Origin of the sequence: Vibrio sp. 10N.222.54.E6 (genome assembly GCF_041473955.1) — a bacterium.
Classification (GTDB): Bacteria; Pseudomonadota; Gammaproteobacteria; order Enterobacterales; family Vibrionaceae; genus Vibrio; species Vibrio tasmaniensis_A.
This window is the reverse complement of the sequence record NZ_JBFRTD010000013.1, coordinates 213,388-271,058: the sequence shown is the minus strand read 5'-3', so window position 1 is coordinate 271,058 and position 57,671 is coordinate 213,388. Positions and strand designations below refer to the sequence as shown.

The following is a 57,671-nucleotide window of genomic DNA, read 5'->3' as shown; positions in this document are numbered from 1 at the left end:
TTCATTGCCATTTTCGAGGTTAACGTCAAATCTCGGAACAATCTCAGCTTTACCTTTGGTCATATCTGAAAGTTCACTCAATGCGTCATCAGCATTTTGTAACAGCTCAAAAGGAACACTATTTGGAGAGTACTGAAAATGCTTGCTAATCTCTTTACGTACCGAATTAAGCACTAGAGTTTGAACTTTGGCATTATCTTCCATCACCTTTTGTATTTTAGCCAGAACTACTGAAAGTTTAGTCCGATCTTGCTTCACCGATTGGTCCGCTAACGCAAGCACTCGAGTTTCCCTGTTGTACTCAAGTTGCAAGTCCGACAGCCCTTCCTCTCTTACCTGTAAACGTTCCAACAAAGGCACCAAATTATTGAGTATAATTTGACGGGTCACTTGAATATCCGTTTGTTCTGAGTGCCCAAAACTCTTGAGAAAATCATTTTCAAAACGCAAGACAGCGCCAAATACTTCTTGGAATAGATCTTCCACGCCTTTCGCCAACAGACGAATCAAACGCTCCTTATCAATGTTGTTTGTATCCACCTTTCTAAGCTCAACCCGTTTGAGCTTGGCGTTAGATTTTTGGTGTATAAGCAGCGAGTTTGGTGTTCCTATCAGCTCAACCTCAACTCGATGACCAAAAATGGAATTCATAAATGTCGCGTTTTCAGCACATATCGACAATTCAAAGTCGATACTTTTGTATAAGGTATTAAAGGGCTGACCAGAATACGGCCCTCTCCCTCGGCTAATCGGGTCCCACTTGTTCTGATATATTTTACGAATCGCTTCAAAGTTGCTATTCACTAGATAACCCTTTGCCAAACTTTCAACACTTTCTTGCTTGGTAAACAGCGTCATAAAAGTGGCAATAGCGTCCATTGGTACACGCCTTTCCCAATCCTCAAAATAACTTCTCAGTATTTCTGCATTGCTACCATCTTCAACAATGTTTGTGGCCTGATTCGAAGAGCTCTGCTCAAATGACTTACTGCAATAGGGTTCAACGACTTTATATTCAACGGGATCGATAAGAAACTTTGGTGCCACTTGAGGGACGTCAGACACTAAGTTTGACCCGTTAACATATAATCCAAGTTGATTTCGAAAGCGTACTTGAGGCAATAACTCGACACCGGCTTGCGCTTTACACAGTGCACCAAGCAGTTGTGTTCTTAATTCAGCTGCGAAATCATCCTGACCACGGTCAGCAATTTTTTCTAGCGAAGTAAACAAAATACTAGCATCGACTTCATTGCATAGCATTTGTTGTTTATTTTCTGAAGGTACAAGATAGTTGGACTCAAACAGCTCGGAAAGAAGCAGCCAACCGACAAGATTTTCCGACAAATATGGAATACAGCACGCTTGTACAACAACCGTTTCTGTCACGGTTTCCAACTTGCCCAAAGCGTAGTTTTGTTTTTTCGCAGCCTCAGAGACCAATCGTGTACCAACTGCAGCCTTGTTATTTATAATCCAGCGTTCCAATTCGCTTTTAGTCTGACTGTCTTGAACAAGTCCATTAGACAATTGTGAAATATGATAAATCATGCTGTCTGAAGCACTGCATAATTTTGTTGAAGCAGGTAGCTCACTCAGTCCAAACTTCAATATTTGATTAGGTGCAACACAATGATTTGGTTCCTCTAGTGTTAACCACGGTGTTTCCTCAATTTTTCCGTGAAGTTCATCGGAAACGTCCGTTTTCTCATCTCGAATAATGCACAGCTGTTCAAGAATGAATGAGGCGAAGTTTGCTGGCTGTTCTTGCATCAATGCAATATCAATTAGTTCAATAGGTTGGCCATTGTTTACCCACTTTTTCTGACATGCTGCAACTTCACTTAGTTCAGAGCGCTGAATGATAGTGACATTTAATTCAGACGGTACGTCCGAGCTCCCTTCCATCAAACAATCAGTAGTTATCGTTACATGCTCCCCGGTATTAGTGAGGTGTATCGGCATTGAACGCCATAAATCCTTTTGCTCTTCAGCCCCTATATCAGACAGGAGTGTTTTTAATTCCCAGTCATCAAACGCTGAAAAGTCACACATAGGTAACGCTAACCGATAGACATCAATAATGCCTTGGTAAGACTGTTCCTTAATACCGATAAACTCTTCATGCGGACCTCTCAATACCTGTTCAAATTCTGGGTCCAATTGACACCAACCAGGGAGCTCGCCTGTTTGACACATCTTCCATACTTTCATCCACACGGCTTTTGTGGTTTTGTTTCTTTTCCAAAGAGGATATTTGAGGTCATCCTCTTTATTGCCGTGAATCAGATACCGCAAACCTCGCTTTTCATCCAGCGATTTAAACTCATCAGACAACTCTTTGAGCAATGTCAAACGACCTGACTTGGAACCGAGGGCTGGATACGTAGCAAGCAGAGATAAACAATTGGATTCTGTGCAGCCACCAATTTCTTTGAACTCTTCTAACATACTTACCAGCTTTTGATTCAAGAAACACAGCTCGATATCAGGCGCTGCTGACGCCAACTCTTTAGCGAACCCCATCCCAAATGCTCGCTCGCCCCTTTTAACAAATAGCTGTCGCTTGCTTTTCAAGTCCAATAATTCATTCAAAGAGCGATATTTGGTTTTTTGAATCGAGCCAATGGCATCGACTTTGAACAGTTTCAGGTGTCTACATAGCTGAAAAAACGTCGAAATCTTGATCTCAATATTAGAGTCAGCATTAGAAATAACAAAGTCGATTATCCTATCGCAAGCTGAGGACTGTTGTTGGCTAAAGTTAGACTGGTGCTGATTGATATAGGTGTCTATACAAGCGAGCAGAGATAACAGCTCATCCTGTGCCAGAACTGCATATTCACCATCACTATCTGTGGCAATAAATCTCGGAACCAATAATTTGTCTGTCTTTAGTCCCGAGAGCACATCCCAAATATCTTGATCATCTTTATCAATCGGGATAGCCACTGATTGATCTTTACTAAGGTGTGTAAGCAAAACAGCCACCAGTCCTTTATTAGTCGAAAGCTCTACTAAAGGTTGCTCAGCTAAGGTTTTTTTGAATAAAGGTAACAACAAGGTATTGAGTTCAACCTCAGTAATCTCTCTGCTCACTAAATCAACAAACTGACTTAAATACTCAATATAAATGGACTTTTCAAACACATGATTTATATCTTCACCTAACACTTCTGCCACAAGTGTAGGCGTCCAGTTTGTATCGGTATTTCGTGTGGTCAAAAATTCATACCCACACTTCTGATATAAGGTTTTACTTTTCAAAAGTTGTCTTAATATTGGCAACGTAGACCAAATACGTGATTGATCATTATTTTGAGGTTTAGGTATTGGTATACAATGCGCTAGTGAATCAAGTAACTTCCATGACGTTTGAGCTTCATCGACATCAAGTAACCAGTTATTTGGTTTTACGACTTCACGCTTGTAAGTATTTTTCGTTACAAATAGCTGATGCAGTGCTTCAGTTAGAGTTGAAGTAGTTTTATGAGAAAGATTAAATTGACGACAAAATGCATCTAATGCACTTAAGACCAGATTAAACGTCCCTTCACTGGCCAAAATTACATTCCATACCTCTCTTAGACGCTTCTCGTCGTTTTTGACTTCGTCAAGCTTAACCGATTGACCTAATTGTTCATGTCCGTGTAAGCCTTTTCGACCAGCATCGACAAAGAAATAACCATGGAGGTAAAGGTTATAATCATAGTCACCATCAATGGGAACCGAGACTAATTCATCAGTAGTTGCAAGAGGTAGAAAAACAGCCCAGTTGGCTCGTAAATACGCTTGCCCAGTGGTTTTATAACGCGAAAAGGTAACCGCTGCATGCTGCTCAGCCTTATCCAGTGCCTCTACAGGCTCTTGTGCGTGCTTATCAAACTGGTAGCTTTTAGGCCAGCCCATTTCTGCCGTTTTCAGTGTTTTCAATCGTGAATCAGCGATGATCTGCTCACATCCCGCATACTCTAAAACATGGCTATTATCTTGTACTTGGGCACGTATTTGGCCGCTGAACATCGCATTAATACTTCCGTTAGAAAGTATCTCTTCCCCATTAAAAGCGCTTCGACTCGACTCTGGCTCCAAAGTAATGTGCGTAATAGTTTCAAACTCACCACGTAACGTTTCCTTATAAAAAACGATGTCGTTGAGATGTTTGAGTTGAGGCAAAATTTCAGATGTTTTTTCAGCTAGATGTTGTTCAGAGAAGAAATCAGGTAAGGAATGGCCATCACTGATATTGTTGATAATCATATTGTTGTTTTTGGCATCAACAAGGGCTTGAGTTCTCAGTGGAACCCACACGATAAACCATGGTTTGTCTTTCTCGCCAAGCAAAGGTGCTAATTGCTTTTCGATACGTAACTTATCTGAACGATCGAATTCGTTCCATTTAGGGCGATACTTATCCCAGGGATTAAACACATCAGCAGCCCAAGTTTGTTGTAGCCACTGTTCCGACATAAAGAAGAAAGCTTCACCTAAGTGAAACAAGCTTTTCATACCTAACCCAAACTTGCCAACAGATGTTTTTGAAGCGGCTTTTGAGCTTTGTGCAATAGACAAGATCGCATCGCGATGCTCCTCTTCTAGAGGCGCATCATTGACAAAGAAAATCGCTGGAGCATTAAGCAGTTCATTATCGGCGTCTTTAAAACCTTGGCTCCAACCTATTGTTAAGGTATTTGCACCAGCATCATCGGCATTTTGAATGATCTCCTTAAGCACTGGAAAACCATTATCATAGCGATCGGTCAAATTATCTTTGATTTGGTTGATCACACCAATCGCATCTATTGAAGCACCTGCCATAGTTAGAACTCGCCTATTTGTATAATTAGAAAGAACAGAGAAAAGCCAAAGAGAACAAGCTAGGGTAACCTTTGGATGGCTTCCTAACTTATCATTTACGTCACATTACAATTAGATAGTGATTCTATCGCAACCACCAAAGTCAGGCTGGAATATCCAATATTCCAAACTAGGTGCGATGCTTTTGATAATAATACGATAGGCCTTACAAGACCTTGTTTGAAAGCACGTATCGGAATCGATTGGAGTAGGTAACAATGAATAGTGGCTACCTAGCTGAAGAGCGTCGGCACTAAAATAGATAAATGGCACACTACTAACACCTCATTTATCCAACAACTTCAATCCTATAAAAATACCAATAACAATACTCAATGTAGCCACAAGACCAGCAGCGGATAGCGCAGGTAATGCGACTAGTAACTGTGAATCATTTCCGCCGCCGGCCATAACTGCTCCCAATCCCATTAATGTTCCTGAAAAGAAATACTTAGTTAGCTGAATCAATGACACAAATTCAAACCTAAATGATTTCGTTACAAAAGCCGCTATGGCCATGCCAAGCACAAGAAAAAAGAATAAGTAGAACCTTTCAGATCTTGGCCAAGCAGCTCCATTTCCATTCCATACCGATAGCCCGACAGATTTTAACAACCCACTGGGAGTCCAATGAGGTTCATAAATAAATACTAGCCCTGCCATGACACCGATCCCCAGCATAGACAACCAAAGCTTACGAGTTTTAGTATCACTTTTTGAAGCAACAACAAGTAGTATTACTGATAAACCAATTAGTATCATTATGTGCAAAACGGGGGAGATTAAATATGCCTTCCCTGCTCTATCAGTAAAGAGATCAACGAATAAAAGCCATGACACCAGCCAACCTAGAATTGTTGCTACCATCATTACCTGACCTCGGGCAAAACGACTAATGGTCGATACTCCGCACCCGCCATTGAATGCCGCACCTAAACCAAAAATAAACCCTCCAAGAGCCGTCAATATCGTGGGAAAGTTACTATTCAAGCGAATAGGCTGCTCCAGAAAATATGCGATAGCTATTGCTAACCAAACAGACGACCCACTTAAAAGAATTGAGATTAAAAATACTGGTTTTCCGCTTGTCGCTTCTTTCACTCCTCGCACCATACAAAGCCCGGTAGTTTGGGCTAGAAAACCAATGACCGTGATGAAGAAAAGTGATAGAAGCAACATAGTTGTGCCTTAGGGGGTATTGAAAAGACATTACTAAACACTATAGTTAAGAATCTTCAATTCTTGGAAGAATTCGCCATGAACTCACAACTCATCAACTGACATGTCTCAAATGCACACAGCATCTATTCGGTACTTTAAACTAATAAACATTAAAAAGAGCAACTAACATGGATGTGAATCAATTCTCTAAATTAGTGGCTGAGGTTAACATGGGCAAACAACTGCCCAATGCGATTTACCTTCATAAAGATGCATTCAGTGCGCTACCTAATGCACTGATACAGTTCATTCCTGCCGTAGCAAAAGCCGTTAACTTAGATGAAGATGATTGGAACCTCGTTAAGCTGTTTAAAAAAGAGTTCCGTTTATCTCTTCTCCACTACCCTAATTTTTATACTGATTCCTATCCCGCATTAGAACAGAGCCTCAATGTCGACCTCTCTAAACTAAGCCACAAAATTACAGGTTATCGCGAATCTGAAAACCCACCGATCTTACATAGAAAAGAGACCATGGTTTTACCAACAAGTGAATATTACGAACATTTCGTTTCACTCACACAAGAAGGCGAGAATGCAGGCCTGTACGAAAACAGCCGTTTGATTGGTTTTAAACGTTCTTGGGAAAACCTAATAGCACGCAATGGTTACGAGCTTGTCGATGGTCGACTATTCCGATGCTCCTCTGTAACAACGCAAGAAGAAACTGGGATTGATAGGTACAGAACCGCCATCGTGCGTCATGAACTCTCCGCACCAATGAAGACTCTCGTTAAACATGGCTACTTAAAAGGCGAACACTCAATTTTCGATTATGGCTGTGGCCGCGGAGACGATTTAAGAGAGCTCGAAGCACATGGCCTCGATGCTCTGGGTTGGGATCCGAACTTTCAACCCGACAACGACAAATCCAGTTCTGATATCGTAAACATAGGGTTTGTTCTTAACGTAATAGAAGATCAAGATGACAGACTCGAAGCCCTACTAGACGCATGGGAGCTAGCAGACAAGTTTCTAGTGGTTTCTGTCATGCTGGCTAACGAAAACTACATTGCTCAGTTCAAACCTTATAAAGATGGGGTCATCACCTCTCGTAACACCTTCCAAAAATACTACGCGCAATCAGAGATCAAAGCGTACATAGAGAGAAGCTTACAAGAAGAAGCCATTACCGTCGCACCTGGTATTTTCTATATCTTCAAAGACAAATTGGAAGAGCAACAGTACCTGCAAAGTAAATACAAACGCCGCCACAAATGGCAGCAACTGACGTCACCAGAGCCTATTGAAGCCAAAGACAAAGCCAAACTGCTTATTACTCAACATCAAGACTTGTTTAATGACTTTTGGAACACCTGCTTAGAACTAGGGCGTATTCCTGCCAATGATGAATTTGAACAATCTGACAAAATTCTTGAGTTAATAGGCTCACACAGAAAAACCTTTAACTTACTGCAAGAGATGTTTGATACCAAAGAATTTAAACAAGCAGAAAAGAGCCGAAAAGAAGATCTTCTCCTCTACTTTGCTATGGGACTGTTTGAAAAAAGAAAACCCTATACGCTGCAACCAGAACCCCTAAAGCGCGACATCAAAGCCTTGTTTGATGATTACAAAACCGCAATCAACCTAGCTGCGGAATTACTGTTTGCGATTGCCGACACCGACTTAATTCATCAGCAATGCGAGAAAGCACACGGCCAACTACCAGCAAGCCTGCTAAACGAAGGGCACTCACTGATCCTACATCGAGACCTTATCGATGACTTACCACTACTGCTACGAGTATACGTAGGTTCAGGGTTGCAAATGTATGGCGAACTAGGTGACGAAATTGATCTCATAAAGATTCACATCACATCAGGAAAACTCACCCTAGCCGCTTATGATGCCTTTGAAAAGTCGGTGCCCTTTTTAACTGAGCGTATAAAAATCAAGATGGCTGAGCAAGACATCGACTTCTTCGATTACGTAAATGAACAGCGTAGGCCGCCACTACTCAACAAACACTTATACATACAAACTAACGATAAGAAGTATAAAAAACAGAAAAATTTTGACCAGCGTTTAGCGTTGCTAATGGATTATGATTCCAACGAAGAAGCGCAAATGAACAGAGCAGAGTTTGAAGCGCTACTGGGTAAACACAATAAGCACATTAAAGGCTTCAATCTGGTAACGAAGAAACCTTCATAAAAATTAGGTAAAACATGGAAATCTCAATTACATCGCTGTAAAATACGACGCTAATTTTGGCATACTCATGTTATTTATCGCACAAAACCAGCCCTAACATAACAAACTCAAACTTTAGTTTGTCAAAAAATAACGTACCGACTAATATATATGTCATATTAAAATGACATATATAGAGGCTAATATGCTAAATCAGGATTCAGGCTACTGTTACTCTTTCCCTGCCGTTAGAGGTATTCAAGCAGGACGCCCCTTCTATATTGCGACTTGCCCTCTTAGGATTATCCCTAAAATTTTCAGCTACAACGAAGATGACGTTCCACCCGAGCTGAGAGCTCAAAGAACCCTAAATAAAACTCGTATTCCTGAGATGGTCAAATACTTGTTAGACAATCCCAAAGAATACGTCTTCTCCGCTTTGACCGCATCGGTAGGTGTTGATATATCGTTCGATGATCATGATGGAGCACCAAATCTAGGAACACTTAAGATCCCTATGGATGCTCAAATTTTGATTAATGATGGGCAACACCGACGCAAAGCGATTGAAGAAGCACTTCGAGAAAACCCTGATTTAGGCCAAGACAATATCCCTGTTTTGTTTTTCATTGATGAAGGTTTGGGCCGCAGCCAACAAATGTTCGCGGACTTAAATAAATATGCGGTTAAACCAAGCCCATCGTTGGGCACGTTGTACGATCATCGTGATGAAAGTTCAGAACTAGCAAGGGAATTGGCAAAAAATATAAAGCCATTTGTTGGTCTAACCGAAATGGAAAAATCCAACATCAGTCCTAAATCGAATAAGCTCTTTACCTTAAGTAGCATAAAGCAATCTACTAGAGCACTTTTAAGCAAAGGACCAAAAGACGGCTTTACCGAAGAAGAAAAAAAATTAGCTGCGGAATTTTGGGAAGAAGTGACACGGTACATCAAAGATTGGCAACTAGTTATCGATAAAGAAATTTCACCAGCACAACTTCGTCAAGAGTACTTGCATGCACACGGTGTTGGTTTACATGCAATTGGCGTATTAGGAAAACACCTTCTGTGCCAAGAGCCTAAAGATTGGAAAAAGAAATTACAAAAACTAGCTGACGTAGACTGGTTAAAGACCAATCCTGAATGGATAAAACGCAGTATGAACCATGGCAAACTGAGTAAGTCGACAATGAATATTCAGCTAACTGCCAACGCACTAAAAATTGAACTGGGGTTACCACTAACCCCAGAAGAAAAAGCTCTAGAGAAGCAGTTATCATGATACACGAGCTACAATTGGCGGAAGATCTCGCCGAAGAATATCAAGAATTTATCAACACTGAAGATTTCGCAAACAATAAACTCAGTCACTATATTGCTGACGTCCAACGCGTCTATTGTGCAGATAAAAGACCGTGGGTGATTGGTTACAGCGGAGGTAAAGACTCATCTGCAATAATGACCTTGATCTACATGGCACTACTTGGCCTTAAAGAGGAAGAACGCTCAAAACCTGTTTTTGTTGTGACCTCCGATACGCTTGTCGAAACCCCTGTGGTTGTTAATCATATTAACAATTCTTTAGACGCTATTAGCAAAGGGGCCAAGCGAGACAACCTGCCGATCACTTGTCACAAAGTTGTCCCTGAAGATTCTCAAACCTTTTGGTCTAGTCTATTAGGCAAAGGTTACCCTGCACCCACACGTTCTTTCCGATGGTGTACAGAGCGAATGAAAATAAACCCTGTCAGTGATTTCATAAAATCTAAAGTATCTCAGTTTGATGAAGTTATTGTGGTTTTAGGTTCGCGTAGTGATGAAAGTGCTTCTCGTGCTCAAGTAATTGCAAAGCATAAAATTGACGGCTCTCGTCTGGCTCGCCATACAACTCTTTCCAATGCGTTTATCTTTACACCCATCGATACTTGGGGTGTGGATGACGTGTGGAAAATTTTAAGGCTCTGCCATCTAACAACCGAAAAAACACCTTATGGCATCAAAAACATCTGGAGCAATCGGTACGATCTTGAGTGGGAAAACCCTTGGGGAGGGAAAAACTTAGTTCTTTGGAATCTTTATAAAGACTCTTCAGGCCAGGGGGAATGCCCAATGGTTATTGACGAAACCACCCCATCTTGTGGTAATTCTCGTTTTGGATGCTGGACATGTACCGTGGTAACTAAAGACCGCGCTATGGAAAGTTTGATTCAAAACGGTGAATCTTGGATGTCACCTTTATTAGAATTCAGAGATATGCTCGCTGAAACGGGGATTCCAAAAAATAAGGATGAATACCGAAACTTTAAGCGTCGTACAGGGAAAGTGACAAACCAAGCATCATACAAAGGTAACGAGCTAAAAACTCTTGAGGATGTAAAAAGTAGCATTACTCTTGGCGAAGGGCAACACCTTGAAATTTCTGATGATGGAACCCAGGTTCGACTGTATCAAGACGGTCACTTGCTTGAACACTACTCCTATCAGTTAGTTAAAAGCACCCCTGCTCACCCGAATCCTACAGAACTTGCTTGGCATTTAATCCGATTTATTCCCGGCCCTTACTGGCTAAAATATCGTCGCCAGTGGTTGCGTGAATTGTTGGAGCTCGATAAGAAATACAAATCTGAAGGTCGTGAAATTGAGCTTATAACAGTTCCAGAGTTACATGCTATTCGCCAAGAATGGATCCACGATCCAAACGAGCCTGACTGGGATGACTCCCTACCGACTATTTTCAATGAGGTTTATGGCTACGATCTTGATTGGGTTTATGACGACAATGCAAGTTTTGGTAAAGATGATGCCCTAATTATCAACGAGCTAAGTGAAGATTTCGATATTGCACCTGAAATGATAATGAAGCTAATTGAGCTTGAAGTCTCAATGGAAGGTCTAAGTCGACGTAGCGGAATCAACAATAAGATTGCTTCACTACTGAAGCAAGACTGGGGAAGCCTTGAAGAGATCAAACAAAAGCATGCCTCACTACAAAGCAAGGCAGAGTTTGATATTCACCAGCAAGAAATTGACCGTTACAATCAACAATTGATTGATATCGATAAGCAGCTACTAAAAGAGTTTTAATTAAAGTCATGCTGATTACTAAATTAACGTTAAACAACTTCAGAGTATTTCGTGGATACCACGAAATAGATTTACGTCCGGCGCCTGCTCGTCTTAGTTTAAACGGCGCTATTGAAGGCACCGAACGCCCGATCATTTTATTCGGTGGCTTAAACGGTGCAGGTAAAACATCAATTCTAACTGCCGTTCGTTTGGCTCTTTTTGGTCGTCAATCGTTTGGCCAATTGATGTCGAATGGCGAGTATATTGAAGCTTTAGGTGATTTGATCCATAAGGGTGTTGGGCACGGTGGTGTTCAAGACAATGCATCTATTGAACTGGAATTTAAATACAGCCAAAACGGTGAAGAAAACACATACAAAGTTATTCGTGGTTGGAAAAAAGACAAGAAGGACAATTTGTCCCTCGAAAAAGATGGCCTTCCCATTCCCGAGCTCAATTACGAACAATGCCAAGGTTTCTTAAACGAATTAATCCCAACTGGCATCGCTGATCTTTTCTTCTTTGATGGTGAAAAAATCGCTGATTTGGCTGAAGATGAATCAGGGAAGGTTTTAAAGACGGCAGTTCGTCGCCTACTAGGGCTAGATGTTATTGGGAAGCTTAAGAGTGATTTAAGTATTTACCTAAAGAAACAAGGCTCCTCAACGCTTACTCAATCAATCCGCGAAGAAATGGATTCGCTCGATACCAAGCGTATCGAACATGAGCGTAATTCAGAAAGGCTACGTGGAGAAGCGGATATTGTTGACGCTCAAATAGAGCTCACATCAAATGACATTCTCAACTTAGAGAACAAACTTTCACAAAGTGGTGGCGCATGGGCGAAAACCCGTGAAGCCGAAACACTAAAAGTTGATGAGTTACTAAAAGAGAAAGTCGAGTTAGAAAAACAGATCCGTATGGAAATGGAAACTAGCTTACCGTTTTCACTTGCTCCAAATACAATGTTTTCATTACTTGAGAAGATCAAGCAAGAACAGAGCATCAAACAAAAACAAAACTTTGGCCAAGAACTAGATTCATTCCTTGAGACACTACGAGCTAAACTATCCTTCAACCTAAGTGGGTCGGCTCCAGCTGCAATGGAAGCCATCACAGATAGCCTCGCAGACCATTTAGGTGATATTTCTCAGCAAAGTCTGTTGCTTGATATATCTGACCGTCAGGCCGCCACCATAGACTACCAAGTAAACCAGCAATCCTCAGAGTCACTCCGCCGGTTTGATGAAGCTAGAACTCGCTTAAAACAAGTTGAAGATGACATTGATAATGCATCCAACAACATTGCACGTGCTCCAGAGCAAGAGCAGGTCCAAGGACTATTTTCTGATGTACGAGATCTTGATAAAAAGAAAGAAAAACTGATTATTAAGTACCATGACTTATTAGAAAATGCGAAACGAGAGCTTCGACTAGCGCTTGAAACAGCGAGACAAATTCAAAAGCTTCATGACAAAAATAGAGAGCAGGCAAATAAAGACAGTAGCGTCGCAAATGCCCAAAATGCAATGCTACTTCTAGATAGGTTTTCAGAGCAGTTAACTAAAGCTCGCGTAAAACAACTTGAATCCGAATTTGTGGCTTCATATAAAAATCTTGCACGAAAAGAAGATTTAAAAATCTCAGCTACGATTAATCCAGTAACATTTGATGTTGAGTTAATCGACGAGCACGGTATTAAGATCAATCGTAAAGCGATGTCAGCTGGTGAAAAGCAAATTTACGCTATTTCTATCCTTGAAGCGCTAGGTAAAACATCAGGCCGTAAATTGCCAATTATTATCGATACGCCGCTTGGCCGATTGGATTCGCACCACCGTGATAAGCTGGTTGAGAACTACTTCCCAACAGCAAGTCACCAGGTTGTAATTCTATCGACAGACACCGAGATCGATAAAAATTACACCCGCATGATTCAAGATGATATCGCTCGCACTTACGAAATCTGCTTTGATGGTGCAACCAAGTCTTCATCACTGAAACAAGGTTACTTCTGGAAAGAGCCTACCAAGGAGGCTGTATAATGCTACCTAATCGCATGAACTTGACCCGCACTACAGAAGAACAGCTGAAGAAGCTAAAAGGCTATACAGGGGTTACTCCAAACGTATCTGCGCGTATTGCTTTTTTTCGCTCTGTAGAGAGTGATTTTAGGTACAACTTCATCGAAGCGAAACTCGATGGCTCATTAGTATTGGATAAGTTTACGTGGCTAGGTGAAACTAGTGATGTGACTGAGTTAGTTTTAAAGATGTACTACCCAGAATTAGAAGCCAAGCAATACCAACAAGCTTGGGCTGCTCATGTTGAGGATGGAATTGCTTCACTGAGAAATCACAAATCTATAGAAGTGCTTGCAAGTAAATTATAGCCAGATACCAAAATTCAAACAATGGTACATATGACCATTGTTTGAATTCCAACCTAAAAATGGAATTGCTTCACTATTAAGCAATAAAACTCCTGTAAGCTTTACCCTCTACATTACTTCAATTTCATTAAATGCAGGGAAATATTTATACAATTCACTAAAAGCAGTAACATCCTTTACAGAAAATATATTTTCATCTAGAAGACTTATATCAAAATTTGGCATCTTTTCTGACAAATGTCTGATTTCTTTCTGTGTTAAGTTTGGGGTTTTAATTGTAAAACTCTCCTTTCCTGATTTAAAAAAAGGCAAACCTTCAAAGTTGCAAACATCAACTAATTTTAGGTCATCTACTTTATATAATACAAATCCTAATGTTTCCATCCTACTACCATCTGCATAATCAAAATACATAACTTGCCTGACCTGTAGTTTTTCTTCATCATTTACTAGTCGATCATTTCTTTCTTGTAATGATCGGTTCAGTCTTGCAATTATTGAATCATACAAAAAACCTGAGAAGTTACTTTGTCTTGTCCAACCTCGTTCATCAAATGACTGCGGAATGTTATCTTCACCAACTATTTCGGTAAATTTTTGTTTATAAGCATCGGCTGCTAATTTTCCAGAAGAATCTTTTAACTCATCACGTGTATATACTTCTGAGTTATAACTTAAACAAAAAATTGAACCACTTTGTAGTTTTGATATGACGATAGATAAATCATCCAACATGCTTATATTAAATCGAGAGTCATAATCCATCCAAATGATGCTTTTTGAATCCAAATTAATTTTTGGAAGAACTGCATTTGAATGCCCGAATTTAATATCAATGCAATCAAACGGCTTATTAAAATGATACCTTTTCCGATTATTGGTGTCCCCTTCGATACTAATCATTTTGTCAATGTGCAATGATTTATGGAATAAGAAAAAATCCACGAAGTATTTGGCACCCAAACCAACATATTGATAGTCAGGCAGAGGGCAAAAAGGAAACAAGCGTAAAAACATATCTCTCATCATCTTTCTTTCGATGTTTTTAGCAGGCCTCACGCCATAATTAATCAGTTTCCCACTGTTACTCATTAATCACACTCATACTGTACATAATATTTAAAAGTCTCTTCTCCGACTTCATAATTGGTAGTAACCCCTAGTGATTTTTTTACTGCACTTAACTGTTCTAACGAAACCTTGTATTGGATTGTTGCTTCGCTAGGCTTAGCTTTGCGAATTGCAGGCTCGGGGAAGGTGAAGCTCACTTCATCACTAATATCGCCAGTCAGTAATAATGGGGCAACCTCGATTGCGTCATTTAAAGGCTTACATTCAATATAGTTGTCTTTAAAATCCTTATCTTCTTTAGCTCTAAGTCGTAGAAATGGGATAACTTCTCTCATTACCTTTTTCATTTCGAATAATGCAGCTTTATATATGAAGTTATCTTTATCAACACCTGTTTTTGTTGTTGTCCAAGGCAACAAGCTCGAGTCATCAGCCTCAAACTCTACAATCCCTCGGAAAAAAGCATAATCGGGATGATATTGTGGAATACCGTCAAGGCGCCAACCTGAAATAGTGGTTTGCTCTGCAGAAGATATTAATCGCCCATTACAAACTATATACCAACCACCATCCTTCAAGCTCCTTTCTGATATTCCAGCTGTAATTTTAACTTTAACAGTTGATTTTTCGAAATTAAAATTAACTGGTTTCAATTCTTCCGAAGACTTTAGCTTAATTTCAAAATTATCGACCAACTTGTCATTTATATATATTTTCAAACCAGAGTTTATCGATTTAAAGTGAGCAACGGAACACTCTCGACCTAAAATGTAAACAAAATTCTCAAGATTAAATTGATCAGAAACCGATGGGAATAAATCGTTTACTTCAATTATCGTTTCACCACAACGCAAACTTTCGGCAATCTGTTCAGTGAAGTTAAATTTCCATTCATCCAATCCTTTCCATTGCTGAACATCCACATCTACAGAAAATGGATTATTTTCAGAGTTAGACATCACACGAAAACTATTACCTAACTTAAATAAAGTTCGCTTCATTCCAACCCCAAACTGACCTACCGAAAATGATGTATTTTCTCTTTCTTTTGGTCTGCCAAATCGGAAAGCATAATCCTTTGCTATTTTTAATGGAATTCCACCACAATTATCCCAAATAAGAAATTTATCTTCATTCATTGTAATTCTTATTTCAGGATCTTTAGTCCCATTTGATTTTGCAGCATCAACACTATTATCAATCAAATCAAGGATTGAGCGATCAAGAGGTATATCTCGAGTTAACATTTCAATAAAAAATTCTTTTGTTGGACTTGCATCAATTTGCGTTTCAACAACCATTTCATTACCTTATTTATAAAGTTATTAGTAATTTAATTACCTGAGTTACTTAAATACTTCTTTCTGATGCCAACTCAAATACGCTACGTTTGGCAACCACTTATCTCTTTTTGGTAATCGTATGAATTTGTCATCGAAATCAAAAAATAGACGTTGTGCTTGCTCTCCACCATTAAGACTTTCTGACAGCTTCACTTTAAAATCTTCAGTGATTGAAAACGCCCCTTTATCAAAAGCTTTATGATGCACTGCGCAGAGTGTTAGCCCATTGTTTACATCACAGGGTCCATGAAACTGCTTCCACTTGATATGTGCAGCTTCTAAACCAACAGTTACTTCATCCATTTTAAGGTCATAGCCACACACAGCACATTGATAGTTATAAGCACGGAGTACTTCTTTTCTAAAATTAGGATCGCGCTTTTGCACATTCCGTGTCACCAATTCAACATCTAACTGTGTAGCAATATCCGTGATAAGGCTTTCAGGAAAGCTCTCACTTAAAATCAGTTCAATCAACTCTAAAGTTAATTGGCGATTTCCTTTTAAAACGGCATAAGCTTGGTCGTTAAAGCCAGCAGTTACTCCATGTTTAAATAACTCAGCTTTTGATGGATCTGTATTACTCTTGCGAGACTTGCAATCTTCATCATTATTTACAGTCCAAAAACCATCATTTTTTAAACGCCAAAATGGATATTCAGGATGATAAATGGAACGTTGAGGCCCAAAACGTTTTAGCAGATCTTGTACCTCTTTATGGAACGACTCTTCATATAAGAAGAACTGATCATGCCCATGTAAATACTGAGACAAAACATACGCCATCATAATTGGTTTATTCGGTGCACGTTGGTCACTACGCGACCAGCGCTTAACACCCAAAACTGCTTTTTTAAGCTGATCAGGCGTCACTCAGTAACTCCCAAAACGCTTTGTCTTTAATCTTTGTTATCTTCTTATCTCCATCCACGTAGAGGCTGTAGTGTTTTTCTAACTCACGAATAGACTTCATCAGGTTTTCTTGTTCTTGCCTATCATCTTTGTTAAAAATCGACTTGATATCTTGATTTTTTATCTGTGACACACGGTGAACAATCCAACTAAGAACATAACTTGAATAATCATTCTCGCTGGTTTTGAAGTGGGTAATATCTTGCGTTGATAGAATCACACCAACCCCGTATTCACGCCCTTCTTTCAAGATTTTGCGTAAACTCGGGAAGTTCTGAGACATAAAGTTATCTGCTTCATCCACCAGCACCAACTTGGTCACTTGGCGGAAATCACCCTGCACTTCAGGTTTCCCCTTCTTCTGCATCTGTGAATAAAACAAATCTAAAGTTAGTGCTACGACAAGGTTTTGTACTTCAGGAGGGTACCCTGCAAGCTCAACAACAGTTATGCCATCAACTAGCTCATATAAGCTCACCATTTTTTCTGGTTCAGTTTCAAATATCTTAAATCGAGCCAACTTGGATAAAGCGGCATAAAGAGAATCTTCTTCTACTTTTTCTTGATCTAGAAATAGGTCCCAAACCTGTTCGATAGTCGGCGCGGGTTTTGACCAAGTACTCGGATCTTCTGGGCGAATACCGGCAGCTTCATAAGCCTCTAAAATAAGGTTCTCAAGCTTAAGTTGTTGCCTTTTCCCTAATCCGTAAGCCTTTGACATAGTTTCAGAAAAACCAGCTGCTGTATGTATTGGCAACATTGGCGTATCACCAAATAGACTTAGTGGATTATAAGGAAGTTTAAACAGCTTAAACTTCTTCCCATTTGTCGCACTAATAAACTTATCGTCAACATAGTCTGACTTGTAATCAAAAATCAGAATACCGATTGGACTGCCATCTACGTTTTTATGTTGATCACGATAAAGCTGTGTCACTACCGCTTTCGTACACTGTGTTTTCCCCGTGCCCATTGTTCCTATAATGCCAGAGTTGGTATTCATGAATTTGGCAGTATTAGTCGGTTCCCAGAAAACTGCCCCATCATCACGTACATTATGACCAACCAGGACCTTTAGGTTATCGTTTGGATCATGCGCTATGGTTGAATCCGGTACGTTAATTGTCTGATTTTCTGACGATCGCTCAACTGTTGGAGTATTTATGACCTCTTCAGGTTCAATTTTAGTATTAACAATCTCATTACTATTTTCTACAGAGCTAGTTGTTACCACTTTTACATGAGTAGTTTCAGCTAACAGATATTGCTCTGGGATTTTACTTAATGTATCAGAGCAAGCATCTGCCATTAGGTCTGTTAGCCGAGTACTTACTAAGTGATTTAAACTAGCGCTTGGTAGTTGAATTTTAAGAATATTTTTCACCTCCTCAAAGCTTGCTTCAAAGAAGGTGTCATTCTCTACCATCGCTACCAAGAACCCTTCAGGGTACTCTTGCAGTTCAGCTAATTGGTAATCGCCCTGCAGCCACCATTCACGTTGTTTTAAGAGTGGCTCAAAGTAATCTGGTTGATAAAGGTTATACAGTTTGTATTTATCAATCTGCATTAGTATCTGACGCATAAACAAACCGCGGTAAAGATGCCCTGCTAAATCATCACGACCTAAAATATCTTCAGTTAAATAACGTTTTAGCTCTTTGGCTTGCTCTACCCCTTTATTGTGAGTTTGTTTTAGCCCTGCTTTTACTTCAAGTGGAAGTAAGTAAAGTTGATTGTCTTTAAAGCCAACAAACAGCACATCGTCTGAAATTGCACCGGATTTGTAACCATTTACATTACGTGAAAAATCACTGTCATTCATTTTCAAGCCAATATTACCGGCTACACGAACCATCTCAGCAACTGATAACGGAACCCAAATAATATCGGACTTTGCTAATAAGCAATTGATGTATTTATAGGCGCCAATAATACCCTTTTTCTCTTTTCGCTCATTGCTATTAGCAGTGATCATTTTGAGTAACCACTCACCGTTGAAGGCATTGAACTCCTCAATAATGCCACCTTCGTCCTGCTCTAATACTTTTTTATACAGGTCCGTTTCTTTGGTAACTGTGATCGCATCGTAGTTGGTTGAGTTAGTGTAATTATCTGAGTAATGGATCAGCACCATATCTTTAGCGCTTTCAAAAAAGTCTAAGGTGACTTTAGGGTCAATAATTGTGGTCCATATTGAATTATCGTAAGAGCGCTCAAGTAGTGTTTTAAAGTCATCACTCACCGCTAAAGCTAAAGAGTTAGCACGACCGTGTTGCACATTCGTTTTACGGGCAGGTTTAATCAAACCATTAAGGCGCTGCGCCATGCTAAGGTGCGAATTATCTTTAGTTTCAACATTCTTCAAACCAAATGCAGTGAAGTAGCTTTCCTCTTTGTTGTCGGCTGCTTCGCCCGCCAATAAGCCGTGACAAACTACGCCACTAAGCTCTTCTAGCACGTTTACATCTGTTGGCTCTACTTTATGATGATTTCTGAAAAAACTTAGGTGTGCATACGCTTGCGGTTTAGTCTCACATTCATCGTTACGAAACTTACTGTAAGTTAAGCGTGTACGTAATAGGTCGATAATGGCATCTGCTTGTTCTTTCAGTGCTCCTTTATCTAATCCATATAACCTTTTCAACTCGTCGTAACTGGCTGTTTCTGCAAAACGGTCAAATTCGCAGCGTGTCTCTTTATCATCGTATAAGTTCACATGGATATGGCAGACTTTGTCCTTTTGCGTTTTAACGTAATCCACCAGCCCCATAAACAGTTCAACATTTTTATGGTTATTTACCGAGTTGATAATCAGTGTGGCTTTGCTACCTGCAGTAAATAGTGAACTAAAGGCATCTTTAAACTCTGTGACCTTATCTTTCACCAATTTACGTACGTAGCTGTAACTTGTTTCTTGATGAGGCACTAGCTCAAGCCACATAGAGTTGTCTTTTTCTAGCTTGGTAAAAGCAAACTCATGTTTAGGGTGGTACAGAAAAGGCAATAAACCACGCGCATTCAAGCGCTTTAACGTCACTTTGGGTAGTGTTTTAAAACTGCTGTTATCATTGATGTTATCACTAACTATTGCTTCAGCTAGGCTCAAGTGATAAGCCAACACTAAGGGGTGGAATGGAGTTATATATTCCCGATATTCTTCGTTTTCTTGGTATTGTGCATACCCGATATTAACGAGAAGTTTTTCTGCTTTGGTTAACATTACATCATAACCAATTTCAGCTATCGCTTGGTTGTATGCATCAACCAATTGAGAGACAACCTTTCTAAACTCGTCACCCCAACTAGATAAACTCGGTAGTGTTTTATTGATTGTGCAGTATTCAAATAACTTTAGGTATGACAGGTAAACTTCAGGGTAGTTTGCTTCAATCGCTTTTAGCTCTACGCTGTTTTGTGGGTCAACATGTTGATTTAATAACTGCTTATCTAAAAAGTCTGCTTCACGTTGTAACAGTGTTAAACGTCGCCCTTTAGGTGCAACTTCTTTATTGTCTAGTAGCACTTTGTTTTTGTTACGGTTAAAGCATGCAAAATAGTCGTCGTTAAATAAATGTACGAAACGGTCTGTATCTAACATGAGCGGCAACGAGAGTGAATCAGACGCTACAGCCCCTTCGACATTAAAGACTAAGCTACCAACCGGACTAGTCACTTCAAAGACCACATCATTTGACTCATTAGCTAATAATTCAAAGTCGATCTCTTTGATTTCTTGATTGTCGAATAATTGCCCAGACTGCTCTAGTTTAGCTTTATTGCCCTGCTCTGCAATTACAAAGCTGTTATCTTCTGTTTGTAGCGTTATACGTTTTTTATTTGGTTCAATTAGGAAGATATTTTCAAACGAAGGTAAGTAAAAACTATCTGCTGTTAAGACCAAAACACGAAATTTATAACACTCTGCTGTTTTATCTCTTTTTAAGACCAAACTAAAATACGTTGGCTCACCTGTAAATGCCCCCGTAACAGTAACCTTACTACGTTTTCCACCACTATTATTAGGCTGCTGGATCTCAATGCTTGGATCTTTGTTATGCTGTAGAGTAAGTTGATTTTTCTCGACTTTACCACCTAAAAAGGTAAGTGACAGATCAAAGCTCTGCAGGCCCTGTTGCAACGGCAATATGATATGTTGTTCACGTTTCCCTGCTTTACTATCTGATTTACTTTTCTTAGCTAGCCTATCTATTTGCTGAGAATCAATCGACTCGAGCTCAAGGACATTGCTTACGTTATTTTTTTTCTCATTTAAACAATCAGCAAAAGTAAGCTTTGTTTTCCAACTTTCCAAATTTTCATCGTTAAAATGTTTAGCAACAAACTTTTCACTAAAATCATTCTCCGCAAACTTCTCTTCAAGCTCTGTTGAAAAACGTTCAGTTACTGTATTGATACGATCAAATAGCTTTTTATTTTCTTCTAAACGGTTGTTAATCTGCTCTGGTTTACCACTCCAATTCAATATTTCAGGGTCATCTAACAAACCAAGCTCATGAAACTTCAAATCCCCATCTAAGATCGCTGTGTAAAGCTCCTCAAAGCCAAACATGGTTGCACCATCATCCACTATTTGTGAAAAACGGTGATCTAGCAAACATTCAGAAACTTTGCGGTCTTTTGCGTTGGGATCGATTAGACTTTTTAAAGCATCTTTGATTTTTTCTGGGTGCCAAACACTATTGTCTTGAGCGATATCTTCAGCAGAGTTGATTAGTGTGTCTAGCATGCTGTTATGAATAACTAACAATGCACAACCTTTAAAATCACCTTGCTGTCCAGCCACTTCATCACGTAAATGTGAGATAAAGTTCTCAGAATAACCAATGTCATTTTCACTGTGTAGTACAGGTAAAAGCTTGGTATGACCACACTTCAATGCTCTGATGGTAGTGTTTTTGACCGTTAATTGATCATCACATTTTCGGATAAACGCATTGTATAAACGCTGGCTATTCTTGTTATCCGGCGATTGGAACTGATAACGGTAACCATGCTGCAGTTTTGTCTCGTTTAACTTTAAAAACTGCTCAGTTAAAAAGTTCTCAAATTGTTTTTCTAACATAGACTGCATCTCCACTATCGCTCATACGTTCAACATTACCAATACGTTCAAAGAATTTAATTAAGGCTTGTTGGCTCTGTTTATCGAAAAATACACCTCTTGATTCAAAGGCTTTGATTAACTCGTGGAAACGAAGTTTATCTTGCTCACCAATGGCTAAGTTGGTTAATAACAATAGATAGTCCTGATTAAATACTAATACGCGACCAGCACGGCCACGGGATTGTGCAAAATGGCTACAAAACTCAGATTCTGTTGCTTTGACGTAAAGCTTATTAATCTCATGACGCGTTTCTTTTGAACCAAACTGCATTCTGCTCAACTGAAGTAAATCTGCTAGCACATCATGTGGGTTTTCACTGTCACTCAAGTCGAGGTGTAAATCTCGACTCTCTTTAAATGCCTGTGCATAGTTTTTCAGTAAAGTAGCGGAGCTAGGAGTTTGCTGGAGATTTTCAGCTAAGGCCCATAATGGCTGAATGGTGTTCACTGCATTATCAATCTTTTTAGATTGCAGGCTTTCATTCATTGAGAGGTACGGAAAGATATTCCACAACGACTTTGACAATTGTTTAAAGCCATAGTCTTTTATCAGATAACGCTCATCACTGGCTTTTTCGCTGTCTAATATGTAATAACATAGTTGCGCTACCGGCTCCCCCTTCTGCCACCTTTTTAAATTAAGCGCTAGCTGCGCCGTATAAAGATGTGCGTAAAGGTGTAAAAACTCTTTGAAGATTGATAATAGGTATTTTGGTCTTTTGCCTAGAAAACGAAGATCTTGCTGTAGTTGCTTTGCTATAAATGGTAGATATGGCGCTTCACTCGGTTCAGAAAAAGTCAAAACTCCATCTTTCTCTTTATTGCTTGGCTTCATTAACTTCAATAGTTCTGAGTACAGCTGCTCCTCTAAGAAGTTAAATTGATTGTTTGGTTTTTCATTAAAGAAGAAGTTTTGCAATAAATTAGAAAACATTCCACCTAAGCTTGCATCCCTTGCACTGCCTTTCTGCTTAATAGTCTTAAACAATAAAAACTCAGGCGATATTTTAAAAAGCTGGTCATTTTCAAAGTACATTTTTTCTAGGATGGGCCAGAAATCACTTTCATCTAACTTTGTTTTAAAACTACGCTCGCAGCTCAACTTAAATGTTGTGAGCGCTATTTCTGATTCAGTTGTTTCACCCTCTTTAATCGCTAACTTTTCATCATCAGTTAATTTTTCTAGGTGCAATTCTTTTCGATATGATGTTTTAACCACATAACCTAATACACTGTCCCAATTAAAGATATCTTTTCTATCCTTTGTGTTAATTGGGAAGTAGGTAGTTAAAGTGTTATTTTTCACCCCATCTTTAGACTGGGGCAAGTCAGCTCTTAGCATTAAACTCATAGTCCACTCACCTCAAAATCTTCATTATCTACGTTGGTTATTTTGTATTGCTTGTTACCTTTCCCAACGATATATAGGGTATCTGCACTATTTGCGATGTCCGCAATTTCATCAACCAACTCATCCAGTAACACGACAGTATTCTTATCATGTTTGTTAGGGCGATAACCGGAAACGATACGTTGCATTAAGTTCAACAAATTGATATTGACCATCAACGATAAGGTTTTATCCCCAACTCGAAAATAAGCAGTGAAATAGGCAGTATTTTTTTTGTGGTCATTTTTAATCGCTTTAACGTCAGCCTTTAACTCTAGGGATGATGCTAAAAAATAACCATTATGCTCAGAAATGAAAAACTCCCCTTTCGCCAATTTAGGTGCATTTCGATTGTTATATTTATGGATAGCTGTAATTGCTGTTTGGCGATAAAAATAACGCAGTTTTTCTTTTTGTTCTGGTGAGCTATCAAAAGCAGTATGCAACTGCCAAACTTCTGAATAATTATCTATTAGGTGCTCATCAAAATCATTCGAAAACTGCTTATGGTATTCATTCCCATAGTCCGACTTCCTTAGAATATAAAACAATCGCAAGTAGGACTCGGCATTTAGTCCCCTTCGTATACCAAAAGCAGTCAATGCGGTTTTATAATCGTCAAAGTTAACGTCTGGTAGCTGCAATGAGTGAGACAAAATAAATTTGTCGATTTTTTGTGTACGTTGAATCGATGGGTCAAAGTCTGAAATAATATTGGTCAGCTCGTTTTCACCTTTTTTGAATAGGTTATCAAACAAATAGCCAGGCCCAGCAAGCAGATGAAAAATGAAATCCAATAATGCTCGCGCTGTTAAGAATTGATCTTTCATTAAACGCGCTTTGAACAATAGATCGACAATGACATCTTGAACTTCTTCACGCCCTAGTAATTGATAGTTTGCACAAAGCTTTTTATCCGGGCTTTGTTTGTGCATTTCAACATCAAAGTATTGGCGAATTAGATTTTCATCTTTTTCAGTAATTTTCTGAAGCAGCTCTTTTGCAAACTTAGAAGTATGACCGTCAATTTCTAACGTAAATTTAGGATAGTCTTCAAAATCTAAAAAGATATGATTTTCTGAGGTCGGCTGTTTCTCTAAAAAAGCTTTGATTGATGATGTTACTTCGGTCACCGTGCCTTCTTCAGCATAGTTACCCAACATACCTGTATTGATGCCTACAACTAGCGGCTTCGGTGTAGCGTTAAACTCAGTAAACAATTCATTCAGCGTTTCAATAGCCGAATCACTCGGACGAAAACTGTGGGTTGCATCGAGATGGAAGTCAGCTCTATTTTGATACTCTTTCTTATACTTTGTTAGTATTTCGGATTTGCCATCACCACTACTACCACATAAAAAAATGATTTTCTTATCGGTTGAGGATAGTCCTTTCAATTGTTTAACAAAGTCAGCCTCTATATCCGTTTGTACATATAGATACTTTTTTACCGCATCTAAGTCAGTTGATATTGTTGCGTCTCGCTCTGTAGAGACTGCATATGGCGACGATTTTGACATCACACTAAGTGCGGTTCGTAAATCAATCAAGTTTTATAACCCCATGAAAATATTAGGTAGACAGAAGTACAGGTGATAACCAGGATAGCTTACGCTGTTACTCAGACTCAATACTGTATAACTAAGCATTCTACCTAATTTAGTGTGTACGTGTTCATATTCCGCTAATTTTTCCTGGAGAAATTCACATCTTTTATGTTTTTGCGAAGAAAGTTAGATATCAAGCTTTATCAGTACGTTGGCAAACATTGGGCTCTTCATAGCCAACACAACACGTTCAATTACTGCAATCTTATAATTGTGCTGGGGTAGGTCAGCTTAAGCACTTCCTAACCCAGACTTCATATTCAACACCTTTTCACCCCGTGTGACCGAACACTCAAAGTGCTTCCCTAGCCATATCCCCCGCTCTCCCCATCTGTTCAAAATCTCCGACCTTATGCGCACGCCTTACTTCAACAAACTTACTTGATCTCAACGTATCAACTTGTTGCCATAAATGACGGTTAGCTACTGGCTTCTTATCAGATTTTCGCCACCCCTTTGCTTTCCAGTTATCTAACCATTCATTGAACCCTTTCACACAATATTCACTACTCGAATACAGGCAGTCTCCATCTCTGGCATAAGCTATAGCTTCTATCAATGCGATAAGCTCTAACTCAGCACTATCGGCAATCTCACCGACTAATAGATTATTTTCGTCAACTAACTGCCCATCGTAGTTATAAACACTGATACCAATCCCACCTTGTAGGTTTGATGTATTGTCTTTCGAAGTCGCGATAGCAATGTAGATTGCACAGTTTTCTTCATTCATAATTTTGTTCCTCTTTTTAAGTTTTGGCCCACCATTTTGGTAAAGCCTTAATTTTTTGTCGTAGCGTTGATTCAGTCTTAATGGCTTGGTCTTTGAGCCAAGCGCATTTCCATCCAGTTATTCACCTCTTCTTCTACCCAAGCGACCGCCCTATCTCCCAAGCTTACCGATACAGGAAAATTACCTTCGTCCATTTTTCTGTATATCGCCGAGCGACTTAATGCGGTTTTCTCAATCACTTCTTTTAGCTTTAAAAATCTCATGGGACGTTCTCCTATGCCTGTGGTCCTCATGGGATAAGGAGATAGTGTTAAAAAAAATGAGGCTGGCTCGGCTTACTCTGATTCAAACCTTTTTGAGGTATATGTCATTAAAGTGAATGACCTAAAGCCTGATTAAAGGAGAACCAAAATGAGAACACTTTCACCACCACTACTCTCGCAGCAAGAGCATGAACATCGTGTTCTAGAAAAAGCCGCTGAGATACTAGAAGATCGTTATGTACGAGGCGATGTATTTACCAATCCACAAGCTACCCGAGACTATTTGCGATTTAAGATAGGCGGCAGTGAACGCGAAGTGTTCGCCGTCATGTTGCTAGATAACCAACACCGATTAATTGAGTTTGAGGAGTTGTTTCAAGGGACTATTGATGCGGCAAGCGTCTATCCAAGGGAGGTAGTAAAGACTGCTCTTAAAGCCAATGCGGCGGCGGTTATCTTTGCTCACAACCATCCATCAGGCGATCCTGAGCCGTCCCAAGCAGACAGGCGCATCACGACGAGATTGCAAGATGCTTTAGCGCTCATTGATGTTCGAGTTCTGGATCATATTGTTGTTGGGGAACAATGCACGTCGTTTGCGGAAAGGGGCTGGTTATGATTGAGAAACACTATGGTGACATCACCCTCAATAGCAAACTCCACCAGCAGTTAGAGCAAACCATCGCTCGCTACTCGATCCCTAAAGACACGACACGCATTGCACTCAACTGCCGAAATACAAGCTACTACAAAACAAAGGAAGGGGTCGCCCCTGTAGAGATTCAGTTAAAGCGGGAGAATTCACGCTCTCATTGGAATTTGGTTTTTGTGGCCAATTTCACTTATCAAGATGAAACCACCGACTCGCTCGATGTGTATCTCTATTTCCACCTACTTAATCACTGGTGCTATCAACCAGATGCGGGGGCAGCGAGCCTGAGCCATCCAATCACAACAAAAGTGTTCCAAGCCTGGATGTGCGCTTTCCATGAGCATTTAACTCAGCATGTCTTCGATGACATACAACTCACTCAAGTCCGCTAAGGCTAACCAATCACCACACTCTTTCATCTAAATTCAAGGAGGCATCAATATGTCTACTCTGCTCTTTCACCCATCAAGTTTACCTGTGTCTGACAAACTTCACGCACTGTTAAACAACCATTTTCAACAACAATTAACCCAGTGTGAGTCAATAGCCCAAAGTACTTACCTGACGTTCAACTTTCGAGATAGTTCATACAGCTCAGAAGCTGGTGGATTTCACCCTGTTGAAATCGCGATGACACAGATCTCCAGTGGTCTATGGAATGTCGAATACATCACTGATTTTGCTTACGTTGGGAATGTGTATCCAGAATTGGCGCGATGTCTAGACTTTGATTTTCGAGACCAAGCGTTCTTTACAGAGTTCGGGGGATGGAGCCCAATCAAGGGCAACTATTCCGCTGTAGAGATGTTCGAGCTTTGGCAGGATAACTTCTTAAACTACATCGATATGGAAGCGTTTGACTCTATATCTATCACTTCGTAATGAGAGAACAACCCGTCCGGGTCTATGTCACGATACAAAGGCACCGGACCACTACAGCCATCAAAAGTCGTGCTTCGGAGAGAGCTAACCCTATATGTAGCAAGGCCTGAATGACTTTTCATCATTGACTCCCACCCCACGACTTATCACTACATTACCGATAAGTGATACCAATCATGCCCAATATCTCCCCATTAAAAGAGCAGCTCACAAAAGCGCTCATCAGAGTCGCTCTCGCGAGTTGTCATTACCTTAATGAACAGTATCAGCACTTTAAAAAGGAGGTAGAGCAAAGCTCAGATCACGAACTGTTTGAATTCGTTCAACGCCTTTCTTCGGCTCACCTAAAACGGCTCTTAGCCACTATTGAGTTGATGAATAGAGGTTACCTACTAAGTGAAATTCTAGAAGCAGCAAAGGATAAATAATGGCCTTTCCCGAGGTCATTTAAATTCAAATATACAGCCCATTTCACATAATCATTATCCGCCATTTGAGTGAGACGTTATTTGTCTCACCCATCCTTATTCTAATGCCATCAGTGATGGTTCATAGACACCCAACTAAGGATTCACAATGACCACAAGTAATGTACTGCATCATACCAATGATGAAGAGCTCATCGCTTTAATCCAACGAAAAGAGTCGTTCACCTTAACTCGGGTAAAAAACTTCTCTCAGACGGTGAAAAAGATTGAGCGGCTTATAGAGGCTCAAAATCTATCATGTCGAATATACACAGCAGGTCGCTCTACAACGATGGCTGCCACCTTGGCTTCCGGCCCCGCTGTCATTTTTGGCCTAGCTTCAGCAGCCGCAATATCGGCGCATAATTTAGCCACAAGAAACCCAGACTATGAAATAGCTAAATACCCTTTCGCAGACAAACTCGTCATTAACTACAAGAAGTAATCGTATCAGGCTGTGTGGCCACCAGCCGATCCCTAATCAACTTGATTCTTAAACTCATCACTCAAAAGTGTTGAGGCGATTGATCACGTTTCAATTTTGGTGGTCCCATGCCCTCTAAACCCAACAAGCAACGCATCGAACATATTGAGTTGGTGTTTGAAGTTTACTCTCTCATCCCTACTCAACGAAAGATCACGGCGAACGAAGTTCATCAACGACTAACAAATACGGGCATTGAACGCTCTAAACGCACTGTACAACGCTGCTTGAACATCTTGACGACTTATCTAGATGTGGAAAAAGACGATAGAAGCCTCCCTTATAGCTACCATCGACGAGCTCATTCTCAATATGCTATTGGCCCTAGCGAGTCTCTACTTATTGAACTCGCTTTTGAGAGCTTAAGATCGATGCTTCCTGAAAGTTGTCGTTCAAGTGTTAAGGACTGTTTTGCTCCGTTACTGTCAGCGAATCATCACCAAACCTCACGTACTCATGTTCGGCATAAACGGCTTGGTAACAAAGATGATTATAACGAGGCTCTTTTTGACAAACTTTGTCTATCCATCTATCACCAACGCGAAGCTCGGCTCCATCTACGTAACGAACAAGTGCTTCAATACGTTTGTCCACTTGGGTTGGTATTAGAGAATGATTGCCTTCAATTGATCTACCAATTCAAAAAGCGTATTTGCTCAGCCCCACTCAACCAAATTCAAGACATCCACGTCAGTACGTTCGAGTTCACCTACCCTGAAGGGTTTTTACTATCTGAGGCCATTACCTCTAAATAAAACTCAACACTCAAGATCAAGACCAACATGTTCAACTAACCACACAAGGAAGGATTATGAAAAATACAATGTTATTGAGGACAACTCTTGTCAGCTCTATCGCTTTAGCTCTGACAGCGTGCGGAGGGGGTGGCGGTACTAATCCAGGTACTCCGTCTGCTCAAATCGCAGGTGTGGCTATCGATGGCTATGTCGAGGGTGCTACTGCGTTCCTAGATTACAACTTCAATGGTGTACAAGACGATAATGAACCTAGCTCTACCACAGATCAGAACGGTCGTTTCGATTTTGCTATTGAAGAAGATGACTTAATTTGTAAAGAGTACTCACCAATTATCGTCAATGTGCCTACTGGTGCATACGATAGCGATTATGGGTTAGTTAATAAACCTTATAGCTTAACCTTTCCGCCCTCATTCTCATCTGACAACGTAGGCGAAGATGTATTTGCTACTACTCCATTCACTACAGTGATTTGGTCAGCTGTTGAAACAGACCTATTACAAAGTGGCGTAAGCAACTGTAAAGAGTTGGCTGCGAATACTGAAGCGCAAAACAAAGTTGTACGTCTAGTCGCCGAGAAGGAATACGAGTTGGGTAACCGCTACAACATTCCTGCTAACGAGCTATACGCAGACTTCATCGCTTCTGGTAACACCGAGCAGCATCAACTAGCCCAGCTTCTAACCAGCGGTCTAGCAAAAGGCTATGCTGAAACTTCAGCTCTAGTCGATGCGAACCCTAACGCTTGGAAAGCTACAGTTGAGTACTACGTTGAGAAAGACGACGCAGGGAATTTCACTAAGTGGTATCGTGAAGAACGCGTGTTTGATGCCGACACACATTCTCTACGTGTATTTGAAGTTTCTGTTGACTTAGAAACTGTAGGCCGCCTCATCGTTTACCGTAACAAAATCAAAGCCGAAGAAGGCGCAGTGCAAAAATACACTGATGACCTAATCGACTACCTACCAGAAATCAGCAAATACGGTTGTGGTTTAACTAATGATTACGTACAGAACTCAAAAAACTACGGCAACGACACTGTTACATTCTCTGTATCCGCTTCTGTTCTAGTTGACGACCATACTGCATGTGCAGATACACTCGTGTACTCTTCTAGCGTACCTTACGCTAACGTCATTCGTGAATTGAAAGACGGCAATGTGTTACTACAAGCTGGTATGTGGGGTTTTGACTTTGGTGACGATGCTGTTATCAATGACCTAATCAACGATGGTTTGTACTCTAACATCACAGACCCAACAGTGCTGGACCAGTTCTCAACTTGGAACTACTCACTGGACTCAACTGAATCTTACGATGCATCACGTTGGACACGTACATCAGTTGTAAGTACAGCTGAGAAAAATGTCATCACAGACGTGAATAGCAAAGGTATCTGGATTGTACGTACCACTTACCCTAACGGCACTCACCAAACGCAGTGTGGTGACTCTCTAGATACTTTAGTGGACGTGGCTCATATGGGGGGGTGTGAAGAACTGCCCATAGTGCCTGCTAACTAATCATAACGAGTCGAGAGGGGATGTATCCCCTCTCTTTTTTTATTTTATTGAGCAACCAAAATTTCTGTTTCCAGTACCAAATTGCTTGGTGCGTACTTTGGCAAAGTAACTGAGACGACGAAATAGCTCGTCAAGAACAGAAGAAGACCTAAGGCTATTTACATCGATGTGGTATACACAATTGTCAGGAAAGTGCACTAAACGACCACCATCATCAAGATCAGTATCTAATGCCCGACACCATGCCGTTTTAATTTTGTGAGATAGGTTGTTTCGGTTAGAGAATGACCCCAGGCTGTTATATACATCCTTGTTAAACAGCAGAACAAGGTGATAGTGATGATGTAACGCTTTATCTTTTTCCTTCACCCATACATATCTTAATCGACATTTCCGTTTCGGTTTCCCTGCTCTTTCTTTCCTTCTTAAATCAGCCTGTATTTGCGCATCCAACGAAGCAATGAAGTTTTTCATCAAATTTGATTCTTCCATCACCATTAAAAGCGGTAATCGCAAATCAACTCTTACCGCCATCGTTCTAGGATGATCATCCAAAGCTAAATCCAGCGTGTCATAAATCCTTTGTAGATAATCAACTAACAGGCCTTCTTTCTGTTTCAAAACAGGTAGGCCATTGAACTCATCATTATGAGTGACTTTCTTTTTTAGTGTTTTCATTTTCTATACCTCTGGTTAATTCGGTATAGAAAGGTGGATGATTGTTAAAAATAATTTCACCCCACCATGGAGGTATATTAACCATAACCGCAATCCCCAATCTCAACTTTGGATAAGGAAAGACTTGTTCCTTACCCACCTCAAAGCTAGACCTGGCAAAACATTTCAGATGAGCGTAGTGGTGTAAGTTACCGGCCAATCAGTGCAAAACTGATAACTCTGAAGTTATCTAACTCCCCCTCAAGAGGCTACGTCGTGCATAAACCTAGGTACAGTCGTGAATGAAACACTTTGAACTAGCTCTATATACAATCAAAAAACACTGTAAAACAATCAGAAAATAGCTTATAAATCACCCAGCAATCACACAAAAATACTACTAAGTAATCACTATGCCAAGATTTGATAATCCGCCAGAAAAAGTAATGTGCTTTGAGTTCCTTGAACAATATGACATATATCAACTTGCGGGAATTTCCCAACATCTAAATCACAAGCAAAGCGTTGACTTTAATTTCCAATCGAGCCCAAAATTAACTTCGGAAAGGTATAAATCAGAAATAGTGGGGTACTTCAAGAATGCATCGGACATGCTAGGCGGGTTACACAATACACCAGAGTCAAAAGTCAGAACGATCTCCTATGATGTACTTTCATTGAGCGATATGCGGTTTTCAACCACAAAAGACACTCGACTTATAATCTACATATTTACAAAAATTGTGACAAATAACCTCATTCAACATTTACCAGAAACACCGCCAAACACTATCACCGACATTAATTCGATGCTGAATTACCTCATCAATGCATTTATCTCATCACAAATACAAATCGAGAAAAAAAGAGAGTTAATCAATAGTATAATTGACGAGTACTACAGCTCATCAGAAGTGTTTAAATTTAACTGGCTTGATGATAAAAATAATGACCAGGTGGCGTGGGTAGTTGACTATTTTCCCAAAATATCCTCAGTAAAGAGCATCGTTGCTAAATTGCCAAACGTAATGAACATCAATGAAAGTCACACTAAAGTCGTTCCGGCTATTTTTCATTCACTAGATATTAGCAACGCTGAAAAAAAACTGATCATGATGAACTTCAAAAGAGCATGGTCGCAGAAGAAATATAGGGAAAAAACCACAAGGGAAAACAAAAAAACCTTAAATATCGTTGTTGACGAAACGGTATCAATCCAGCTTCATCAGCTTTCCAAACAATTTGACATGCCCATCAACCAGGTAATCACTTTGATGACCAATCAGTTTGCTAGTAAATCTGAAGAATTAATGAGAAGCATTGAAGAAGATAAAAAAAATAAAGCCACACAATTCTCTAAGCTTCTATAGCATGCTTGGAGAGCTATAAAGCTCTCCAATATTTAATTTTACCTGTTTAGCACTCTTTGGCGGACCCAGTCTTGAACCTCACTTTCTACCCATGCGACGGCCCTATCTCCAATTGGCACCTGTGATGGAAACTGCTGTTTTTCTATAGAGCGATACATTCCCGACCTTGATAAGCCAGTCATTACTAGTACTTCATTGAGACGAATTAAGCGAGTGGTTACGTTTGGCATATTGACACCTTACAAGTGAGTGGATTTCACTTAAATGACATATGTCTGAAATTATTTAGGTTATATGCACCATAGAAAAACCGTACCCTATGCCAATCCCTGCCCGACTTCTAAATTCAGTGAAGAACGTGTGTTACAGTGTAACATGAGTTTACTGAAATCAAATTACATGTACCTATTAACTCACAACCTTCAGGCTCTTTTTACCACTCATCGACAAGCTCCCCGAAGCAGCTTCTTCGATATGATCACTCCACCACGCCATGAGAACTTTACGGTGTTCAAGGTAATCAGTGCGGTTATATGCGCTTCTTACCTTGTCTCTATCCACATGAGAAAGTGCGGCTTCTATAATATCTGGATCGAAGTTTTGCTCATTTAAGGTGGTACTGGCTAATGCGCGCAAACCGTGAGAAGTTTGCCTACCCTTCATGCCCATTCGTACCAATGCTTTATTTGCTGTCTCTTTGTTGATGTGATTTTTGTTACTTTTGTCAGCAGGGAAAAGGTATTCACTCTCACCCGTGATGAAATCAATCGTCTCTAATAGGTCTAAAGTTTGTTTTGTTAAAGGAACAGTATGAACTCTTCCCTTTTTCATTCGTTCAGCAGGAATGACCCAAAGCATCTTTTCTCTGTCAATTTCATCCCAACGTGCCCCAGCCGTTTCAGTCGGTCTTGTCATGGTATGAAGTTGCCATTCTAGCAAGCAGCGAGTGATGGGTTTAATGGATGCGTAGTTGATTGTTTTGAGAAGCTCTGGAAGCTCATCAGGGGCTAACGAAGCTTGGTTGGTTACCTTAGCAGTCTCAAATGCTTTACCAATGCCAGCAAGCTTGTTGTGTTCAATCACACCCGTGTTGACTGCAAAGGTCATTATCTCATTGAGGTTACGACACAAACGCCCTACTGTTTCTAATTTACCTTGATTCGCAATGGGTTTAATTGTTTTTATCGCTTGTGGTGCCGTAATGTCACCAAGGGGGAACTTACCAAGATCAGGTAAGAGGTACTTCTCAATTCGTTGCTTTAGCTTCTTAGCCGTTTGCTCTTTGACGCTTGTTCTTTTCACTTCAATCCAGTCATCAAATACCGACTGTAACGTATTCGCCAATTCTAACTGTTTTTCTCTGAGAGTCGTATCACGGTGCTCTTTCGGGTCAATACCATCAGCGAGTAGTTCTCTTGCCTCAATCGCTTTGGTTCTTGCTTTGGCTAGTGAGACGTCAGGGTACTTACCTAAGGCTAGGTTCAAGCGCTTTCGTGAAATGGGATGATAGTAAGAGAAACGCCATAGTTTTGTTCCTATAGGCTTAATCTTCAATGATAATCCATCACCGTCACCTAAATTATATTCTTTCTCTTTAGGCTTTGCTTGTTTGATTTGAGTTGCCGTTAAAGGCTGTACTTTTTTCGCCATCGTAACCCCCTGAAGTAACCTCGAAATTGCTTAGATCTTAAAAGACTACTTCAGAGATTACTTTAAACGGTGGATTTTACAACACATCACGGGACCTCTTGGGACCAAAAAATGGCTAAGAGCCTGATAAAACAAGGAATTACAGGCACAAAAAAGCCCACACTAGGTGGGCTCTTTCGTATAATGTGGTGCCCGCTACTGGACTCGAACCAGTGACACCTTGCATGTCATGCAAGTACTCTAACCAACTGAGCTAAGCGGGCAATGAGTGAAACTTATCTAACCGCTTTATTAAGTGGCTAACGCTTCAGAACGAGATGGATAATAGCGAGTGATTTGGATGCGTGCAAGAACAAATTTGCACAAAACTGTTTGTTTGCTTTTAAAAACAACAATCAGAATAAAATTTAAACACAAAGCAGATCAATGGCTTGAAGTAGATCACATTTAAGTTCAACTTCGATGATTACAGACATCAGCATGCTTCGCGTCTTTTCTCCCTTTAATGAGCACTTCGGCGCAAGGTATTAGTTAGAATCTTCGTCCATATCGAATACGACGTTGTAGTTCTCGGTATAAGTACAGTTAGGTTGACGACTACAAGTAAAGAAACGTCGGCCTTTATAATCGCCATGGCTTGCCAGCTTGATGATCATAGGGCTGCTACATTTCTTACAGAATCGAACTTCTTTAGATGGCTCAATCAAATCGATGTGTGCTGCCAGTAACCTCTTCAAACGGCTCACTTGATAACTGTGCTTAATTGAAGCGCCAATAAGTGGAAGGCCAGCCGATTTACAAACGTGCATCAATAGCTTCTCGCGATCAACCTTTCCTTTATTCAGCTCTTTTCCATTGTCCAATTCGATGATTACGCGTGGCTCTAACGTTCGCGGGTCGCACACTACAAAGTCAAAATAACTGCGTGAGATTTTGTTGTTCGCAATAAACCAATTCTTTTTATTGTTCGCCTTAGCGGGGGCAACAATGTTAGACATGCTCACTTTAGCAAATACTTCCCCATGGTTACCCACTGCGGATTTGAGTGCGTTATAGAAGGTCGCTTGTTGCGCCGACATTAACGAGCCTTTCTTTTGATAAGCATGATCTTTGGTGTCATCATTTTTTACTAGATAGTTTTGAATAAAGTAAAAGAACACAACCAGAACAATTACAACGATAAAGATATTAGTCATTTTCCAACACAATCACATTTGTATAGGGATTAAGAGAGTGGTTAGCGTATGTAGAAAAGCGTCACGTGGCAAGCAAAAGAAGCAGAGCTGCGAATTGGAATCATGACCTTTGAACGCATTAATCGTCAGAGGCGGTCTCTTTATCGGCTTCGACAGTTCAAGACGCACATCTCCTATTTAATAATCAAATCATCAATTACATATTAAATTGATTCAGATCAAATCGCACCAAGTTGTGACCAACTAGCATGAAAAACGTTAGGCAAATGTTAATAAGGAAATTACTATGGAACTCAAACAAGACCCAAGATGTTATACCGATGTGTGTGTTGATGGTAAGTGGTTCCATTATGACCACTGTGGAACTCAAGCTTATATGCTAAAAGGTGGCGCTTCAGCAGTCATTGAGCTCGCTCATGAACCAGCAACAGAGAGTGAGCTAGTTGAAATGTTAGAAAGTATCGCTAAGTAATACTCTTAATAGATAATATAAAAACTAAGCGAATAGGAGTTGATAACACTCTTATTCGCTTAGTTGCTTTAGGTTCATTTAAGCTGTATTTTTCACTAAGCAATGACCACCTGGTTACGCCCTGATTGTTTTGCTTGATATAAAGCGTCATCTGCTGATTTCAAATGCTGTTTGTAGGTACTGCTATTTAATTCTTGATACGTTAAATGAATGGTCGCACCAATTGATGTAGTTAACGCTAACGGACCGGAATACGTTTCTATCGTTTGATCAGCGATTGTTTGCCTTATCATTTCCAACTGTTCGTCTGGGTCTTGAGTGCCAGCAAGCAGTAAAACGAATTCTTCCCCACCCCATCGAGCCAACACATCGTTTGTTGATAGCGCTCGCTCTATACGCTTAGCAACCTCTACCAAAACTTGGTCCCCAATATCATGTCCGTATGTATCATTGACTCGTTTAAATTGGTCTAAGTCCAAAATAGCAAGCGTATACCCGAACGGCGACAAACGGTATGGCATTGGCTGAGTTAACAATTGTTCTAGGTAGCGTCTATTGAATAAACCTGTCAACTCACATCTCGTCGATTGCTTAACCAACTCTTTGTTGGTCTTATGCATAGTGCATAACCTTACCAGAAGTACAGCAAAGCTTATGATGACCATAACACCGAGTACGACAACAATGCGGTCTTTTAAGCTCTGTTTATCTAGCGTCATCTCTGCGAGCTCTTTTTCTGCATTAAGCAGTTCATTCTCTTTCGCTAATGAAGCCGTAGCAAAGTCTTGTTCTAATAAAAAGATATCACTCTGACGCTTTTCAAATAACAGCGCTTTGTTGCCCTTGTAATAAAGCTTGAAATACCGAAGTCCAATTTCACTGTTGCCTTTAGATTCATAGTATTCTGCAAGCGCTTTGAAACCAAGCACCTTCCAACTACGGCTGCCAACAATATCAAACATCGTAGACGAACGTTTTAGATCAAAGAAAACAAAGTTATCTTGGTTCAAACCGATATTTGCTAAAGCTCTGTTTAAGTAACACTGACCCAGTTGGAGTGTGTACTTTGCAACACCCGGGTAACCAATACATTGGTTTGTTACTTTCCTTGCTAACTCAAAGTTTTTTTCTGCTAGCAGTACTTCACTCTGAGCTTTTAGAAGAAGGATTTTGTACCTTTCACTTACGCTATCATCATTAAATTTGGTGGCACTTTTATAAGCCTCTCGACCTTTTACTAAGTCGCCACTGCGTAGATAAGCAAATGATTCATTAACATATAACACACCGATGGTTGAACCATCGCGTAGTCCACTTTTGATATAGAGTTTTTTGGCCTGTTCGATAAGTTTGAGTGCTTTCGGCCAATCTTCCAGATAGATATAAAGCAATGCCATATTCGACATCAACTTACTGTTATAGATATGCCGTGGGTATTTCTTGCCAAGATTTAAGCCCTTATGAAAAAAATACTGAGCTTCGGAAAAATCATTTTGGATGTTTTTGATCGACCCAACAGTGTTGTAGGCTTTTATCAACAGTTCTTCATACTGGATTGATTCAGCGATACTTATTGCTGCTTTAACTTGAGATTCAGCCTCTACTAATTCACCTTGACTCATCTGCTCAATCGCTAGTTCAACTAAAGATTGCGCCTTTAACCACCCCATATCTTCACGCTGTGCTAATGCCTTGATCTGTCGTGTGTATTCAGACACAGCCTGTTTATCGAGATCATGCTGTGCGAGATTCGATAAAATCATTAGTTCATAACCACGATAGATGGCTTTATGTTGCGTAGGGCTCGTTGCTTTTAAGGTTTCAAGCTTTTGGGAGGCAAGCTTTGGATCACCGCGAGACACATTAAGGATTTCAATGAGTTCAGCGCCATATTGAGTCGCTGATAACTCTTTTTCGGGACTGTACGCGCCTGGGGTTTCTGGTCGAATAGTCTGTAAATCGTCGTCATAAGTTGGATAGAGTAAATACAATCCTAGTACAACACTGATCAGTACGACGAGAAAAAATGAGCCTAACACTCTGTTGTTATTCATTTATAAGTGCCATTACTGATTGCATACCAATTTAATCGACGGTTACCTTAAGCGGTTTCACATTGTACCCGACACATATGGAGATTTAAATCCTGCACATGGGTCGATCCGCGTAGTATTTTTCTCATAAATTAGAATAATCAGATAATTTTCTTGATTTAACTCAGGCAATGATTCTGTAAAAAGGCGTTATAGTTATTTTCCTGTTCCAGCCTCCGTGACTTCTTTAGAAACAACGGAGCAAAATGAGAATTAACAATGACCCAAATTAATGAACAACGTCTCGTAGAACATTTCTGCGATCTAGTGAAAATTGATAGTGAATCTCGTAACGAAAAAGCGATTGCTGAAGCTTTGGCTGAGCAACTCGGTGAACTGGGTTTTGAAGTTCACAAACTGGCGGTTCCTGAAGAAGTGTCTAACGGTTTCAACATCTACGCTCGTCTAGATGGCACTCTTCCAGGTAGCACAGTGTTCAGCTGCCACATGGACACAGTAACGCCAGGTATCGGCATTGAGCCAATCATTGAAGACGGCATCATCCGCTCTAAAGGCAATACGATTCTAGGCGGCGACGACAAGTCTGGTATCGCAGCGATCATGGAAGCGGTTCGTTGCATCAAAGCTGAAGGCCAAGAGCACAAAACTATCGAGATTGCGTTTACTGTATTCGAAGAAGGCGGTCTATTCGGTTCTTTGAACTTCGATATGTCTTACATTCAATCTGAGCACGCTATTGTTCTAGATACAGGCGGCCCGATTGGTACTATCGTAAATGCAGCGCCTGGTCAGCAGAAGATTGTTGCTAAAATCAAAGGTCGCCCTGCTCACGCTGGTTTAGCACCAGAAGAAGGCATCAGTGCCATTCAAGTGGCAGCAGACGCGATCACTAAGATGAATCTACTTCGTATCGATGAAGAAACTACGGCAAACGTCGGTATTGTTGAAGGCGGTCAAGCGACTAACATCGTTATGCCAGAACTTAAAGTCGTGGCTGAAGCTCGCTCTCTAAACGGAGAAAAGCTAACAGCTCAAGTTGAGCACATGATCTCTACATTCCAAGAGAGTGCAAAACAGTTCGGTGCTGAAGTAGAAATCGAATCGACTCGTGCTTACGATGCATTCGTTATCGCAGACGATCACCCGCACATTCTTTCTATCAAATCCGCATTCGAGAAGCTTGGCGTAACAGCAAACACTAAACGCACTGGCGGCGGTAGCGATGCAAACAACTTCAACGCGAAAGGCCTAACAACGGTTAACCTTTCTACAGGTATGGCGAAAGTTCACACCACTGAAGAGTACATTGCAGTGAAAGACATGGTCGCAATCACTGAGTTTGTTGTGGCTTACGTGACTCAATAGTCTTACTGGTTAACTAGCCTGTCTTATTTGTTAACTAGACAATCTTACTCGTTGACGAAATAGAAAATGCCATCTAGTTAACGTCAAAAAGCCGAGTTCACATGTAACGTGTGACTCGGCTTTTTTGTTGTCTTAATTTAGACAGAAGTTCCAATCTAAAACCCCCTACGCTTCCAAAACTGCCCTTCGTCTTTCGCAACAAGGTCGAATGTCTTATCAGCAATGATGTTGCCTTTTAGCTCGACGGTCATGCGCCATTTACCGAGTTTGTTGGAGACAGGCGCCCAGATAGTATCGCCTAAGTAAAAATCCCAGTCATTGTTGCCGACATGCTCTTCACCATCGAACGGTTCGAGCACTTCACCCGTGTCGGTGGTGATGTTTGGGTGATAAATGCAGTAACGGATCTTCTCACCTTTGGCTTTTTTGATGTTCAGGATATAGCCAAACTCTACGTCGATTTCAGCATCAACGGTGGTGGTGAACTCTTGGATTTTTGGAAGATCTTTAGATTTGGAATCCCATGTGGAATAGATACCATAAGAAGTCATGTCGACCACAACAGAGCGCTTTGCCATTTCAATCGTTACCTTGAAGTTGTTCTATTAATTTAATTCTATTTGCCATTCAGCCACGCAGCAGAGGAAGAACGAGGCTATTCTTGCCAGTCTCTCGCCATACGCTTAATCACTGACGGTTCAATGTCGTGAATCGTGCCATATTGCTCTCGGCACACTTCGATAATTAATTCTGCTTTATATTTGAGTGCAAGTTGGCGGTAGGCTTTCATTTCCCAATGCTTAATAAAGGTATTCGAAACAACCACATCAAGCCCTTGCTTTAATCCATTTTCAGCCGTGTTTTGACACCACTCATGAGCTTGCTGCAACTGCCTTGGGTCAAAATTATAGTCGCCTTGCTCATTCACGTAATACATATCCGCTTCGACATGCAATGCATCGTAGGTTTTTGCTTTTGTTGACTTGCCGGAACCGGGCAACCCTCGAATGAGTATTAACTTCATCTGTCACTTTACAGGCTAATTTTAAAACATGAGTTTATCTTAAATAGTGACGATTTTCTCTGATAACTACCGTTGCTCAACATCCGAAAACCGAGTCCTTATACTCGACTCAGATAATCACTGAATACAATGAGACTCCCCTCGACGTCGGTGGATGACTTCTGATAGCAAACACAAATAATTTACAACTATCCATTTTGTATATCGACAAGCGTATCAAACTACTATAGATTTAGATGTATAGACGTCTACATATCTAGCTTAGGGAGAAAGCTTTGCCTATTCGCATTCCAGACCAATTGCCAGCATCTGATGTTCTTCGTGAAGAAAACATCTTTATTATGCCGTTATCAAGAGCATCGACACAGGAAATTCGTCCACTTCGAGTCTTGATCCTCAACCTAATGCCAAAGAAGATTGAAACTGAAACTCAATTCTTACGCCTACTATCCAACAGCCCATTGCAAGTCGATGTAGAGCTGTTGCGTATTGATGACCGACCAAGTAAAAACACGCCGACAGAACACCTTGATAACTTCTACCGTCAATTTGAAATGGTCAAAGGGAGAAACTTTGATGGATTGATCATCACTGGTGCGCCACTTGGCTTGGTTCAATTTGAAGACGTAATCTATTGGGATCATCTAAAAACCATCATGGAATGGGCAAACAAGCATGTGACCTCAACCTTGTATGTATGTTGGGCTGCTCAAGCTGGCTTAAAGCTCTTGTATGATTTACCAAAACGAACTCGTAAAGATAAGCTTTCTGGGGTTTACAACCACGAGATACATAACCCGTACCACCCAATTTTACGTGGCTTCGACGATACCTTCTTGGCACCGCACTCTCGCTATGCTGATTTCTCTCAGGAATACTTAGCCGAGCATACCGACCTTGATGTTCTTGCGACTTCTGATGTGGCAGGCGTATACCTCGCGGCGACTAAAGATAAGCGAAACGTGTTTGTAACCGGTCACCCTGAATACGATGCTCATACACTTCACAACGAATACATTCGAGATTTGGGTGAAGGCATGGAGCCGGTGATACCAATCAACTACTACCCGAACAACAATCCAGACAACAAGCCTGTAGCAAGTTGGCGTAGTCATGGACACTTATTGTTTTCAAACTGGCTTAACTACTGCGTTTACCAACAAACACCTTACGATCTGGATCACTTCAGCGAAGACAACTTCACCAAGGACGACTAAGTTCTTTCTTCCGATTCACAAACACATAAAGCCGTATTCCATAGGTTGTTGATAAAACACCAAATTGGACACGGCTTTTTTTATGGTGTTTGAGTCGCATTCCATAATCGACATAACACTTAAGTGTGTTCGATTTCATATCATGGGTCTGTGTTCAAAAGGAGCTGCACATGCCTAACAAGTCGCTATTACCAAAATCCACTCTGTTCTCTCAACTCACGCTACTCGCCTCTCTTTCTTTGGTAGGTTGTGTTTCTGTAACCGAAGGTCCACCAAAAATGGCAAGTGATCCAATTGCGATGTCTCAATCACGTATTGAATTGGGTTTGGGTTACATGGGACAAGGTAATATGGTCAAGGCACGTGAAAATCTAGAGCTCGCTATCAAACACGCTCCTAGCTATTACCGCGCCCAACTTTCGATGGCACATTATTACGAGCAAGTTGGCGAAGTAGATGAAGCAAGAACGACTTACCGCAAAGCACTCAGTCTAGATTCAAGAAACGGCAATGTATTGAATAACTACGGTACATTCTTGTGTAAACAGGGCGAATACGAGCAAGCCGATAAATACTTTAACCGTGCCATCGACCAACCCTATTATTATCTCGTCTCTGCCAGTTATGAAAATGCGGCATTCTGCGCGTTTAAAGCCGGAGAGGTCGAGCAAGCAAAATACTACTTCTCTCGTGCGATTGACCACGACCCAAATCGAGCTAGATCCGTACTACAGCTTTCTAAAATTGAAGTCAGTGAGGCCGAATACAATGACGCTAGGCTCCGCTTATTCAAATTCCACCAGCGTTATGGCTACCAAATTCCATCGCTTAAAATCTTGGTCGATCTCGAAAACAAAGCAGGTAACAGTGCTCTAGAGAAGAAATATCAGAGTAAGTTAGATGAGTTACTTTCTGCTTAGCGCATATGAAAAACACAAAAAAACGGGCTTGTTGCGTTAACAACAAGCCCGTACGTAATTTCAACTTAATGTCTTAACACAGTGCTGCCGCTATTTTAGCGCGATCCACTCTTGTCTTTGCTCGTCGTCCATAAAGGTCCATGTGATAAAGCGACTCACCTTCTGGCCTTGCGACATCTCAACCACTTTTACTTGTTTAGCTCTTAGCTTACCCAGCTCTGAACGAACCATATCGACGTTGTCTTTCTTAGAAATCAATGTCGTGAACCACAATACTTGAGTAGCAAAAAGTTGGCTCTCTCTCGCCATTTTCATAATGAAAGCAGCTTCGCCACCCGGACACCAAAGTTCAGATTTTTGGCCACCAAAGTTTAAGGTTGGTTTCTCTTGCTTAATCGATTTGGCTGGCTTCTTATTCATCTCGGGCTTGAATGACTTGCCCGCTTTCTTAGCTCGGTTTTCCGCTAAGTTATCCAGTTTACGTTGTGATCCCTTTTCCGCCTCTTCTAGAGAACTATGGAATGGAGGGTTACAAATAGTGACATCGTAACGTTCATTATCCTTAATCACGCCTTTAAAGATAGATTCAGAGTCCGCTTGTAGACGAGCTCGGATCTTACCTTTTAGATTAGGGTTACTTTCAGCAATGAAGTTCGCTGTTTTGATGGAGACTGAATCGACATCCGTACCCGTACAGCGCCATTTATACTCTGTCGCGCCAATGATTGGGTAAATACAGTTTGCACCAACACCGATGTCTAATGCTTTCACAGAAGCGTGATTATAAGGCTCACCTTGTCCATCGCTGTTTAGGATGTCTGCCACTCTGTGGATATAATCTGCACGGCCAGGAATTGGTGGGCACAAGTAACCAGCAGGAATATCCCAATGCTTAACGCCATAGTGATGCGCCAGTAAAGCCTTGTTAAGTAGCTTAACAGCCAATGGATCAGAGAAATTAACGGTGTCTTCGCCCGCCGGGTTCTTGATCAGATGTTCTTTTAGCTCAGGTAACGCTGCAACCAATAACTCAAAGTCGTAGCGACCTGTGTGTTGGTTTCTTGGGTGTAATCCACCTTGAGGCTTCTCTGCCGAACGTCTTTTCCGTGCTGCATTCTTGTTAAATACAGTTTTATTGAAAGACGCCTTATTCGATGATCCTTTATTCGCACCCGGTTTACCTTTGCTATCTTTTGCAAAAGGTCGCTTTGCTTTGTTGTCAGCACCTTTGGGAGCACTGTTTTTGCGGTCTGATGTGTTCTTTGTAGAAATACGCTTGTCGCTGCTTGGCTTGCCTGCATTTGGCTTAATATCACCGTGTTTACGGTTACCTTGATCAGCTTGGTTGTCTTTTGTTTTTGTTGATGAGGTACTGTTTTTCGACAGGCTTAGCGTCGTTCTATTTTGTGATTGGCTCATTGGGCTACTTCTTTAAATCTAAATACATCATGAATAAACGGGCATCTAACTCAAGTTGATGATATTCCGGTTCCATGTGACAGCATAGTTGGTAAAAGGCTTTGTCGTGCTCTTTCTCTTTGATGTGCGCCAGTTCGTGTACCACCAACATTCTCAGCAAAGGTTCTGGCGCATTTTTAAAAACACTGGCGATACGAATCTCATTCTTCGATTTGATCTTTCCACCGTGATTCTTCGCGACGTAAGAGTGCAGACCTAATGCATTATTAATTAGGTGTATCTTGCCGTCATAAATCACTTTACTGATCGGTGGTGTTTTTTTCATATAACGATTTTTAATCTCAATCGCATAGTCAAACAGGGCTTTCTCGCTTTTTATTTCATGATTCTTTGGGTAGCGAGCTTCGAACCACGGCACCAACTTTCCCGATTCAACTAGTTGAGTTACCGGGTCGAGAATGTGCTTCGGGTAGCCTTGGATATAGCGTAAAGAAGGATGCATGCTGAAAGACCGTACAAGTTACACCACGACAATACGTTGTGGTCTTGAAAATTGAGCCGCATAGTGTAACTGATCACACTTTTCTAATCACCTAGGATTCGTTACACTTTAGCGAGATTCACCAAGAGCTAGACTCAAAAAGAGATTATAAAAATGAAACGTGTTGTATTGTACGTCGCAGACAAATGCCCGCACTGTAAAGATGCACAGCGCTATTTGGATTCAAAGAAAATTGTTTACCGCCTAACGAATGCAAAGATGCAGCGTGGTCGTAAAGAGTTGCAAGCGATGGGAGCTCGCTCTATCCCCGTACTTAAAATCGGCGACCAGGTGATGGTCGGCTGGAATCAGAAGAACTTCGATAAGATGTATAACTCAAAGAGTACCTAAGTGCTCTAAGCCAGTAATACTTCTATATAATAAAGCCCGAATGTCCAATCTAGGATACTCGGGCTTTGTTGTTCTATACCATTCTAAATCACACGTAGCGCTTAACGAAATCAATAAAGGTTCGGTCTGCCTTCGACAAGTACCCTTCCTTTCTCCAAGCCAAAGATAGATTGAGTTTTACAGGATCTTTAAATGGCACCCCCACAACGTCTTCTTCGTATTCTGTGACCAAACTCAGCAGCGCAGTAATGGCAAACTCTCGTTTTACTATAGAAAGAATCATTGGCAATAAGTTGGTTTCGAATGCGATGGTCATGTCTAGGTTGTATTTTTTACACGTTGCATCGATAAAGTCACGGTGGAAATAACCCGACTTGAACATAATCAGTTCTTGAGCGAAAAACTCTTCAAAGGTAATGAATGGTTGTGACGCTAATGGGTGTTCTTTACCAACAACAGCTAGCATCTCAGAACTCAACAAGTGATCGGTTTCGAGATCATCTGGGACATTTTCATGATTGATAACCCCGATATCCAGTTCGCCGTTTAACAGCATTTCACGAATCGAAGCGGTACCAGCATCTATAAGCGTCAGTTTTAGGTTTGGGTATTGGCTTTTAAAGGCCATCACCACCTGTGGGAAAAAGTAGCTCCCCATCATACTTGGAGCGCCTAATCGAACCTCGCCTTTTTCTAGTCCCTTTAGCTCATTCATTGCGAGTTGAGCATCATCAAACTGCTGGGCGATTCGCTTTGCATGCTCAAACAGTACCTTTCCCTCTTCCGTTAAGGTGACGGATTTATCTCCTCGACGAAATAGAATCAACTCAAGCGTCTGTTCTAGTTTTTTAATGGAGATACTCAATGCAGGCTGTGCGATATGCAGCGCTTTTGCAGCCTGGGTAAAATTACCAAACTGAGCAACGGCCAGAAAATGTCGAAGAGGTTTTGATTCAAGCATGACGATATATTTAATATATAGAGGTGATATTTTTAATATATTTCTTTAATCACACTTGTACTGATAACTTGTTCACAAATAGCTTACTTACTCGCGCAGGCACAACGTAAATGTTTGATAAAGGCAGTCCTCAATACAAACGCATCACCCAATCATTGGCGATTGGTTCATTTATCATTTTCTGTAACCTTTACCTCTTTCAGCCTATCTTGCCGCACATGGCGGAGCACTTCCAAGTATCTGAAACTCAGATCAACTGGCTGTTTGCCGCGACAACACTTGGGCTTTCCATCAGCTTGGTGCCTTGGGCAATCGCTTCTGAAACCTTTGGTCGAAAACCTATTATCCTATTCAGTCTGTTCGCTATTCCTTTGATTGGATTGAGCATGGTGTTCACAACCACTCTACTGCAACTTGTTATTGCCAGAGCATTAATGGGAATCGCAGTCGCTGCTTTTGCAGGCGTGGCGGTTGCCTATATGGTTGAAGAGTTATCACCCAAAGCATTTGCAGTCGCGATCGGTGGTTATATTGCAGCCAACTCATTGGGTGGAATTTTCGGACGTGTATTGGGTGGCTTGATTACGGATTATTTTGACTGGCACGCAACGGTTTTGTTTTTCGTGGTCGGCTCCTTAATCGGCGCTCTCTATATTGCGTATAGTCTGCCTGACCAACAAAACTTCAAACCTCAAAAAGGGTTGTTCTTTCATCATAACCGCTCGGTTGTGATGCACTTAAGAAACCGTACCTTGTGGCTCGCGATGTTGATTGGTGGCGCTAACTTCGCTCTGTTCGTTAACCTGTATTCAGTAATGGGCTTTAGGTTGGTATCCGAACCTCACTCAGTGCCTGTGGGCTTAGCTTCACTGATATTCCTATGTTACTTGGCCGGTACGGTAAGCTCTAAGCTCTCCAACAAATGGACACTTCGCTTTGACCCGTTAAACGGTATATTGATGGGCGTGTGTATTAGCTTAATCGGAATGTTGGTTTCTGCCGTCGACAAAGTCCCATTCATGTTAGCTGGGTTGTTATTGATCAGTGGCGGAGCTTTTTTCGCCCATACCCTTGCCTATTCTTGGGTGAGTCAAAAAGCGCCAAGTGCGAAGGCCACAGCAACCGCACTTTACTTAGTTCACTATTACATAGGCGGGAGCTTGGGTGGTTTCTTACTCTTATATTGCTGGCAGTTGTTCGGTTGGAATGGTGTTATCGCCGGTGGTTCTATCTTCTATGTTGCGATATTTGCTTGGGTCTACCAGTTAAAACAACTTCAAGTGTCAGCCTCTAAACTCGCACAAGCATAAGTACGACTGAGGTTGTAACTCAATTATTGCTTTTGATTAACGTCCGTTCTGATATCCTACGCAAAATTTCTTTTCGGAACCTGTTATGTCGAACACTCAAAGCTCAGATCTTCAAACCATCCATGACCAAGTAAAACAGTGGTTAGACGATGTCGTTATTGGCCTAAACCTGTGTCCATTTGCAGCTAAGCCACAACGTAATAAACAGATTAAGATCTTTGTGAGTGAAGCGAAAACGGAAGAAGCGTTACTAGAAGACATCATGACGCACTTTGTAGAATTAGATAACACGCCAGTCGCAGAATTAGAGACGACTTTGGTGGTTGTGCCTAACATGCTGCAAGATTTCTTCGACTACAACATGTTCATTGATTGGATTGAAGCCTTGATCAAGCAAGAAGATTGGGAAGGCGTTTATCAAGTGGCAACCTTCCATCCAGACTATTGCTTTGGTGGTGCGGATCCAGAAGACGATGAAAATCTTACTAACCGCTCTCCGTATCCGGTTTACCATTTGATTCGTGAAGCGAGTATGGAAAAAGTGTTGAAGCACTACCCCAACCCTGAAACGATTCCTGATACCAACATCGCGAGAGTTGAATCTTTAACACCCGAAGAGCGTCGTAAGTTGTTCCCTTATCTATTCAGTTAAGAACTAACCTTTGAGCTTTAAGAGCTGACAGCTTCAACTTACGAGTCTGAGTGTTCTTGATGATATGGGCGAGATATAAACTGATCTCGTCCATTTTGTTTAGCAATGTACAGGCATTCATCGGCAACTTTGATGAGCTTATCTAACGCCGACATCCTTTCCCCTTTGGTATCCCCTGTACTCAACTCAAAATGACACGCACCGATTGATATAGTGACTGGCTTTCTATCAAGCGTGATTTTCTTCATCTCTTGTAAAAGAGTCATGAACTTATCTTCAACACAACTTGGTGTTTTATTTGGGTACCAAAGAATGAACTCCTCACCACCAAAGCGCGCCACAAACTCACCCTCTTGAATGTTATTGCTCAGCACGTTCGCCACTTTCTTTAATACAACATCACCCATTTGATGACCATAAGTGTCATTAACCTGTTTAAAGAAATCGATGTCGACAACCGCTAAGGTTCCCTTTCCTAAAGATCCTTTTAACTGCTCCACTTCTGCGTTCAACGTTTTGAACAAGCAACGTCTATTCGGCAAGTGTGTCAGAGGATCGTACAGAGCTTGGTACTCTAACTTCTCATTCAGCTCTTTGAGTTTTCGTTCTTGCTGTCTTCTAACCAGTTCCACTTCGATCCATGAGGCCATTAACCTCATAGCGTCGATATCGAACTCTTTGAATTCACGATGATAAGGAGCCGGGCTTGAAAAGTTTAAGGTGCCGTAAAGCTCATCATTAACGAAAATCGGGATGCCAATATAAGACTCTAAACCAAAAGACTGGTAAGCGGGATGCGTCGCATACTTATCGTGTTTGCCACAATGCTCAATGCAGATAGGACCAATCGATTTACAGGTAATTTCGCAATAGGTAGAACGATAATCGAAGATATCGCCACTATTGAGCTCAACCCCTTCAGGTGTGACAGAGTGTTCAACTAAGTAAGTATTACCCTCGACTTTAGATAAAATACCGATATCAAGGTTGAAGCGTTCAAGCCCCATGATAAGCAGCTGAGCGATCTGAATATCGAAGCCCTTCCGGTAATCATTGGTGATTTGATACAAGCGACGTATAACAATTTCGCTTTCACTGGCTTGGTTCATAAATGGAGTCCCACTGCAGCCGAAGTTAATGGCAACATTAATATTTGGTATATTAAGAAGAGTAAAGTGTAAAAAAACATAATAATCAATTGGTTTGTATGCAAAATACCTCATTGGTCCAATGAATAAAAGTCGACTTCTTCGACTTTGCGTTAGCACCCTATTCCTAGCTTTGGTAAAATAATCCATTAACGAAACAGAATGGATAGGAAAATGAACCTTTCTCAACTAAGCCAAGAAATCTACGATCACCTTTACCGCGACATTGAAGAGTTCCGCAGTACTTTTGATCTGCCTGTTGCTGCTCCTGAAACAATGGACGAAAAAGGCGATACGCTACATACCTCTCTAGCGATCGAAGAACTAACAGAACTTGCAGAAGCTGATTCTAAAATCGAACAAGCGGACGCTATCGTAGACAGCGTTTATGTTTTGATGGGACGTCTGGTTCACCTTGGCCAAGCTAAGGTTGAAGACAACCTAGCAATCAGTTACCTGATCGACCTGCTATTGAATGTTTCTAAAAACCGCTCAATTGACTTCTTACCTTGCTGGGACGAAGTACACTCAAGCAACATGAGCAAAGTATGTCGAAACGAAACTGAATACGCTGAAACAGAAGCTTTCTATGCTGAGCAGAACATCAAGCTGATGGCGGTTCAAAAAGGCGAATACATCATCGCTAAGTGTGCGGAAGATTTCGTATCTGAGGGCAAGACAGTTCGCCAAGGTAAAGTACTAAAATCTGTACACTACCGTCCTGCGAACCTTGAGCCACTAACGGTTTAAGTATGGCTACAACTGAAGCACTTTAAAGCCTCAGTTGACTGAAATCGAAAACGCCACGTTATTTTAACGTGGCGTTTTATTATCTATTAGAAAGCTCTAGCTGTGTTAATTGGAGCCGTGTATTAGAAGCAGAACACTATACCAGTCGAGCCATATGATAAGCCGCCACATATTCGCCATTTCTGAAAGCGAACCCAGCCGACTCTCCTTCAATAACAAAACCGAATTTCTTGTAGAGACTGATCGCTCTTTCGTTATCGGTGTACACCGTTAGCTCCAGTCGTTTGATGTTAATCCAGTTATCACACAAGTCGATCGCGGTCGCGAGCAGTTGGCTACCGACACCTTTGCCTAATACATCGTCTTTAACACCCATTCCGAATGAAGCAACATGACGCCTTCTCGGGTTTACACACACTTCCATTCCCAAATTACCAACAATCTCATCGTCGATAATCGCGACATACGAGTACACGTTGTCGGGCATATTAGAGATTCGTTTCTGCCAGCTTTCCAGAGATGGATTTGGGAGTTGCAGCGTACCGGTATAAGCGTTTGTGCATTCGTAAACTTCTTTGATTCCCTTTGCATCTGACGGTTCAGACCGTCTCACTATAATACTCATCGCAACTCCTACTATTTTCATCGCTAAATATGAAACACATCCTTAATGTGCACCTAGCACATTATCAAATACTAAATATTTAACAATAGGTTAGATAAAATTGTTTTGATTAAATCTTATATAGAGTTGAGATTTAGGTGTACTTAAAAGAATGCAGCTCACTCGATTTAAGTCTTACCATCTTGTACCACGAAGGAAGAACCAAATCTTACGCTTTAGGAAGGCTCATAAAAAAGACCAGAGCATCATGCTTCTGGTCTTTTTATGAATCAAACGTCAATCAGAACTCAGTTTCTGAGTCACTTTTCTCTAGGCTGATGACATTCAAAACTGCAAATGCAGAGGCTAGGAATAAGCCTAATATCCAAACAAAATACCACATGAGAAACTCCTTAATACAGTGAATTGCCGTTGCGTTCGACATACTCGTTATCGAGTCGTCCAAACATGGTGCGATAACTAAAAGCGGTGTAACAAAGGATGATTGGCACCATCACAAATGCTACGCCTGTCATGATGTTCAAGGTCAGTTCGCTAGAGGTTGAATCCCAAAGGGTTAAGCTATGGCTTGGATTAACGCTAGACGGGATAATGAACGGGAACATCGAGAAACCCGCCGTTAAGATGATGCAAGCGTTAGTCAGGCTTGAACTAATAAAAGCAATCGCATCCCATTTCAACCTTGCGCCAATCAAAGCCAGCAATGGAATGGTCACGCTGCCGATCGGTGCAAACCACATCCAAGGGTACGTATCGAAGTTGGTTAACCAAGCGCCAGCTTGTGTAACGACTTCTTTGTTCAAAGGATTTGAAGCCGAGCTATGATCCATCGCACTGACTATCAGATACCCATCAATATGGTTTATCGCCATACAGCCAATCACCATAAGGAAAGCGACAAATACAGCACTCGCCTGCGTCACTGTTCTTGCCTTTTTGTATAGCGCATCGGTGGTTTTCATCATCAGCCAAGCACTGCCTTGCAACAACGCCATCAATAACCCAACAAAGCCACACAACAGAGCAAACGGATTAAGCAAATCAACAAACGATCCGTGGTACTCAACCATCAAGAAGCTATTGAGCGTAAAAGGTAAGCCTTGCATCAAATTGCCAAACGCCACCCCAAACAAGATAGGAGGGAAGAAGCCTGAGAACGAGATTGCTAAGTCACATACTTGTCGCCACTGAACGCTGTCGATCTTTGCTCGGTACTCAAGTGCAAGAGGACGCAGCCACAATGAGATAAGAGCCAAGTACATCGCAACATATAAGCTTGAAAACGATGTCGCATACACTAACGGCCAAGCCGCAAACAAAGCGCCACCTGCGGTAATTAACCACACCTGGTTGCCGTCCCAATGGGGTGCAATGGAGTTAATCATCACTCGTCTTTCAGAGTTGGTTTTACCGATAAACGGTAACAACGCTCCTACTCCCATATCAAAGCCATCGGTGATCATAAAACCAATCAGCAACACACCGATTAGCACCCACCAAATTAAACGCAATGTGTCATATTCGAACATGAGTCAGTCACCTTATTGTTGAACTTGTTGTGCCAATTTGGCTTCAAGTGATGTTGTTGTTTGTTCATAGTGATAACGCCCCGTTTTCAAACTGCTTGGGCCTTTTTTAGCGACGGTAATCATCAAGTAACTTTCAACAATGATGAAGACCGCATAGAGGCCAATAATTAGCGCGAGAGACGTAAGTAAGTTTTCAACGGTTTGCGAAGAAGCCGCGACCGCAACAGGGAGAATTTCACCGACCGCCCATGGTTGACGACCATACTCTGCAACAAACCAACCAGCTTCGATTGCCACCCAAGGTAATGGAATTGACCAAAGTGCCGCCTTCAATAACCAAGGCTTTTGAGTAATGTTTTTACGGTAGGTTTGTAAGAAAGCCGCGCCAAAAACAAACAACATAACGAAGCCACAACCCACCATGATTCTGAATGACCAGAACAGAGGCCACACAGTTGGAATTGAATCATCGGCTGCTTGTTGGATTTGTTGTTCAGTAGCATCAGTCACGGTATCTGTGTATCGCTTGAGCAATAAGCCGTAGCCAAGGTCGTGCTTGGTTTGATCGAAAGCTTGCTCTGTCTCATGTGAGGTATCGCCAGATCGCAAACGCTCTAGCAATTCATAAGCAATAATACCGTTTCGAATACGCACTAAATGTTGATCACGCAAGTCATGAAGCCCTGTCACTTGCTCGTCCAAAGATCGCGTTGCAATAATCCCCATCACATAGGGAATTTTCACAGCAAAGTCGGTTTTGCCTTCTTCTTGATTTGGTAATCCAAACAAGGTAAACGCCGCAGGTGCCGGTTCGGTGTGCCATTCAGCTTCAATCGCTGCGAGTTTTACTTTTTGGACGTCACCCAGTTCATAGCCCGACTCATCACCTAATACGATCACCGATATGATAGAAGCAATGCCGAACGAAGCTGCGACAGCAAACGAACGTTTTGCAAAAGCAACGTCACGACCTTTAAGCAAGTAGTATGAACTCACGCCAAGGATAAACATCGCACCGCAGGTATAAGCCGAAGCGACTGTGTGTAAGAACTTAACTTGAGCAACTGGGTTGAGCACCACTTCGGCAAAGCTAGTCATTTCCATACGCATGGTTTGGTAATTAAACTCCGATCCAATCGGGTTTTGCATCCAACCGTTAGCAACCAGAATCCATAATGCAGAAAAGCTTGAGCCCAACGCCACCAGCCAAGTCACCATAAGGTGTTGGCGTTTGGACAGCCTTTCCCAACCGAAAAAGAACAGTCCAACAAAGGTGGATTCTAGGAAGAATGCAACAAGGGCTTCGATAGCAAGAGGAGCACCGAAAATATCGCCGACATAGTGAGAATAATAAGACCAGTTGGTGCCGAACTGGAACTCCATGGTTAATCCGGTCGTGACACCTAAGGCGAAGTTAATACCAAAAAGTTTGCCCCAAAAGCGAGTCATGTCCTGATAGATTTGCTTACCGGTAAGCACATAGATCGACTCCATGATCGCCAATAAGCAAGACATACCAATAGTTAACGGGACAAAGAGAAAGTGAAACATAGCGGTTAGCGCAAACTGTAAACGCGACAATTCAACTACATCAAACATTTAAGCTCCAAACATCATAATGATGGATTTCATATTAAGAATTGGAGCGTATTTCAGCACAGTTTGAACAAACCAAACTAGAACAGATTGAATGTTAAAAAACAGAACAGGTTGAATTATCCGACGAGTGACAAGCTAGATTTCAAGTAAACATAGTCGAGGATCGACTAACGACTTAGGCTTGTGATTCCATGGTCTGAATCAAACTACCTAGTGTACGAATGGCTTCTGCTATTTTGTCGTCACAAGCGTACGAACAATTGAGACGAATATGATGAGAGAACTTTTTGTCGCTGCTGAATATAATTCCCGGCGCAACAGAGATGTTGTTTTCAAGTGCTCGCTCATAAAGCCTCTCTACACAAACAGAATGAGGCAGCTCTATCCAAAGGAAATAACCACCTTGGCTTTTATGAATCAGAGCACTCGTAGGCAAACTGGATTCGAGAAGTGCTATATGCGCCTTCTTCCTTTCATTCAGCAGTTTACGAAGCTTTTTAAGGTGGTTGTCATAACTATAAAACGTCAGGTAGTGAGACAAGCCAAGCTGAATCGGAATACTGCTGGAGAGTGTCGATAGGTGCTGCAATCTCTGAATCTTTAACGCTTGTTTCCTTGCAACTACCCAACCGATTCGAAAGCCGGGCGACAATGATTTGGAAAACGAACCGCACAGCATGATTTGCTCGCCGGTGTCATAGGCTTTAGCAGGCAATGAGCTTTGGTTGCCGACATGAAGTTCTCGATACACATCGTCTTCGATCATCGGGATCTTATGGTCATTCACTAACTCGGCGAGTCGCTGCTTGTTGTTATCACTCATCGAATAGCCAACAGGGTTTTGCGATTCTGTCATGAACCAACATGCTTTGATGTCCATTGAAGCGAACACCGACTCCAATACATCTAAATCGATACCGGTTTCAGGATCGGTCGGGATCTCAACAGCGGTAAGATTAAGCCTTTCAATGGTCTGTAACACACCGTAAAACGCAGGGTACTCTATCGCGACTAAGTCACCCGGTTCGGTACAGGATTGCAGGCATAAGTTAAGTGCTTCCATTGCCCCAGATGTGATCACAATATCGTCGGGCAATACATCTAGCCCACCAGCTTGATAGCGCTGAGCGATTTGCCTGCGTAATGTTTCACTGCCCGGTGGCAGATTAGTAAGCATGCTGTTATCGGGCATTTGACGACTGGCATTGGCTAAACTGCGCGACAATGCTTGATGCGGAAACAAAGCAGGGTCTGGAAATGCCGAGCTGAGTGGAATGATACTAGGGTCTTTGGCTCGTTGAAGTACATCGTAAAGCAGGTCGCTGATCTTAACGGGATACGGCTTGATGGCTTTTTGTTGTGCGAGTTCTGAGGTGAACACATTTCTGCGCGGTAACACGAAATAGCCAGATTTAGGCTTAGATCGCACATAGCCTTGGTCTTCAAGCTGTTGATACGCCTGAAGTACCGTCTCGATACTGAGTTTATAACGTTTACACGCGTCTCTAATCGATGGAATTTTCTCACCACTAAGCCAGATGTTTTGTTCTATCTGATTCTTGATTGTATTGGCGAGTATCTGAGATTTTTTCATCAAAAAGTCTTTTCTATCTAATGTGTAAAATATTACTAAACCGTGAATATTCGAAGTACTCAGACATTCAGGTATAACAAAGCCCTACCCTAAACCCAATTACCTTCACGGTCGACTTGTTTATCTCTCCCATAAGAAAAGACACCACACTCATCAATCGAGTGTGGTGCCTTAATTACTGAGCTGCTTAGCTACTTAGTTTAGATTAACTAGCCGACTAGTTAGCTGGACGCCACACGCCCCATTGATCATTTTCGTAGGTCGCTTTAGGGTTTGTACCACCTTGAATCCACCACTGTGCTTTCCAAGACTGGTTCGAGTACGTTACTACTTCACCGCCTAGGTAAGTCGCTGAAGAGTCCCAAGTGCCATTGTCTGGGTCAGGAGTCGGATCTGGATCCGGCGTTGGATCTGGGTCTGGTGTTACGCCACCGTCATCAGCAATTACTTCAAAAGTGAAGGTTTCAACACTTTCGCTTTCAATCGAGCTAGCCATAAACGATAGAGTTTCGTTTGCAGTGATGCCAGTGGTATCAACTACGATAGAAGCCGTGCCGTTATTTTGAATGCTTACTGAAGAGCCTTGAGTTTGAGTCAATGTCGCCGCTTCGCTTGTTGCAATCACAACTTTGTCGCCAGCATTCACTACGTTGTCACTCTTCACTAGCTCGTAGATGTCGCCTTTCAATGGTTCAACACCACCGTCGCCACCATCAATCAGCGTTAACTGACCAGAAGCACGGCTATCTTTTGAGTTGAAGAAGTTACGTGAAGGATCGTTTTGGAAATACATGTAGTGCTGCATTTCAGCGTGCCAGTCACCAATGAAGATCGCGCCATCTTTAAACTCTTCATGCCAGCCGTTAATCTCTGAAGCCAACAAGCGAGCCCAATCGTTAACGTTTGAAGCATCGATAATGATGTCGAAGCTACGCGCTACTTCACCGTACTTGTTGATGATGTCATATTTAACCGTATCACCAATTCCTGGCGTACCAAACTGGTCAGAAACAAACAGGTCGCCACGGACTAGATCAGGTTGAGGACCCGGCTCTGGTGGAGGAGTTGTTCCCCCCGCGATAGTGATGTCTGAACAGTTGTAGAAACCTTCACCGGCGGCATCGTCACGTTGCCAACGAACGTATAAGATTGCGTCGCCAGATCGGTCTGAAGGAATCGTTACGTTGATACGGTATTTGCCACCACTTACAGGAACATTCCCAACTTCTTGGAGAAGGTCTAAATCTCCCCACGCTAGGCCTTTGCTCAGGTCGGCGTTTGGTTTGGTTAGGTAGAACTCCCAGAATGACGGGTTGTGTGGTGCAGTCGCATTGAATACATATTCAAATGTACCAGTGCTTAACTCGGTGCGAGTCCAACCTGTATGAGGTGCACCCATGCCACGTTTTTGCGAATCATTGGCGTAACATAACGTGCCGTCTGGAATCGCCGCTTTCACTGCATTGATGTTGTTGAAGTCTTGAATGTTTTTCGCATACTCGTTGCGTTGAACGAAAGGATATGACCCTGAAATCTCTTTTGCTTGAGCACATGCTGCATTTGGTGGCGTACCCGACCAAACCCCGCCTTGTTCATAGCACGTATTCTGACGTGCACTTGGAAATTCAGACCAGCCATGAGCGTTTGCTACTGATGGTACGCTGGATAGCATAGCCATCCCCACTGCTATTTTTAGAATATTATTATTTGCTGTTTTCACTTTCCCACTCTCTATTATTTTACCCCCGTATGAAATATTGATTGGACATTTACTAATCAATATTGCAGTTCGAGGGTTTATAGTTTCTGACTTAAAGAACACGGAAAATATATACGTCATAACTATCAATAAAAGTGGGATTTATTTTGAAAGGAATCAGAATCACACAACTCAAAGAAATGCGTTAGAGATAGATGATATTGGTTCGAATTATCAATTTTTACCGACAAAAATTACGCATTCCCTAAGAAAATAGATCGCTAGGAAGGTATTTTTTCATTGAATTAATTGGAGTGAAACGCTCGCATAAATAATGATATTGAGTGCTTTTTATCTTCATTATTATTACGTTGTTGAGACTGCTGTAAAGTCGCTAAGCTATTGAGCGTATACGTTTATAAATGGATAAATCATTAAACGTTAATTTGAACGAGCTAAACTAATAGCGGCTATTCATGCCAAATCGATTCGACATATCATCGTCCATACGACCGCCCTTCCAACCGCCACCGCCCAACAAATTAAGTACATCACGCGCGTTATATTCCTCACCACCGAAGAAGTCATTAGACACATCATTACGCAGCAGTTGAATGGCTGGAGCAATTTCAGCAGCAAGGTCTTGTGGATCAGCAAACAATGCTAAGGCAACCAGTTGTT

Annotated in this window: 49 protein-coding genes and 1 tRNA gene (2 of these 50 only partly in view); 21 read left to right on the top strand and 29 right to left on the bottom strand. The window is 41.3% G+C overall.

The genetic code is table 11. The features are described 5' to 3' along the window. A protein-coding gene (locus AB4513_RS08980; protein WP_017104387.1) for a sacsin N-terminal ATP-binding-like domain-containing protein crosses the window boundary here: on the bottom strand, nucleotides 1–4,818 show its 5' portion. It extends 2,733 nt beyond the left edge of the window; 4,818 of the gene's 7,551 nt are visible here — the first part of the coding sequence; the start codon lies at nucleotides 4,816–4,818; the stop codon falls past the left edge of the window. 324 nt (nucleotides 4,819–5,142) lie between these two features. Then, nucleotides 5,143–6,036, bottom strand: coding sequence for a YeeE/YedE thiosulfate transporter family protein (locus AB4513_RS08975; protein WP_017104388.1), 894 nt, complete (start codon nucleotides 6,034–6,036; stop codon nucleotides 5,143–5,145). A 170-nt stretch (nucleotides 6,037–6,206) separates the two neighbouring features. Between AB4513_RS08975 and AB4513_RS08970 the strand changes: the two genes are divergently transcribed. The 5 genes from AB4513_RS08970 to dndE all read left to right on the top strand — a co-directional run bounded on the left by AB4513_RS08970 (nucleotide 6,207) and on the right by dndE (nucleotide 13,674). Then, nucleotides 6,207–8,234 carry a DNA phosphorothioation-associated putative methyltransferase gene (locus AB4513_RS08970; protein ID WP_017104389.1) on the top strand — a complete coding sequence of 676 codons (2,028 nt, stop codon included), beginning with the start codon at nucleotides 6,207–6,209 and terminating at the stop codon, nucleotides 8,232–8,234. 184 nt (nucleotides 8,235–8,418) lie between these two features. Then, nucleotides 8,419–9,498 (top strand): DNA sulfur modification protein DndB, encoded by a 1,080-nt coding sequence (gene dndB, locus AB4513_RS08965; protein WP_017104390.1) that lies wholly within the window; start codon nucleotides 8,419–8,421, stop codon nucleotides 9,496–9,498. Continuing rightward, nucleotides 9,495–11,300, top strand: coding sequence for a DNA phosphorothioation system sulfurtransferase DndC (locus AB4513_RS08960; RefSeq protein WP_017104391.1), 1,806 nt, complete (start codon nucleotides 9,495–9,497; stop codon nucleotides 11,298–11,300). Before dndB ends, AB4513_RS08960 begins: the two co-directional genes overlap by 4 nt. 8 nt (nucleotides 11,301–11,308) lie before the next feature. Next, nucleotides 11,309–13,327 (top strand): DNA sulfur modification protein DndD, encoded by a 2,019-nt coding sequence (gene dndD / locus AB4513_RS08955; protein WP_017104392.1) that lies wholly within the window; start codon nucleotides 11,309–11,311, stop codon nucleotides 13,325–13,327. Then, on the top strand, nucleotides 13,327–13,674 hold the full coding sequence (dndE, locus tag AB4513_RS08950) for a DNA sulfur modification protein DndE (RefSeq protein WP_017104393.1): 348 nt from the start codon (nucleotides 13,327–13,329) through the stop codon (nucleotides 13,672–13,674). The genes dndD and dndE overlap by 1 nt, the downstream gene beginning before the upstream one ends. A 108-nt stretch (nucleotides 13,675–13,782) precedes the next feature. Here the strand turns inward: dndE and AB4513_RS08945 are convergent, their stop codons facing one another. The 8 genes from AB4513_RS08945 to AB4513_RS08910 all read right to left on the bottom strand — a co-directional run bounded on the left by AB4513_RS08945 (nucleotide 13,783) and on the right by AB4513_RS08910 (nucleotide 26,118). Further along, nucleotides 13,783–14,766, bottom strand: a complete 984-nt coding sequence (locus AB4513_RS08945; RefSeq protein ID WP_102258522.1) for an O-methyltransferase — start codon at nucleotides 14,764–14,766, stop codon at nucleotides 13,783–13,785. After that, complete coding sequence (locus tag AB4513_RS08940) at nucleotides 14,766–16,046, bottom strand: ATP-binding protein (protein ID WP_017104395.1); 1,281 nt, start codon at nucleotides 16,044–16,046, stop codon at nucleotides 14,766–14,768. The genes AB4513_RS08945 and AB4513_RS08940 overlap by 1 nt, the downstream gene beginning before the upstream one ends. Before the next feature lie 45 nt (nucleotides 16,047–16,091). Next, entirely contained in the window at nucleotides 16,092–16,961 is an 870-nt protein-coding gene (locus tag AB4513_RS08935; RefSeq protein WP_017104396.1) for a phosphorothioated DNA-binding restriction endonuclease, read from the bottom strand. Continuing rightward, nucleotides 16,951–22,083, bottom strand: coding sequence for a DNA phosphorothioation-dependent restriction protein DptH (gene dptH, locus AB4513_RS08930; RefSeq protein ID WP_017104397.1), 5,133 nt, complete (start codon nucleotides 22,081–22,083; stop codon nucleotides 16,951–16,953). Before dptH ends, AB4513_RS08935 begins: the two co-directional genes overlap by 11 nt. Next, complete coding sequence (gene dptG / locus AB4513_RS08925) at nucleotides 22,064–23,476, bottom strand: DNA phosphorothioation-dependent restriction protein DptG (protein ID WP_017104398.1); 1,413 nt, start codon at nucleotides 23,474–23,476, stop codon at nucleotides 22,064–22,066. The genes dptH and dptG overlap by 20 nt, the downstream gene beginning before the upstream one ends. Continuing rightward, the gene (gene dptF, locus AB4513_RS08920) at nucleotides 23,473–25,065 is read right to left on the bottom strand and encodes a DNA phosphorothioation-dependent restriction protein DptF (RefSeq protein ID WP_017104399.1); all 1,593 of its coding nucleotides are present in this window, start codon (nucleotides 25,063–25,065) and stop codon (nucleotides 23,473–23,475) included. Before dptF ends, dptG begins: the two co-directional genes overlap by 4 nt. A 349-nt stretch (nucleotides 25,066–25,414) precedes the next feature. Then, a complete protein-coding gene (locus AB4513_RS08915) occupies nucleotides 25,415–25,855 on the bottom strand; it encodes an RNase H family protein (RefSeq protein ID WP_017104400.1) in 441 nt (146 codons plus the stop codon). Between the two features lie 77 nt (nucleotides 25,856–25,932). Next, on the bottom strand, nucleotides 25,933–26,118 hold the full coding sequence (locus AB4513_RS08910) for an AlpA family transcriptional regulator (protein WP_029223194.1): 186 nt from the start codon (nucleotides 26,116–26,118) through the stop codon (nucleotides 25,933–25,935). Between the two features lie 148 nt (nucleotides 26,119–26,266). Here AB4513_RS08910 and radC point away from each other — a divergent pair, with 148 nt between their 5' ends. From radC to AB4513_RS08875, 7 genes are all read left to right on the top strand, one after another. Next, on the top strand, nucleotides 26,267–26,737 hold the full coding sequence (gene radC / locus AB4513_RS08905; RefSeq protein WP_017104402.1) for a DNA repair protein RadC: 471 nt from the start codon (nucleotides 26,267–26,269) through the stop codon (nucleotides 26,735–26,737). Further along, nucleotides 26,734–27,162, top strand: coding sequence for a DUF2787 domain-containing protein (locus tag AB4513_RS08900; RefSeq protein WP_017104403.1), 429 nt, complete (start codon nucleotides 26,734–26,736; stop codon nucleotides 27,160–27,162). Before radC ends, AB4513_RS08900 begins: the two co-directional genes overlap by 4 nt. 49 nt (nucleotides 27,163–27,211) lie before the next feature. Beyond that, the gene (locus AB4513_RS08895; protein WP_004734954.1) at nucleotides 27,212–27,652 is read left to right on the top strand and encodes a DUF2787 domain-containing protein; all 441 of its coding nucleotides are present in this window, start codon (nucleotides 27,212–27,214) and stop codon (nucleotides 27,650–27,652) included. A gap of 176 nt (nucleotides 27,653–27,828) precedes the next feature. Next, a complete protein-coding gene (locus AB4513_RS08890; protein ID WP_017104404.1) occupies nucleotides 27,829–28,080 on the top strand; it encodes a hypothetical protein in 252 nt (83 codons plus the stop codon). A gap of 148 nt (nucleotides 28,081–28,228) precedes the next feature. Continuing rightward, nucleotides 28,229–28,564 carry a hypothetical protein gene (locus AB4513_RS08885; protein WP_004734952.1) on the top strand — a complete coding sequence of 112 codons (336 nt, stop codon included), beginning with the start codon at nucleotides 28,229–28,231 and terminating at the stop codon, nucleotides 28,562–28,564. 107 nt (nucleotides 28,565–28,671) lie between these two features. Further along, nucleotides 28,672–29,358: a hypothetical protein gene (locus AB4513_RS08880; protein WP_017104405.1), complete on the top strand. Its 687-nt coding sequence runs from the start codon at nucleotides 28,672–28,674 to the stop codon at nucleotides 29,356–29,358. A 56-nt stretch (nucleotides 29,359–29,414) separates the two neighbouring features. Further along, nucleotides 29,415–30,887, top strand: a complete 1,473-nt coding sequence (locus AB4513_RS08875; RefSeq protein WP_017104406.1) for a hypothetical protein — start codon at nucleotides 29,415–29,417, stop codon at nucleotides 30,885–30,887. Nucleotides 30,888–30,926: 39 nt separating this feature from the next. Here AB4513_RS08875 and AB4513_RS08870 read toward each other — a convergent pair whose 3' ends face one another. Continuing rightward, nucleotides 30,927–31,565, bottom strand: a complete 639-nt coding sequence (locus AB4513_RS08870; RefSeq protein WP_017104407.1) for an inovirus Gp2 family protein — start codon at nucleotides 31,563–31,565, stop codon at nucleotides 30,927–30,929. 392 nt (nucleotides 31,566–31,957) lie between these two features. On the opposite strand from AB4513_RS08870, the gene AB4513_RS08865 reads away from it, so the two are divergent. After that, nucleotides 31,958–32,914, top strand: a complete 957-nt coding sequence (locus AB4513_RS08865; RefSeq protein WP_017104408.1) for a hypothetical protein — start codon at nucleotides 31,958–31,960, stop codon at nucleotides 32,912–32,914. Between the two features lie 38 nt (nucleotides 32,915–32,952). On the opposite strand, the gene AB4513_RS08860 is transcribed toward AB4513_RS08865, so the two are convergent. The 4 genes from AB4513_RS08860 to AB4513_RS08845 form a co-directional block, all read right to left on the bottom strand. Further along, entirely contained in the window at nucleotides 32,953–33,144 is a 192-nt protein-coding gene (locus AB4513_RS08860) for an AlpA family transcriptional regulator (protein WP_012604100.1), read from the bottom strand. A 178-nt stretch (nucleotides 33,145–33,322) separates the two neighbouring features. Then, a complete protein-coding gene (locus tag AB4513_RS08855; RefSeq protein ID WP_017104409.1) occupies nucleotides 33,323–34,564 on the bottom strand; it encodes an integrase domain-containing protein in 1,242 nt (413 codons plus the stop codon). Between the two features lie 186 nt (nucleotides 34,565–34,750). Then, a tRNA-Val gene (locus AB4513_RS08850) sits at nucleotides 34,751–34,827 on the bottom strand. A 264-nt stretch (nucleotides 34,828–35,091) separates the two neighbouring features. Beyond that, complete coding sequence (locus AB4513_RS08845; RefSeq protein ID WP_102258523.1) at nucleotides 35,092–35,760, bottom strand: DUF2726 domain-containing protein; 669 nt, start codon at nucleotides 35,758–35,760, stop codon at nucleotides 35,092–35,094. Nucleotides 35,761–36,046: 286 nt separating this feature from the next. Here AB4513_RS08845 and AB4513_RS08840 point away from each other — a divergent pair, with 286 nt between their 5' ends. Continuing rightward, nucleotides 36,047–36,232, top strand: a complete 186-nt coding sequence (locus AB4513_RS08840; protein ID WP_102258524.1) for a hypothetical protein — start codon at nucleotides 36,047–36,049, stop codon at nucleotides 36,230–36,232. Between the two features lie 95 nt (nucleotides 36,233–36,327). On the opposite strand, the gene AB4513_RS08835 is transcribed toward AB4513_RS08840, so the two are convergent. Further along, nucleotides 36,328–38,286, bottom strand: a complete 1,959-nt coding sequence (locus AB4513_RS08835) for a tetratricopeptide repeat-containing diguanylate cyclase (protein ID WP_012604103.1) — start codon at nucleotides 38,284–38,286, stop codon at nucleotides 36,328–36,330. A 258-nt stretch (nucleotides 38,287–38,544) separates the two neighbouring features. Between AB4513_RS08835 and AB4513_RS08830 the strand changes: the two genes are divergently transcribed. Further along, nucleotides 38,545–39,651, top strand: a complete 1,107-nt coding sequence (locus AB4513_RS08830) for a M20/M25/M40 family metallo-hydrolase (RefSeq protein WP_017059177.1) — start codon at nucleotides 38,545–38,547, stop codon at nucleotides 39,649–39,651. Between the two features lie 155 nt (nucleotides 39,652–39,806). On the opposite strand, the gene AB4513_RS08825 is transcribed toward AB4513_RS08830, so the two are convergent. Both AB4513_RS08825 and AB4513_RS08820 read right to left on the bottom strand, forming a co-directional pair. Next, complete coding sequence (locus tag AB4513_RS08825) at nucleotides 39,807–40,229, bottom strand: DUF3859 domain-containing protein (RefSeq protein WP_017104412.1); 423 nt, start codon at nucleotides 40,227–40,229, stop codon at nucleotides 39,807–39,809. A gap of 77 nt (nucleotides 40,230–40,306) precedes the next feature. After that, nucleotides 40,307–40,675: an ATP-binding protein gene (locus AB4513_RS08820; protein WP_102258525.1), complete on the bottom strand. Its 369-nt coding sequence runs from the start codon at nucleotides 40,673–40,675 to the stop codon at nucleotides 40,307–40,309. A 275-nt stretch (nucleotides 40,676–40,950) separates the two neighbouring features. On the opposite strand from AB4513_RS08820, the gene metA reads away from it, so the two are divergent. Next, nucleotides 40,951–41,892: a homoserine O-succinyltransferase gene (gene metA, locus AB4513_RS08815; RefSeq protein WP_012604106.1), complete on the top strand. Its 942-nt coding sequence runs from the start codon at nucleotides 40,951–40,953 to the stop codon at nucleotides 41,890–41,892. Between the two features lie 170 nt (nucleotides 41,893–42,062). Further along, entirely contained in the window at nucleotides 42,063–42,812 is a 750-nt protein-coding gene (pilW, locus tag AB4513_RS08810; protein WP_102258526.1) for a type IV pilus biogenesis/stability protein PilW, read from the top strand. 90 nt (nucleotides 42,813–42,902) lie between these two features. On the opposite strand, the gene rlmF is transcribed toward pilW, so the two are convergent. Next, on the bottom strand, nucleotides 42,903–44,231 hold the full coding sequence (gene rlmF / locus AB4513_RS08805; protein ID WP_102258527.1) for a 23S rRNA (adenine(1618)-N(6))-methyltransferase RlmF: 1,329 nt from the start codon (nucleotides 44,229–44,231) through the stop codon (nucleotides 42,903–42,905). Between the two features lie 4 nt (nucleotides 44,232–44,235). After that, a complete protein-coding gene (locus AB4513_RS08800) occupies nucleotides 44,236–44,733 on the bottom strand; it encodes a YgjP-like metallopeptidase domain-containing protein (RefSeq protein ID WP_004734935.1) in 498 nt (165 codons plus the stop codon). A gap of 153 nt (nucleotides 44,734–44,886) precedes the next feature. On the opposite strand from AB4513_RS08800, the gene AB4513_RS08795 reads away from it, so the two are divergent. Continuing rightward, nucleotides 44,887–45,123 (top strand): glutaredoxin family protein, encoded by a 237-nt coding sequence (locus AB4513_RS08795; protein ID WP_012604109.1) that lies wholly within the window; start codon nucleotides 44,887–44,889, stop codon nucleotides 45,121–45,123. A gap of 88 nt (nucleotides 45,124–45,211) precedes the next feature. On the opposite strand, the gene AB4513_RS08790 is transcribed toward AB4513_RS08795, so the two are convergent. Then, nucleotides 45,212–46,084, bottom strand: a complete 873-nt coding sequence (locus AB4513_RS08790) for a LysR family transcriptional regulator (protein WP_102258528.1) — start codon at nucleotides 46,082–46,084, stop codon at nucleotides 45,212–45,214. Nucleotides 46,085–46,194: 110 nt separating this feature from the next. Here AB4513_RS08790 and AB4513_RS08785 point away from each other — a divergent pair, with 110 nt between their 5' ends. Together AB4513_RS08785 and AB4513_RS08780 are read left to right on the top strand one after the other, a co-directional pair. Further along, nucleotides 46,195–47,394 carry an MFS transporter gene (locus AB4513_RS08785; RefSeq protein ID WP_102258529.1) on the top strand — a complete coding sequence of 400 codons (1,200 nt, stop codon included), beginning with the start codon at nucleotides 46,195–46,197 and terminating at the stop codon, nucleotides 47,392–47,394. Nucleotides 47,395–47,479: 85 nt separating this feature from the next. Continuing rightward, nucleotides 47,480–48,046: a DUF1415 domain-containing protein gene (locus AB4513_RS08780; RefSeq protein WP_012604112.1), complete on the top strand. Its 567-nt coding sequence runs from the start codon at nucleotides 47,480–47,482 to the stop codon at nucleotides 48,044–48,046. Nucleotides 48,047–48,084: 38 nt separating this feature from the next. Here AB4513_RS08780 and AB4513_RS08775 read toward each other — a convergent pair whose 3' ends face one another. Continuing rightward, nucleotides 48,085–49,155 (bottom strand): diguanylate cyclase domain-containing protein, encoded by a 1,071-nt coding sequence (locus tag AB4513_RS08775; protein WP_102258530.1) that lies wholly within the window; start codon nucleotides 49,153–49,155, stop codon nucleotides 48,085–48,087. 213 nt (nucleotides 49,156–49,368) lie between these two features. Here AB4513_RS08775 and AB4513_RS08770 point away from each other — a divergent pair, with 213 nt between their 5' ends. Further along, nucleotides 49,369–49,944, top strand: a complete 576-nt coding sequence (locus tag AB4513_RS08770) for a nucleoside triphosphate pyrophosphohydrolase family protein (protein WP_009846922.1) — start codon at nucleotides 49,369–49,371, stop codon at nucleotides 49,942–49,944. A 136-nt stretch (nucleotides 49,945–50,080) separates the two neighbouring features. Here AB4513_RS08770 and AB4513_RS08765 read toward each other — a convergent pair whose 3' ends face one another. From AB4513_RS08765 to AB4513_RS08735, 7 genes are all read right to left on the bottom strand, one after another. Further along, the gene (locus tag AB4513_RS08765; protein ID WP_032555215.1) at nucleotides 50,081–50,569 is read right to left on the bottom strand and encodes a GNAT family N-acetyltransferase; all 489 of its coding nucleotides are present in this window, start codon (nucleotides 50,567–50,569) and stop codon (nucleotides 50,081–50,083) included. A gap of 280 nt (nucleotides 50,570–50,849) precedes the next feature. Next, complete coding sequence (cydX, locus tag AB4513_RS08760) at nucleotides 50,850–50,951, bottom strand: cytochrome bd-I oxidase subunit CydX (RefSeq protein WP_004734907.1); 102 nt, start codon at nucleotides 50,949–50,951, stop codon at nucleotides 50,850–50,852. A 10-nt stretch (nucleotides 50,952–50,961) separates the two neighbouring features. After that, the gene (gene cydB, locus AB4513_RS08755; protein WP_009846924.1) at nucleotides 50,962–52,098 is read right to left on the bottom strand and encodes a cytochrome d ubiquinol oxidase subunit II; all 1,137 of its coding nucleotides are present in this window, start codon (nucleotides 52,096–52,098) and stop codon (nucleotides 50,962–50,964) included. 12 nt (nucleotides 52,099–52,110) lie between these two features. Further along, nucleotides 52,111–53,697 carry a cytochrome ubiquinol oxidase subunit I gene (locus AB4513_RS08750; protein WP_009846925.1) on the bottom strand — a complete coding sequence of 529 codons (1,587 nt, stop codon included), beginning with the start codon at nucleotides 53,695–53,697 and terminating at the stop codon, nucleotides 52,111–52,113. A 175-nt stretch (nucleotides 53,698–53,872) separates the two neighbouring features. Next, nucleotides 53,873–55,291 (bottom strand): PLP-dependent aminotransferase family protein, encoded by a 1,419-nt coding sequence (locus AB4513_RS08745; RefSeq protein ID WP_009846926.1) that lies wholly within the window; start codon nucleotides 55,289–55,291, stop codon nucleotides 53,873–53,875. Between the two features lie 217 nt (nucleotides 55,292–55,508). Continuing rightward, nucleotides 55,509–56,963, bottom strand: coding sequence for a lytic polysaccharide monooxygenase (locus AB4513_RS08740; RefSeq protein ID WP_032555244.1), 1,455 nt, complete (start codon nucleotides 56,961–56,963; stop codon nucleotides 55,509–55,511). A gap of 487 nt (nucleotides 56,964–57,450) precedes the next feature. Beyond that, on the bottom strand, nucleotides 57,451–57,671 hold the 3' portion of the coding sequence (locus tag AB4513_RS08735) for a DUF6559 family protein (protein ID WP_009846928.1). 139 nt of this gene lie beyond the right edge of the window; 221 of the gene's 360 nt are visible here — the last part of the coding sequence; the start codon falls outside the window, past its right edge; the stop codon is at nucleotides 57,451–57,453.

What these genes read in the sequence shown, in the direction of transcription:
- AB4513_RS08855 (WP_017104409.1), bottom strand. Translation starts at nt 34,564, where the DNA reads ATGGCGAAAAAAGTACAGCCTTTAACGGCAACTCAAATCAAACAAGCA.
- AB4513_RS08910 (WP_029223194.1), bottom strand. Translation starts at nt 26,118, where the DNA reads ATGAGATTTTTAAAGCTAAAAGAAGTGATTGAGAAAACCGCATTAAGT.
- AB4513_RS08840 (WP_102258524.1), top strand. Translation starts at nt 36,047, where the DNA reads ATGGAACTCAAACAAGACCCAAGATGTTATACCGATGTGTGTGTTGAT.
- AB4513_RS08820 (WP_102258525.1), bottom strand. Translation starts at nt 40,675, where the DNA reads ATGAAGTTAATACTCATTCGAGGGTTGCCCGGTTCCGGCAAGTCAACA.
- dndE (WP_017104393.1), top strand. Translation starts at nt 13,327, where the DNA reads ATGCTACCTAATCGCATGAACTTGACCCGCACTACAGAAGAACAGCTG.
- AB4513_RS08885 (WP_004734952.1), top strand. Translation starts at nt 28,229, where the DNA reads ATGACCACAAGTAATGTACTGCATCATACCAATGATGAAGAGCTCATC.
- AB4513_RS08825 (WP_017104412.1), bottom strand. Translation starts at nt 40,229, where the DNA reads ATGGCAAAGCGCTCTGTTGTGGTCGACATGACTTCTTATGGTATCTAT.
- AB4513_RS08880 (WP_017104405.1), top strand. Translation starts at nt 28,672, where the DNA reads ATGCCCTCTAAACCCAACAAGCAACGCATCGAACATATTGAGTTGGTG.
- AB4513_RS08945 (WP_102258522.1), bottom strand. Translation starts at nt 14,766, where the DNA reads ATGAGTAACAGTGGGAAACTGATTAATTATGGCGTGAGGCCTGCTAAA.
- AB4513_RS08845 (WP_102258523.1), bottom strand. Translation starts at nt 35,760, where the DNA reads ATGACTAATATCTTTATCGTTGTAATTGTTCTGGTTGTGTTCTTTTAC.
- AB4513_RS08800 (WP_004734935.1), bottom strand. Translation starts at nt 44,733, where the DNA reads ATGCATCCTTCTTTACGCTATATCCAAGGCTACCCGAAGCACATTCTC.
- AB4513_RS08960 (WP_017104391.1), top strand. Translation starts at nt 9,495, where the DNA reads ATGATACACGAGCTACAATTGGCGGAAGATCTCGCCGAAGAATATCAA.
- AB4513_RS08795 (WP_012604109.1), top strand. Translation starts at nt 44,887, where the DNA reads ATGAAACGTGTTGTATTGTACGTCGCAGACAAATGCCCGCACTGTAAA.
- AB4513_RS08895 (WP_004734954.1), top strand. Translation starts at nt 27,212, where the DNA reads ATGTCTACTCTGCTCTTTCACCCATCAAGTTTACCTGTGTCTGACAAA.
- AB4513_RS08940 (WP_017104395.1), bottom strand. Translation starts at nt 16,046, where the DNA reads ATGGTTGTTGAAACGCAAATTGATGCAAGTCCAACAAAAGAATTTTTT.
- dptG (WP_017104398.1), bottom strand. Translation starts at nt 23,476, where the DNA reads ATGAGTTTAATGCTAAGAGCTGACTTGCCCCAGTCTAAAGATGGGGTG.
- dndD (WP_017104392.1), top strand. Translation starts at nt 11,309, where the DNA reads ATGCTGATTACTAAATTAACGTTAAACAACTTCAGAGTATTTCGTGGA.
- radC (WP_017104402.1), top strand. Translation starts at nt 26,267, where the DNA reads ATGAGAACACTTTCACCACCACTACTCTCGCAGCAAGAGCATGAACAT.
- rlmF (WP_102258527.1), bottom strand. Translation starts at nt 44,231, where the DNA reads ATGAGCCAATCACAAAATAGAACGACGCTAAGCCTGTCGAAAAACAGT.
- dptH (WP_017104397.1), bottom strand. Translation starts at nt 22,083, where the DNA reads ATGTTAGAAAAACAATTTGAGAACTTTTTAACTGAGCAGTTTTTAAAG.
- AB4513_RS08830 (WP_017059177.1), top strand. Translation starts at nt 38,545, where the DNA reads ATGACCCAAATTAATGAACAACGTCTCGTAGAACATTTCTGCGATCTA.
- AB4513_RS08745 (WP_009846926.1), bottom strand. Translation starts at nt 55,291, where the DNA reads ATGAAAAAATCTCAGATACTCGCCAATACAATCAAGAATCAGATAGAA.
- AB4513_RS08775 (WP_102258530.1), bottom strand. Translation starts at nt 49,155, where the DNA reads ATGAACCAAGCCAGTGAAAGCGAAATTGTTATACGTCGCTTGTATCAA.
- AB4513_RS08770 (WP_009846922.1), top strand. Translation starts at nt 49,369, where the DNA reads ATGAACCTTTCTCAACTAAGCCAAGAAATCTACGATCACCTTTACCGC.
- AB4513_RS08740 (WP_032555244.1), bottom strand. Translation starts at nt 56,963, where the DNA reads ATGCTATCCAGCGTACCATCAGTAGCAAACGCTCATGGCTGGTCTGAA.
- AB4513_RS08900 (WP_017104403.1), top strand. Translation starts at nt 26,734, where the DNA reads ATGATTGAGAAACACTATGGTGACATCACCCTCAATAGCAAACTCCAC.
- dndB (WP_017104390.1), top strand. Translation starts at nt 8,419, where the DNA reads ATGCTAAATCAGGATTCAGGCTACTGTTACTCTTTCCCTGCCGTTAGA.
- AB4513_RS08765 (WP_032555215.1), bottom strand. Translation starts at nt 50,569, where the DNA reads ATGAGTATTATAGTGAGACGGTCTGAACCGTCAGATGCAAAGGGAATC.
- cydX (WP_004734907.1), bottom strand. Translation starts at nt 50,951, where the DNA reads ATGTGGTATTTTGTTTGGATATTAGGCTTATTCCTAGCCTCTGCATTT.
- AB4513_RS08970 (WP_017104389.1), top strand. Translation starts at nt 6,207, where the DNA reads ATGGATGTGAATCAATTCTCTAAATTAGTGGCTGAGGTTAACATGGGC.
- pilW (WP_102258526.1), top strand. Translation starts at nt 42,063, where the DNA reads ATGCCTAACAAGTCGCTATTACCAAAATCCACTCTGTTCTCTCAACTC.
- AB4513_RS08975 (WP_017104388.1), bottom strand. Translation starts at nt 6,036, where the DNA reads ATGTTGCTTCTATCACTTTTCTTCATCACGGTCATTGGTTTTCTAGCC.
- AB4513_RS08750 (WP_009846925.1), bottom strand. Translation starts at nt 53,697, where the DNA reads ATGTTTGATGTAGTTGAATTGTCGCGTTTACAGTTTGCGCTAACCGCT.
- AB4513_RS08890 (WP_017104404.1), top strand. Translation starts at nt 27,829, where the DNA reads ATGCCCAATATCTCCCCATTAAAAGAGCAGCTCACAAAAGCGCTCATC.
- AB4513_RS08865 (WP_017104408.1), top strand. Translation starts at nt 31,958, where the DNA reads ATGCCAAGATTTGATAATCCGCCAGAAAAAGTAATGTGCTTTGAGTTC.
- AB4513_RS08915 (WP_017104400.1), bottom strand. Translation starts at nt 25,855, where the DNA reads ATGAATGAAGAAAACTGTGCAATCTACATTGCTATCGCGACTTCGAAA.
- AB4513_RS08860 (WP_012604100.1), bottom strand. Translation starts at nt 33,144, where the DNA reads ATGCCAAACGTAACCACTCGCTTAATTCGTCTCAATGAAGTACTAGTA.
- AB4513_RS08835 (WP_012604103.1), bottom strand. Translation starts at nt 38,286, where the DNA reads ATGAATAACAACAGAGTGTTAGGCTCATTTTTTCTCGTCGTACTGATC.
- AB4513_RS08785 (WP_102258529.1), top strand. Translation starts at nt 46,195, where the DNA reads ATGTTTGATAAAGGCAGTCCTCAATACAAACGCATCACCCAATCATTG.
- AB4513_RS08790 (WP_102258528.1), bottom strand. Translation starts at nt 46,084, where the DNA reads ATGCTTGAATCAAAACCTCTTCGACATTTTCTGGCCGTTGCTCAGTTT.
- AB4513_RS08870 (WP_017104407.1), bottom strand. Translation starts at nt 31,565, where the DNA reads ATGAAAACACTAAAAAAGAAAGTCACTCATAATGATGAGTTCAATGGC.
- AB4513_RS08875 (WP_017104406.1), top strand. Translation starts at nt 29,415, where the DNA reads ATGAAAAATACAATGTTATTGAGGACAACTCTTGTCAGCTCTATCGCT.
- cydB (WP_009846924.1), bottom strand. Translation starts at nt 52,098, where the DNA reads ATGTTCGAATATGACACATTGCGTTTAATTTGGTGGGTGCTAATCGGT.
- AB4513_RS08780 (WP_012604112.1), top strand. Translation starts at nt 47,480, where the DNA reads ATGTCGAACACTCAAAGCTCAGATCTTCAAACCATCCATGACCAAGTA.